Here is a 56,168-nt window from a genome sequence, read left to right on the forward strand (position 1 = left end):
GTCACGTTGAGCTCGAGCACCGAGCAGTTGTCCTCGCTGTCCAGCGACATATTGATAGCATCATCGTCCACCTCGACATAGCGGCGGATGACCTCAAGCAACTCCTTCTCCAGCATCGGCAGGAAGTCAGGCTGTCCCCGCTGGCTACGCTGGTGCGCCACGATGATCTGCAGCCGCTCCTTGGCGACAGACGCGGACTTCTTGCGTTCGCGCTTCAGGAAATCGAGTAGTTTCACCGGCGACCTCCTCCTCCGAACATGCGGCTCAGCAGGCTTTTCTTCTGATACTCGTGGAAGCGCAAGGGCACCTCCTCTCCGATCAGGCGGCTGACCGTATCCATATAGGCCTGGCCAGCGTCACTGCTGTCGTCGTGGGTGACCGGGACCCCCTGGTTGGAGGCTCTCAGCACGGCCTCGGACTCGGGAATCAAACCTACCAGGTTGATGGCCAGGATCTCGCGAATGTCCTCGAGATTCAGCATGTCTCCCTGGTCGACCCGTCCGGGGTTGTAGCGGGTGATCAGCAGGTGCTCCTTGATCGGGTCCTTGCCCTGCTCGGCCCGCCGGGTCTTCGATGACAACAGCCCAAGGATACGGTCGGAGTCACGCACCGAAGACACCTCGGGGTTGGTCACCACGATGGCTTCGTCGGCGAAGTACATGGCCAGCTGGGCACCACGTTCGATACCGGCGGGTGAATCGCACAGTATGTAGTCGAAGTCCTTGGTCAGGGTGTCCAGCACCTTCTCGACGCCCTCCTGGGTCAAGGCATCCTTGTCCCGAGTCTGGGAAGCAGGAAGGATATGCAGGTTGTCCACGCGCTTGTCACGAATCAGCGCCTGGTTCAGCCCGGCCTCGCCCTGGATGACGTTGACCAGGTCGTAGACCACACGGCGCTCGCAGCCCATGATCAAGTCGAGGTTCCGCAGACCGACATCGAAGTCGATCACTACCGTCTTGTTGCCTCTGAGTGCCAGCCCGGTGGCAATGGCTGCCGCACTGGTTGTCTTGCCGACCCCGCCTTTACCGGAGGTCACAACGATGATCTTGGCCAAGTGTCGCATCCTGTCGTCGTAAAGTTGTTGGTCCTGTGTGGTCACCGCAGTGACCAGGCACGGCCTTATAAAAATCGCTGTCCCGCGCTAAAGCGCCCGCTGATGCGGCAACGCCCCGCTGAGGGCGCTTCACAAGCCCGGCTGAAGGCTCTCCATCAGCCCAGCTGAGGGCTCCTTACAACCCCGGCTGAAGGCTCCCTATCAGCCCAGCTGAAGGCTCCCTACCAGCCCAGCTGAAGGCTCCCTATCAGCCCAGCTGAAGGCTCCTTACAAGCCCAGCTGAAGGCTCCCTATCAGTTCAGCTGAAGGCTCCCTATCAGTTCAGCCGAAGGCTCCCTATCAGTTCAGCCGAAGGCTCCTTACAAGCCCAGCTGACGGCTCACTTCAGCGCGGTGATCCCCAACTGATCGTCCGTCAGCACGACCTGGACGGAGGAGCCGAGCAGTTGGGGGTCGATATCTTCGAGACGCTTGTAGTTGCCCGCCACCGACAACAGCTCCGCATGCAGCTCACGGCAGAAGATGCCTGCCTGGTGGTCGCCGTGAATGCCAGCGAGGGCACGCCCCCTGAGGGCACCGTAGACGTGGACGTTGCCCGCCGCCAGTACCTCGGCCCCGGCATTGACCGCACCGATCACGGTCAGGTCGCCGTCGGGAGCGGTGATCTGCTGGCCGGAACGCACGGTGCCACGAAAGATACGTCCGCCATGAGGCGCGTCAGCCTCCACTTCCTCGACCACGGTGACGTCTTCGTCTTCCTGCACCGGAACGCTTTCCAGGGTGCGCGCACGGGCGGCATCCTGGGGGGGGAACCAGCCAAGTCCGAGCGCCCAGGCGGACTGCTTGACCGGATCTGCACCACCACGCACCGCTACCGGCAGCAGCTTGTGCGCCCGGCACACCGCACAGATACGTTCCAGGGCCAGGTGAGGTTCGTCGAGCTTCTCGACGCTGAGCACCACCGGGGTGTGCTGAAAGAAGGCTGGCGACTGCGAGAGCTTGCCCGCGAGCTGATCGCGAATTTCCTCGGGATCCGCACTGGAAAGCTCCATCACCGTCATGGGCAGCATCCCACCCTTGAACGTAAACGCCATGCTGTCCCTGTCCACTTTGAGGCTCATTGCCGAACTCCACGTCGGGTGTTGGTCGGGGGATGATCTCAAGCTAAGTCAGAGCCCCCGGTCCTGCAACCGATCATAAGCCTCAATTGTCCTCCTGTCAGTGTCTCCAATCAGCCACAGCCCTGCGCTGAGGCCTTTTCTGATGGTGGCGCGCATGCTTAGATAAACTTTCTATCTCGACGCCCGGCTTTGCCTGGCGCAATAACAAGATGGTGAAGCCGTTTCGCCACCTTTCTTTATTTCTTTGCAGGAAGCCCCATGCCCGGACTCCTCCGCCGCCTTTTCTCGCCACGCTGGCGACATCCCGATCCACAGGTCCGACGCGACGCCGCCGAACGGCTCGACCCCCAGAGCCAACGCGAGGCCCTCGAGACCCTGGTCCAGGACACCGAGCCCGACGTCCGTCTCGCCGCGGCGAGACGCCTGGACGACCCACAGCGACTGCTGGAGCTGCGCGTTGAGGGTAAAGGATCACGCGAGCTCGATCGTCAGCTCATCGCGCTGCTGATCGGTCGCCAGGGCGGCATCGAACTTGGCCGCCGCCAGCAGATCGTCGAGTCCCTGGACGACGCGGCGATGCTCGAGGAGATCGCCCTCCAGGGCGATAACCAGCAGCTGCGACTCGCCGCCCTGGCCAGGCTCGATGACGAGGCCGCCCTGATTCGCCAGGCCTGCGACAACGGCATCGCCGCCGTACGTCACGCCGCCGCCGAGCGGGTCACCTCCGAGGAAGGTCTCAAGCAGCTGGCCCAGGCGGCCCGCCGGGATCGCCACGTGGTGCGCGACGCCAAGGAACGCCTGGGTCGACTGCGCGCTGACGCCGACGCCGTGGAACAGGCTCGGGAACGACGCGAGCAACTGCTGGCCAGTCTCGAGCAGCACGCCCGCGCCACCTGGGAGCCTCTCTACGCTGGGCGCTTCCGCCATCTGGAGCGCGAGTGGTCTCGACTGGCGGATCTGCCCGACGCCGGGCAGGAGCAGCGCTACCAGGAGGCCAGCCTGCGCTGTCGCAAGGTGATTCACGATCACGAGGCCCAGGAACACGCCCTGCGTGCCGACCGACAGCGCCGCGAGCAGGCCGACCAGGACCGAGAGGCACTGGTCATGGCGCTGGAAGAAAGCCTGGCCGCGCTCTATCAGGGCGAATATGTCGGTGAACAGGACCTGGCCAGCCTGCGCGCTCAGAAGCAGTTGATGGCCAACCGCTGGCAGGCACTGTCCGAGATCCACCTCGCCGACGACGGCCTGCGCCAGCGCTACGACAAGGCCTTGAAGAACTACGACGCCATCAACCAGGCCCACCAGCGCCTGGTCGAGCGCGCCCTGCCGCTGGAGGAAGCCATCAGGGCCGGCGACGAGGCTGCGCTGAAGCAGCTGGTGAGCGACTGCAAGTGGCCCGAAGGTCTGCCGCCAGACCCGAGGCTCGAACGTGCCCGACACCATCTTCGCCTGGAGAAGGATCTTTCCGGAGACGAACCGTCTGAGTCCCAGCTCACACGCTTCGATGAGGAACTGGATCGCCTCGAGGCGCTGCTCGACGAGGGCACCTTCAAGGGAGCAAGCCGCCTGCACCAGCGACTTCGCCACCTCGCCGATCAGCTGCCGTCCTCGGCCGGTGCCCAGCAGTCTCGACTCAAGCGCCTCGGCGCACGACTCGCCGAACTGCGTGACTGGCGCGGCTTCGTCGCCGGTCCCAAGCGCGAGCAACTGTGCCAGGCCATCGAGGCCCTGGAGCAGGACGCCACCCTCACCGACCGTGACCGTGACCGCCGCCATCGCCAGCTGGTCAAGGAGTGGAAGGCACTGGGCGACGCCGCGGCCAACCGCGAGCAGTCCGAGCGCTTTCGGGCAACCTCCGAACGTATTCGCGAGTCGCTCAAGGCCTGGCGTGAACAACAACAGCGCCTGCGCGAGGCCAACCTGGCAGAACGCGAAGCGCTGTGCGAGCAGATCGAGGCCCTTCTGGAGCAGCCCGCCGCCCAGGCCGACCCCGACGCGCTGCGCGAGATCCGCGACCAGGCCAGGGAACAGTGGCGCCGCACCGCCCCTGTCCCGCGCGATCACGCTGAGGCCATCGGACGACGCTTCGGCCGCATCCGGCATCAGTTGCAGGCGCTGATCGATCGCCGCGCCAACGAGATCGCCGACGCCAAGCGTGAGGTGATCGACCAGGCCCGAGCGCTGGTCGATGCACGACTGCCGGCACGCCAGCGAGCCGACCAGGCCAAGGCACTGCAACAGCGCTGGCGCGAACTGGGGCGCGCGCCCAAGGGCGAGGAGCAGACCCTGTGGCGAGAATTCCGCCAACTATGCGACCAGATCTTCGCCCAGCGTGACGCCGAGCGCGATGATCGTGCCCAGCGTGCTCGCGAGCGGCTGGAACAGATGCAGGCCCTGATCGACCGCATCGATGCCTGGCAACCCGCGGCAAGCAGCGAGGCCGACTGGCTGGACAAGGCGGTGGATGAGGCCAGCGCGCTGGAACCGCTGCCATCGGGCCGGCGCACCGAAGGCATGCGCAAGCGCTGGACCGGCATCGTACGGGCTCGGCGCGAGCGCCTGGAACGGCTCTCCGTGGCAGAGGTCGTCGGTCGTTGGCGCGAGGTCAAACCCCTGATTCTCGAGCACCTTGAGGCCGACGATGACTGCCTCGCCGGTCGCCTCTGCAGTGATGTGGAGATTCCCGCCGCGCTATCGTTGCCGCCGGCGCTGAAACAGGCCCACGCACAGCGCAACGCCGCACGACGCGATCCTGCTCCAGCGGAGGAAGTCGCCGAGCGTCTGGCACGACTGCGGGTACACCTGGCGCTCCTGGCGGGCCATCCAATCGGCCACCAGGACGAGCCACTGCGCCTGGCGATCCAGGTCGACCGCCTCAACGACAGCCTTGGCCAGGCGCCGAGCCGGGAAGACGAGCTGATCTCGGTACTGTGCGGGCTGCTGGCCACCGGTCCAGTGTCGCGCCAGCAGTGGGAGCGCGAGGTACAGGAGCTCGACGCCCTGCTGGATGGGCTGAGTCAACTGCCACCACCCTGAGCGATGCACGGCTTGCCGTGCCTCCCCCCCTCTTTCAACCCCTGAAAACCACGATGCGAGGCCTTTTGGCCTCGCATCGTGGTTTCTGGCGAAATGTACATCGCCGAGCCTCGTGAGCCCGGCGCGACGTCTGTCAGCCCATGAACTGACCGCCATTGATGTCGATATTGGCACCGGTGATAAAACCGTTGTCCTTGCTGGCCAGGAAATTGACCAGGCGGCCGATCTCTTCCGGCGTGCCGTACCGCTTCATCGGGATGGTCTCGCGAATGGCCTCGCGCACCTTCTCCGGAATCTTCATGATCATGTCGGTGGCGATATAGCCAGGCGAGATGGTGTTGACGGTGATGCCCTTGGTCGCAGTTTCCTGCGCCAGCGCCATGGTCAGACCGTGCATGCCGGCCTTGGCGGCGGAATAGTTCACCTGGCCGAACTGCCCCTTGCGGCCGTTGATGGACGAAATATTGATGATCCGTCCGTAGCCCTGCTCCAGCATGCTCTCGATCACGCTGCGGCAGGTATTGAAGACGCTGTTGAGGTTGGTGTCGATGACCACGTTCCACTGGTCCGCCGACATCTTCTTCAAGGTGCCATCCTTGGTGATACCGGCACAGTTGACCAGCACTGCGATCGGCCCATGCTGGTCCTCGATCGCCTTGACGCCATTCTGGCAGGCCTCGAAATCGGTCAGATCGATGCCGGCGATGTCGATATTGTCATAGCCATCCGACTTCTGGGTCTCCAGCCAGGTCTTGGCCTTGTCAGGATTGTTGTAACCGGCCACTACCTGATAGCCGGCATCCGCCAGTTCGCGACAGATTGAGCTTCCGATACCACCAGTACCACCGGTGACCCACGCGACGGGCTTTTGCTGAGTCATAGACGACCTCCCTGATTGTCCTTCACGCCGCCGCTTGGCGACGGCACTTGTTGTTGCAAGCATGTATAGCAGTGGATGCTCTGGTGCTGCGCATTCGCGCAACCAGGAACCTCGGGCCCAGAGCGATCGCGGGTGGCCTCCTGCCACTGCGACGCCCAGCCCCACCTGCCTACCTCGGCAGGCCTTCGTCGTGGTACTGCGTCGAATCAACGTCCACAACGACTATCCACCAGGCTAGCGTCTAGCACTGACATTTGCATGACAGCCCCTCCAGTATGGACCACAGCGCCCGAACGGCACGACCCATCACACCCGAAATCGCACAGGGTTGACGCAGCCAGAATTATCCGTATACTACGTCCTCGTTGATGCGGGGTGGAGCAGTCTGGTAGCTCGTCGGGCTCATAACCCGAAGGTCATCGGTTCAAATCCGGTCCCCGCTACCAAATACGAAAACGAGGCAGTCCTTCGGGACTGCCTCGTTTTTTTGTTGGCTGTCCGGTGCTGGCCGAGGCCAGCGCTTCGCCACCAGACGCCGTTGCGGCATCGCTGTACTACGAAGCCCGCCCCCTGATTAAATCTTAATTTTTCTGTGCCAATTCGATATTTTTTGGCGCTTCCGTGTCCCCGGATTAGCCATCCACCCCTCCTTCTTTCGTCGAAGAGCTGACCTCGATCAACCCGAGTCGGTCAAGAATCGACCGTCGCCGCAGCCCTTTACCGCGTCTTGGGCACACCGCTGGCCAGTCATCGATTCCAGGCATGCTCCGGCGTATCGGCAGGCGCCTTGAAGTCGGTGGCCGTCGCCCGCATCTTTAGGGCAATTCACTTTTGACAAGGTTGTGTCCCATGCCCATCGTCGACCCTCGTACAGGCGAACCTCTGAGCAGCGATCCGAGCAGCGAACCCGCCCAGGGTGCCGCCGCGGCGTCCCAGGGGCCGGCCGACAGCGACCTGATCTTCGACGTCGACCGCAGCAACATTCAGCAGGTGCTGGAGCTGTCCATGCGAATCCCGGTGCTGCTGGACTGCTGGGCCCCCTGGTGCGAGCCCTGCAAGAACCTGATGCCGGTGCTGGAAAAGCTGACCCGCGAGTACGCCGGCACCTTCCTGCTGGCCAAGCTCAACATCGACGACAACCAGGACATCGCCGGCCAGCTCGGCGTACGCTCGGTACCCGACGTCAAGTTGATCAGCCAGGGCGGTCTGGTGGACCACTTCCAGGGCGCCTTGCCGGAAAAGGAAATTCGCGAGTGGCTGGGCCGCTACTTCCCGGCCCCGGAAGATGCTCCGGCAAGCCCCGAAGAACAGGCCGAGCAGGCCCTGGCGGCGGGCGACACCGCCACCGCGCTGGAGATCCTGCAGCAGCTGACACAGCAGTACCCCGACCACTTGGCCTACCAGATCCAGATGGCCCGAGTGCTGGTGGCGGAAGGTCGCAATGATGAAGCGCGCGCCCTGCTTGACGCGCTACCTCCGGAAGACCGCGACGGTCCCGAGGCCCGCGGCGTTCGTGCCAGCATCGAGTTCGGCGAAGAAGCGCCCGACGCCGAGACCCTGGCCGCCCTGGAGGGGCGTGACGACAGCGAGGCCAACTATCTGAGGGCGCTGCGCCAGGTGGCGGACGGTGACTATGAACCCGGTCTGGAAGGCTTGCTGGCAGTGATGAAGCGCGACCGTGCCTACGGTGACGACCTGGCGCGCAAGACCCTGCTGCGGGTGTTCGACGCACTCGGCGCCGATCATCCGCTGACGGTGAGCTACCGCCGCAAGCTGTTCGCCCTGCTCTACTGAGTGGATCGAGACGTCGAGCGCCTTGCCGCTCATCGCCTGAGCATGAAAACGGGGCCCCTTCGAGGGCCCCGTTTTCGTTGTTGAGGATATTACGCCAGCGCCACTCAGCCGCCCAACACCTGGTCCAGGCGCGCCAGCGCCTCGTCAAGCTGGATGGCCGTGGTGCCGAAATTGAGCCGCGCAAAGCCCGGCCAGCCGAAGTCGGCGCCATCCGACAGCGCGACCCCGGCTCGCTCGAGCAATGCCGAGGCAGGCGATTTTTCGGCCCCCAGGGTCGACTGGCGCAGATCGAGCCAGGCCAGATAGGTCGACTCGGGGGCGCTGAAGCCCACGCCGGGCCAGCCAGCGACACGCTCGACCAGCGTCTGGCGGTGGCCACGCAGTACCGTCAACAACTCCTGACGCCAGGGCTCGCCGTGGCGATAGGCGGCCTCTGCCGCCACCAGCCCGAGCACATTGGCGTCCGGCATCAATCCCTTGGCGGTATCACGAAAGCGCTTTCTCAGGCCGGCGTCGGGGCAAATCGCGCAGGCGGCGGTCAGCCCAGCCAGATTGAACGTCTTGGAGGGCGCCCACAGGGTGATGATGCGATCAGCCAGCGCCGGGAAGGCGGCGGCCAGGGGCTGGTGGCGCGCTCCTTCGTCGAGCAGCAGGTCGCAGTGCAGCTCGTCTGAGACCACAATCAACCGATGACGCTCGACCAGTTCGGCCAGTCCTTCGAGCTCTTCGCGGCGCCAGGCTCGTCCGGTGGGGTTGTGGGGCTGGCACCACAACAGCAGCCGGGTCCGCTCGGTGATCGCCGCCTCCAGCGCCTCGAGGTCCAGCGTCCAGGGCTCGCCCGGCGCCTGGGGCGGGCGCATGGCTGCCTGCTGGGGCAGGCGCCCGGTGCGCCTGGCCACCTGCAAGAACGGCGGATAGATTGGCGTCACCGTCAGCACCCCATCGCCAGGCTCGGTAAAGGCCAGGCTCGCCAGGTGCAACGCCGGAACCACCCCCGGCAGCCAGTGCTGCCAGCGGGCCTCGATGTCCCAGCCATAGTGGCTGGCACTCCAGTCGATCAGCGTCTGTTCCAGACTTTCCGCCACCAGACCGTAGCCAAAGACGCCATGATCGATGCGCGCCGACAGCGCCTCGACCACCGCCTCGGGCGAGCGGAAGTCCATGTCCGCGACCCACAGCGGCAGGACGTCATCACCGTGGCGGTGCCACTTCTGTGACGGCCAATGTGGCGAACGATCATCACCGCGGGGCTGTCGTCGATCGATCGGCGTGGCAAAATCGGGTTTCATGGTCATCTCCCTGACGATGGCTGGTCGGTTGCCAGGATACCCTGGCCAAGCACTTGAAGGACGCTTCCCCCATGACAAGCACCATGCCGCATCACGGATTCTTCGCCAAGGTATGCCGAGGAATGCCTGCCCTGATCGGCCAGTGGCTGGCGCTTGGACGCGGCGACCCCGATCGCCTGGCGCTGATCCTGGCAGAAACCGCCCGGGTCGCCGGCCTCGGCGACCCGGGAGAGACCCCGGACGGCGCCACACTGGAGCGCTGGGCCGCCGCCGACAACGACGAGATCCCACCCCACTGGGCGGTGCGTACCGCGCTGTTCCTGCTGGTACAGATGCCCGCCCGGCCGACACCCGGCGATGAGACCGAGGCCTGCGCCTGGGCCTACTGCTGGCTGCGCAATCGCGCCTTCGACAGCCGCGACGCCGCCGTCGACGCCCTGCCGGAACACCTTCGCCAACCGCTGGCTGCCGCGGTGACCGCCGCCTGGGTTGATCGCCAGGGGCTCAGGCTGGTCTAGGCACCGCACTGAAGCCCTAGCCTCTTCGCCGGGTCGGCCTCTTTGGCCGAAACCCATCCGGCTTGGTCGACAGCCATTCGACGAAGGAACGAATCTCCGGATGTGCCAGCAGCGCCTCGCGGCTGCGATAATGGTCGGCCAGCTCACGCTCGCTCAGCAGCGCGTGAAGATGGCGGTGGCAGCCATGGCACACCCACAGGATCGCCGTCAGGCGCTCGACGCGATCGTGGCGCTTGCGATAGCGCGCCTTGCCGTGCAGCGAACGCGGTATCAGATGATGCTTGGTCAGGGGCGCCCCTCGCGCGCACAGCTCGCAGCGCTCCGGCCTCGGGGGCGGCGACAGCTCGGTCATGGTCATCTCGCTTGAACCTGGTCACCAGATACCTACGATAACCCAAGGAACCCCCTCCCCTCATGGACGTCCCCCTTCATTGGCAACTGGCCAAACTGCTTATCTCCGTCGGCGTCGTGCTCGGCCTGTCGGTCATCGCCGAGCGGGTCAGCACCCGGGTCGCCGGCCTGCTCTCCGGCTACCCGTTGGGCACCGCCATCGCACTGTTCTTCATTGGCCTGGAGCTGTCGCCCCAGTTCGCCAGCGACAGCGCCGTACACACCCTGGCCGGCTTCACCGCGACCCTGGCGCTGGGCGGCGGCTACCTGCTGGCCGCACGCGGTGACGGGCTCAAGGGCGTGGCCCAGGGAACCGCGGGAGGCCTTGCCGCCTGGCTCGCCGCCAGCAGCCTGCTGACCCAGGTCGATTTCAGCCGCCTCGGAGGCACCCTCACCACCCTGGCCGCCATCATCGTCTTCACCTGGCTCTATCGCCGGGTCCCCGACGTCAAGGCCACCCCCAAGGGCGGTTTCTCCTGGCCGGCGCTGGCGCTGCGGGCAGGGCTCGCCGCGGGCATCATCTTCCTGATCACCGGCCTCGCCCATGTGGTGCCGAGCGCCTGGGCCGGGGTCATGGCGGCGTTCCCGGTGACCATGTACCCGTTCCTGGTGATCCTCCACCTGACCCAGGGGGCAGCACCAGTGGCCACGGTCATCAAGCACTATCCTGCGGGCCTGGGCTCGCTTCTGTGCTACGCCCTGGTGGTGTCACTGACCTACGCAAGCCTCGGCCTGTGGCCAGGCACCCTGCTGGGCTTCGCCGCCGCCACCCTGTGGCTGTTGTCGTGGATGCGCGTGCAGCAGTGGTGGGCAGGCCGCCGAAGTTGAGAGACAAGGGCTGAGCTAAAGGCTGAGCCAAGACGGGCGCGCCGACGCCCGCATCTTGACCTAGCGCTTGCTTGGGATAATCCTGAAACCCTGACATCGCCACCACAACAAACGAGAACGCCCTATGCTGACCCGCACCATCGAGCCCGCCTTCTACGACACCGACGCCCTCGGTCACGTCAACAATACCCGCCTGCCGGCCTGGTTCGAGCTGGCACGCAACGACCTCTTCCGACTGTTCACCCCGGACCTGGACCCGGCCAAGTGGCGGTTGATCATGGCACGCATGGAGATCGACTATCGCGCCGAACTCCACTATGGCCATGACATCGAGGTTCGCACTTACCTGTCACGCCTGGGCAACAGCTCCTTCACCGTGACCCAGGAAGCCCACCAGAAGGGCGAGCTGACCAATCTCGGCCACACCGTGCTAGTGCACTTCGACCACCAGACCAAGAAGGCGGTGCCGATCGAAGGCGAGCTGCGCGAAGCCCTGATGGAGCACCTTCACGAACCGGAGATCGCCTGACCATGACCCCCGCCGTCAAGACGCTGGAAAAGGCCGGCAGACCATTTTCCACCCTCAGCTACGAGCATGACCCGCGCTCGCCGGCCTACGGCGAGGAGGCGGCCGAGGCGCTGGGACTGGACCCCGCGGCGGTGTTCAAGACCCTGCTGGCCAGCATCGATGGCCAGCGCCTGGTGGTGGCCATCGTGCCGGTGTCGCGCAAGCTCGACCTCAAGACCCTGGCCAAGGCGGCCAAGGGTCGCAAGGCCGCCATGGCCGAGGCCGAAGCGGCCGAACGGGCCACCGGCTATGTGGTCGGCGGCATCAGCCCGCTGGGTCAGAAGAAGCGTCTGGCCACCTTTATCGATGACAGCTGTCACGACCACAGCCAGATCCACGTCAGCGGCGGACGCCGCGGCCTGGAAATCACCCTGGCACCGGACGACCTGATCGCGCTGACCGATGCCCAGGTGGTGGCGCTGGCGAGATAGCCCTTCGAGATAGCCCTTCGAGATAGCGTTTCAAGATAGCGCTTCGAGACAGCCTTTCGAGCTAGCCCTTCGAGACTGCCCCGTTCGCGGTAAAAAGACCGGCCGAACAAGCGTCAAAATGGCAAAAATGCTAGGGTGGAGCCATATCGACACCAGAGGTGCCCATGGCGATCCGCTACACCCTGTGGCTGGACCCGGACGACAAGGTCCGCCATCGCGCCGCCGAGGCCAGCCTGGAAGCCTTCTTCCTCGAGCGCTTCGCCGACTATCCGCACATTCGCTTGTTCGGCGCCGATCCCTACGATTATGATGCCCCGTTCAATCGCCTCTACGACGTGCTGATCGCACGCGGCGCCGAGTTCATCGAGCGCGAGCAGGCCTACGTCCCCACCCCGGAACAGCTCAATCGTGCCTTCTTTCGCGCGGTGGGGCGCTCCACCAAATTCGTAAGAGACAACCCCGATGGTGATCCGTCCTGACACGCCCCCCGATGCCGCCCAGACGGCGATCATCGCCGAGCAGCTCGGTCGCGAGCCCCGCGGCATCGAGGCCCTTGCCGCCACCGACGGCGAAGGCACTCCGCTGGTGCTGCGCATGGCCCCGATCGTCGACGGCAAGCCGTTTCCCACGCTGTTCTGGCTGAGTTCCGAGCTGCTCAAGGTGGAGCTGTCACGGATCGAGGCCGCCGGCGTGATCAAGTCGCTGGAAGCCCGGCTGAAGGAGGATGACGACTTCCGTGCGGCCTACCATGCAAGCCACCAGGACTACATCGCCACCCGCTGGGCGCACATGAGCGCCGAGCAGCGTGCCGAGGTCGAGCGTCTGGGCTATGACAAGGTGCTGCGTGAACGCGGCATCGGCGGCATCGCCAACCACGATCAGGTGCGCTGCCTGCACACCCAGTACGCCCATCACCTGTGCGGCAACAATGTGATCGGCCAGTGGGTCGACGAGCACTACGGCATCATCGATCTATTGCCCTGAGCTGCTCGCAGACAAGCGCTCTCACCCTTCACGCCGCGACAGGAAGAACGTTCCATGGCCCAGATCTGTGTCTATCTTGGTTCACGCCAGGGCGAAGATCCCCGCTTTCTCGAAGATACCCGCGCCTTCGGCCGGCGCCTGGCCGAACGCGGCCATGGCCTGGTCTACGGTGGCGCCAGTGTCGGCCTGATGGGCGCGCTGGCCGATGCCACCCTGGAGGCCGGAGGCCAGGTCATCGGCGTCATGCCCCACCACCTGGTGGACCGGGAGCTGGCCCACGATGGCCTGACCGAACTGGTTCGTGTCGGCGACATGCACGAGCGCAAGGCCCAGATGGCGGCCAACGCCGACGCCTTCGTGATGCTGCCGGGCGGGATCGGCACCCTGGAGGAATTCTTCGAGACCTGGACCTGGCGCTACCTCGGCCTGCACGCCAAGCCCATCGGCATTCTCGACACTTGCGCCTTCTATCGCCCCTTGCTTACGTTCCTCCACGCCGGGGTGGAGCAGGGCTTTCTCGACACCGCCACGCTCGATACGCTGATCAGTGCAGCCAACCCCGACGCTCTGTTGGAGGCGCTCGAGGCCCGCCTGGACAAGCGCTAGGCTCCTGCGTCCAAGCGGCTTCTCAACCGCCTCGTCGACCTCTCATTTCATCATGGAGGATGTCCGATGTACGCCATGCAGCAAGACGGCGACCGCCTGATCTGGCGGTCCACCGACGATCTCCCCGCCCCCCGGGCCAGAGAAGTGCATATCGAGGTGGCCTGGGCCGGCGTCAATCGCGCCGACCTGATGCAGCGCGCCGGTCAGTACCCGCCGCCCCCAGGCGCCTCCGAGGTGCTGGGACTGGAAGTCAGCGGTAGCGTGGTGGCGCTCGGCCCCGAGGTCGAAAAGCTCCAGGTTGGGCAGCAAGTGTGCGCGCTGCTCGCCGGTGGCGGCTACGCCGAGAAGGTCTGCGTGGACGAACGCCAGGTGCTGCCGGTGCCCGATGGCCTTGGCCTGCGCGAGGCCGCCGCCCTGCCGGAGGTCTACGCCACCGCCTGGCTGAACCTGTTCATCGAAGGCCAACTCGCCGAAGGCGAGCAGGTGCTGCTGCACGCCGCCGCCAGCGGCGTCGGTACCGCCGCGATCCAGCTGTGCCGCGAGTTCGGTCACCCCTGCTTTGTCACCGTGGGCAGCGATGAAAAGCTCAAGCGCTGCCTGTCGCTGGGTGCCAGGGCGGGCTGGAACCGCCACCAGGGCAGTTTCGTCGAGGCGGTCAAGGCATTCGGCGAGGTCAACCTGATCCTCGACCCGGTGGGGGCCAGCTATCTGGCCGACAATCAACGGGTGCTGGCCGCCGATGGACGAATGGTGGTGATCGGGCTGATGGGCGGACGCCACGCCGAGCTCGATATCGGCCGCCTGCTGATGAAGCGCCAGCGCCTGATCGGCTCGACCCTGCGGGCCAGGTCACCGGAAGACAAGGGCAGGATTCTGGGTGAACTCGCTCGCCACGTGTGGCCAAGGCTCGAGCGCGGCGAGCTCGCTCCGCTGATCGACGCCGGCTGGCCCATCGAGGAGGTCGAGGCCGCCCACCAGCACCTCGCCGACAATGCCAACACCGGCAAGCTGCTGCTGCGTGTCGCCGCCGATTGATCTCGCTCCCTGAAGGTTCACACCAGCGCACGTTATCCACAGACGGTCAGCCGGACCGGCTGTGGGTAACTGTTCAGGTAGGCAGGCTCCCAACAGCTCCATAGAGAGCGGCGCCACATAGAGCGGCGCCATGGCGCGGCAAAGAACGCGAGAAAGAGTGAGCGTCAGCGAGAGTGATAAAGAGTGAGCGTCAGCGAGAGTGATAAAGAGTGAGCGTCAGCGGCGCGCGCTGAGCTCCTGGGTGCGGGCGAAGGTCAACTGCAGCAGCCGGGCGTCCTCGCCGGCGCGATGGCGCTGGATGCCCCGCTCCTCGATCACCGACTCCTTGATGTCGCTCCACATCGCCATCTGGGTCTCGTCGAGCAACCGCCGCAGCGCTTCCAGGCGGAAGGCGGGGATCATGCCTGCGTGGTGGAACAGCAGCGACATCCAGGTGTTGTCGTACCCCCAGCTATCGCTGTAGGCGATGCCGATATCGTGCAGCTCATCGTTAAGCCAACGGGCGACATGACGTACCGGATAGCCCTCGCGCTCGAGCCGGGCCCGGGATATCCCGTGCAGCAGCTCGGCCTTGGGATCCCAGTGGGTCCATTCCTCGAGGGGCTGAATCAGAAAGGCGCAGCAGCTGCCGTCCGGCCGCGCCAGGCCGATCTCGATCGGGTAGCTGCCGCGCCCGAATCCAGAGGCTTCGATATCCAGCAGAGTCGGTAACACCACAGGCAGCAAACCTCGTCGTGACAGTCGGCCAAAACGCCTCCCCGACGTCACCCGACAACGAAAACCGTACCCGAGGCCCAAACTACCAGCGGCGGCCAGGGAATCCTGAACCGCCGCTCGTCTCGGCCTCACCGGGACCCGTGCGCGACCCAACCGCCGCGCCTGATACCTCTAGTGTCGCTGTTGGGCTTCCGCTTTGTCCAGCGTGACACCGTCTTGCCTGGCGGACTGCCCCGGAACAGGCTGTCCATTGGCCAGGGCGCTATTGGCCGAACCTGGCGAGGCCTGGCGTGCCAAGGTTTGCCCTGACGAAGGCTGTCCTGACGAGGCCTGCCCTGCCGAAGCCAGCACCGCCCAGTAGGCGGCACGCTCTGGATCCACCGGTAGCGACAGCTCACCATCCCGGTAGGCGCGCTCCAGGCGCGCCGCCGCCAACGCATGACCCGCTTCCCCGGCCCGGGCGTACCAGGTCACGGCGTGGTCGTGGCGCGCCGGGTACAGCGCGCAGCCATGTTCGTGGATCTGGCCTGCCTGGTACTGCGCCCTGACGTCCCCGCCATGGGCGGCCTGCAGCACGTAGCGAGCGCCGCGTGCCTTGTCCTGGGGTGCCCGTGACCGGTGAAACAGCATGTGCCCGTACAACGACAGTGCTGCCGGGTGCCCGGCGTCCGCACAGCGTTGAAACAGACGCATGGTCAGCCTCTGGGTTCGCGGCGAGCGGGGCAACCAGCGAGTGTGAAACAACTGCTGGGCCAGACGGTACTCGAGCCGCGTCTTCAGTGACGATGCCTGCTGCATGGCAACAACCTTGAGTCCAAAGGATGGAAGTCGGACCGGACACCTCCTGTGTCGCGGGCGATCTCCTGTTGAATCGACGGTGCCACGGACTCCTCCGCGGCAACGGGGTGGCAAGCATACGCCTGGCCCGATACGGACTCAACCCCCGGGATTTGGCGACCCCTGCCGGCCAAAGGTACCATCTCGATGCTTTGCAGCAAAAACGGTCCGGCGGCGGCGCTGCGCCCCCCTGACAAAGGCCTACCACAAGGAGTCCCCATGCAGATCCGTCCCCTTGGCAACACCGGCATCGACGTCAGTCGCCTGTGCCTTGGAACCATGACCTTCGGCGAGCAGAACACCGAGGCCGAGGCCCATGCCCAGCTCGACCGCGCGGTGGCCTTCGGCGTCAACTTCATCGACGCCGCCGAGATGTACCCGGTGCCACCCAAGGCCGAAACCCAGGGACTGACCGAGAGCTATGTAGGCTCCTGGCTCAAGGGCCGCCAAAGCCGCGACGACGTGGTCATCGCCACCAAGGCTGCCGGCCCCGGTATCAAGCACATCCGCGGCGGACCTCGCCTGACTCGCGCCCATCTTCATGAGGCCATCGACGCAAGCCTTGCACGCCTGAACACCGACTACGTCGATCTCTACCAGCTGCACTGGCCGGACCGTTCGACCAACTTCTTCGGTCGCCTGGGCTATACCCACGACGAGGACGAGCAGGCCACCGATCTGGAAGAGACACTGTCGGCCCTCAAGGAACTGGTCGATGCCGGCAAGGTACGCGCCGTGGGTCTGTCCAACGAGACACCCTGGGGCGTGATGCGCTGCCTGCAACTGGCCGAGTCCCTGGGCCTGCCGCGGGTCGCCTCGATACAGAACCCCTACAACCTGCTCAACCGGACCTTCGAGGTGGGGCTGGCAGAGATCGCTCACCGCGAACAGCTGGGACTGCTGGCCTACTCGCCGCTGGCCTTCGGTGTGCTGTCGGGCAAGTATCTGGACGGCGCCCGTCCGCCTGGCGCCCGCCTGACCCTGTGGGACCGCTTCAGCCGCTACAGCTCCGATCAGGCGATCGATGCCACCCGCGCCTACGTCGAACTGGCCCACGAGCACGCCCTGGACCCGGCCCAGATGGCGCTGGCCTACGTCAACTCGCGCTCCTTCCTGACCAGCAACATCATCGGCGCGACCACCATGGAGCAGCTCGAGAGCAACCTCGCCTCGGAGTCCCTGGTGCTGGCCGACGAAGTCATCGAAGGCATCGAGGCCATCCATCACAGGCTGCCCAACCCCAGCCCCTGAAGCGGCCTCGCCCCCTCGGCCTCAAGCAAAGAACAACGCCTGCCCTTGCCGGCAGGCATGCCCTCTTTACTATGGCGTCCATAGCCTCGCCCTCGTCCCGAGCGGCGGCGGGGCTTGGTACAATGACGGCCACTTGCCAATTTTCCCTACCTGACATCAGGAGCACGCCCATGCTCAGCGTGATCTCTCCGGCCAAGACGCTGGACTTCGAGACCCCGGCCACCACCGATATCCACAGCGAGCCCGACTACCTCGACCGCTCCCGCGAGCTGATCGACATCCTGCGCGACTACAGCCCGGCCCGCATCTCGGAGCTGATGGGCGTCAGCGACAAGATCGCCGGACTCAACGCGGCGCGCTTCGGTCAGTGGCAGACCCCGTTCACTCCGGACAACGCCAAGGTCGCCGCCCAGGCCTTCCAGGGCGACGTCTACGTCGGCCTGCAGGCCGACGCCTTCGATGAAGCCGACAACCGCTTCGCCCAGGATCATCTGCGCATCCTGTCGGGCCTCTATGGCCTGCTGCGCCCGCTGGATCTGATCCAGCCCTATCGCCTGGAAATGGGCACCCGTCTGGAAAACGCCAAGGGCAAGGACCTCTACGCCTTCTGGAAGCCGCTGCTGACCGAGGAGCTCGACCGGGCGGTGGCACAGAGCGGAACACCTGTGCTGGTCAACCTGGCCTCCAACGAGTACTTCAAGGCCATCGATGCCAGAAAGCTCAAGGCCGAAGTGGTCACCCCGGTGTTCAAGGACTGGAAGAACGATCGCTACAAGATCATCAGCTTCTACGCCAAGAAGGCCCGGGGACTGATGGCCGCCTGGATGATCCAGCAACGCCTGGACGACAAGGAAGGGCTCAAGGACTTCGACGTGGCCGGGTACCGCTTCAACGCCGCCGAGTCCGAGGGTGGCACCCTGGTGTTCACCCGCGACAACCCCGCCTGAGTCGCGCCGCCGCTACGCCGGTAGCGCTCGTCCGTGCGCCGCAGACGGTGCACGGTGCCACCTTTCAGCGATCATGAAGGCGTGGCTTTATTGTCTGGCTTGGCTGGCGCGCCAGCTGTGATCCTCAGGGCGCCAGCCGCAGCGGCCGGGACGCCCTGGGGCGCAGCAGTTCACGATGCACCTCGCGAAAGGTCGCGTCGTCACAGCGTTCCAGCCATTCGTAGGCCACCATGTCGGCGCTGACTTGCCAGGCGCCGGCCTGTCTTGCGCGCTCGCCGGCAAGTCTCGCTTCATCGCTGCGGCGACTGACGCAGCCTTCGACCAGCCAGAACAGCTCGACACCCCGTTCCAGCAGGCCAAGTGCCGTCTGCAGCACACAGATATGGGCTTCGGCCCCGGCAATCACGACCTGACGCGGCGCAGCCGCCTCGAAGGCCTGTGCAATATCGCGCTCCCGGCAGGCGTTGAAGTGACTCTTGGTGAACCAGCGGGTGCTCTGTGGCAGGGCACATTTCAGTCGCGGCTCGGTCGCCCCGAGCCCCTGAGGATACTGCTCGGTCACCCACACAGGCACCTCCAGGCGCTCTGCCACGGCCGCCAGCCAGCCGATCTCGGTGATCGCCTGATCCCCTCTTTCCACCACCGGCATCAATGCCGTCTGCACGTCGACCACCAGCAGCAGACTGTCACTACGTTCGATCAGCATGGGGTCTCCTCGACTTTTCGTTGTACACGGCTTCCCGCGGCGCCCGTTATCGCTAGAATGGACGAGCGACGTGCCTCTGACCACCAGGGTCAAAGGCCCAGACTGGCCAATGCAGGCCGAACTACGGAGATGTCTTCGATGCGTCACCTTCTCGTGATGATCCTTGTCGGCGTGATGGGCTTCGGCCTTGCCGTCGACAGCGCCGACGCCCGCCGCCTGGGTGGCGGCAAGAGTGTTGGTTCCTACTCGCGCCAGGCCAGCCCCAGTGCGACCCAGTCACAGAACACCGCTCGTCCCAACGCCGCCCCGACCGCCGGCAAGAAGAGCGGCCTGATGGGCGGTATGCTCGGCGGTCTGCTGGCCGGCAGCCTCCTCGGCGCGCTGTTCTTCGGCGGCGCCTTCGATGGCCTCGGCATGGTCGACCTGCTGCTGATGGCAGGCGCGGCCTTCCTGCTGTTCAAGCTGCTGGCACGGCGGCGCACGGCCACCGCATCGGCGGGAGGCGGTTCATCCGGCATGCACCGTGAACAGCACCAGAGCTCACCGTTCAACATGCCGGGCTCCGCGGGAGGTCTCGGTGCCCACAGCGCAGGCACTCAGACCGGAGGGCCTCAGGGAGACCCCGCCTGGTTCGACCGTGAACGCTTCCTCGGCGGCGCCAAGGAGCACTTCATGACCCTTCAGCGGGCCTGGGACAACAACGACCTGCCGCGCATCCAGGAGTACGTGACGCCGGAACTCTACAACCTGCTGCGCGAACAGCGGGCCCAGGAGCCGGCCAACAACCAGACCGAAATCGTGCGCCTGTTTGCGGAGCTCGGCGGCGTTCAGGAGTTCGCCAACCAGGCCGAGGCGCGGGTGCTGTTCCACGGCGTGCTCAAGGAAAACGGCAGCGAAACCGAGTTCAACGAGACCTGGCACCTGATCCGCGAAATGCGTGACGATGCCCCCTGGTACATCCAGGGCATCGAGCAGAACGGCTGATCATCGTCGCTGCCTGCCGCCCTCAGCGGCGGGCAGTGATGGCCACCCAGCCCACAGATAGGCAACGCAAAAAGGCCGAGATCCAGGATCTCGGCCTTTTTGTGTTTCTGACGGGCTCAAGGGCCGGTGGGTGCGTCTGAAGGCGCCATGAAGGCGCCAAGCCTGAAGAAACCGAGCCTGTAGAACCGACGCCCGGCGCAAAAGCCCCGACCAGAAGGTTCGACTTACTGGGCCGCCTCGTCGGTCGCCTGCTCGACCTCGTCACCGGCTTCCTCGACCGCCTGACCCGCACTTTCGGCAGCCGCATCGGCCCCCTGTTCGGCGTCACCGGCCATATCGCTCAGGGCATTCTGGGCGTCCTCTGCCAGATTGCTCATGCCCTCCATGGCCTCGTTGGCCTGCTCTTGCACGGCATCGGCAGCATCACCCAGCGCTTCCTGAGCGTCGTCGACCAGGTTGGAGGCTCCTGCGGCAGCCTCGTCGGCCTGCTGTTCGGCATCGGCAGCGGTTTCGTCCATCGCCTGCTCGGCGTCCTCGGCCTGCTGCTCGGCATCGGCGGCGGCTTCATCCATCGCCTGTTCAGCGTCGGCAGCAGTTTCATCCATCGCCTGCTCCGCCTCTTCGGCCTGCTGTTCGGCATCGGCAGCGGCTTCATCCATCGCCTGCTCAGCGTCGTCGGCGGTCTCGCTCATCGCCTCTCCGGCGTCCTCGGCCTGCTGCTCCGCTTCGGCGGCGGCTTCATCCATCGCCTGCTCGGCATCGTCGGCGGTCTCGCTCATCGCCTCTCCGGCGTCCTCGGCCAACTGCTCCGCTTCGGCGGCGGTCTCCTGCGCCTGCTCTTCCACCGCTTCGCGTGCATCGTCCACCTGAGCGCCAGCGTCTTCGGCCGCGTCGTCCTCGCAACCCGCCAGTACCAGCATCATGGACGCCACAGCGCTGGCCAGGGCCAGACGACGAAACATTCCTTGCTTCATGAAGCACCTCCAGGAGAAAAATTTGTAACTTCCCCGTTTACATTAGAGTGACAATCGCGACTTGGCTAGTACCGACAGCATCAATGATGCCATGCAAGTGCCGGCCCGGACCCAGCGCAGCAGCGCCGACGACGTCCGGGAGCGATGGTTATCACCATGTGACAAGGTGTTGTCGAGAGACAGAACTACTTGAGTGGCACTCTGGCATTCAGAGGCTGCAGCGGCCGGTTATTGGCGTCCCCGATCGCAGCAGAGAACGACTCGACCTGATCAGATGAAATATCCTGCGTGCTCTGCATGATCACCCAGCGGACGCCTTCGGAGCAGGGTGGAGTGGTCAAGGAACCGTTCAGGCGATAGTAGTCATGCTGGGCCGGCAACATCTGCGTGAAGTTCACGGTATCGGTTACGTCGGCACGTTCACCGGCGGTATCCGGCAGGCTATCGGCAAGCGAGCGCAATGCTGCATTTTCCTCGCCTTCCTCGAACAGCACCGTGACTACCGCCAGGTTGCCGTCCTTGTCGCTGTGCACCAGATGCGCTTCCAGCGGGAAACGTTGTCCGTCTACCGTGTGCTCGGAAGGCGCGTGAAAGTGCATCTGCTGCAGGGTGAAGAGATCCCCATCAAGCGTCAGCGTGTTGCCCTCGGGGGAGGCTACCTGCACCGTGTGGCCATTGTTGAAGACCCTGGTCCCGGTGGTCGCGTAGTCAAGTTGTAGCGGTGGAAGTTCGGCATCGATAGCGCCGTCGATATCGACGGGCGACTGGTTGCGACCCAGGCCACACATACTGAAGTCGTCGTCGATGTCAGCCCAGTGGGCAGGTCCCGTGTCTCCCGTGTAGGACCAGTGTGACGTTTCGGGCGCGGCGGCCATCACTGCCTGGGACATCATCAGGCCGCTCAGTGCCGCCGCAATCTTGATCCGCTTGATCATGAAACAACTCCGTTGCACACAGAAAAGGCCTGCCCCTAGGGGACAGACCTCTTATCCTGATACTCCTCAGCGGCGAAGACAGGCGACATCACCGACCCACAAGGTCAGTGTGAGCAGCCCCGTCCTTCACGCTGCCTCTTTCGGCATAGCGCCGCTGACGGTGACGCCTGTTACATCAGTTGGTGGCTTCCTCGGCCGACTCTTCCATCTCTTCGCCCATGTCTTCCATGGACTCACCGGCATCCTCGACCGCCTGATCCATTTCCTCGCCGGCCTGCTCGGCAGGGCCTTCCTCTTCGCAGGCGGCCAGACCACCCGCCATCATGGCGACCACGAAAGCCATTCCGAAACGACGCATCATGCTGTTTTTCATAACATCTCCTTGTCTAAGACGTTGGTCTTGATTCCCTTTCACCCTAGCGCTGTCGGTTGACCCTGGCCAGGGTCCAGGGACGCTCACAGAGGGTTCAAGCCACAACCCTAAGTCTACTTGACTCTAGCAGGCGGCACGCGCTTCGCACCGTATCCGAGGAAACCATCAGAAGGGATAGTCGCGAGGCTCGTGCTGGACGCTGACCCATTGCACGGTTGTCATCTCGTTCAGCACCCAGTCGCCGTTGAAGCGGCCGATCCCGGAATTCTTCTCACCACCGAACGGCATGTGTGGTTCGTCGTTCACCGGCATGTCATTGACGTGCACCATTCCCGACTCTATCTGGCGTGCCACCCGTTCGCCGCGCGCCGAACAACCGCTGAAGACCGCTGCGGAGAGGCCATACTCGGTGGCATTGGCGATGCGTATCGCCTCGGCCTCACCGTCGGCCTTGATGATGCCGGCGATCGGACCAAAGATCTCGTTGCAGGCCAGGTCCATCTCTTCGCTGACGTGGCTGAACACCCAGGGATGCAGGCAAGGGCCTTCAAGAGAGCCCTCGAGCGCCACCCGGGCACCAGACTCACGGGCCCTGTCGATGGTGTCCTTCAGCCCGTCTAGCTGTTGATCGTTGATGATCGGTCCGATGACGGTATGTGCGTCGGAGGGGTCCCCGACCTTGAGCCCCTTGACCCGCTCGACGAAGCGCTCGACAAAGGCGTCGTGGATCGACGCATCGACGATGATACGGTTGATGGCGATGCAGATCTGGCCCTGATGCATGAACTTGCCGACCACCGCCGCCCGTACGGCCCGATCGATGTCAGCGTCATCGAGCACCACAAAGGGACTGTTGCCGCCGAGTTCCAGTGCCACTGGCTTGATATGTTCTCCGCCGACCGCCCCCTTGGCGATCTGTCGGCCCACCTCGGTGGAACCGGTGAAGGAGATAAGCTTGGCTAGCCGATGTCCGACCAGCGGGTCGCCGAGCTCGCTGCCGGCACCAACCAGAACACTGAGGAGCCCCTTCGGCAGCCCCGCTTCCTCGTAAAGCCGTGCCAGCAGCAATCCACCGGTCAAGGGGGTATCGCTGGCAGGCTTGAGCACCACGGCGTTACCCAGCGCAAGGGCGGGGCCGATGGTGCGCTGGGTCAGGTGGAAGGGAAAGTTCCAGGACTGATCACGCCAATCACGCCCAGCGGCTTGCGATAGACCCTATGGTCCTTGCCCGGGACGCTCGAAGCGGCAGTGGTACCTTGCACGCGAGTGGCCATGGCGGCGGCTTCGAGCGACATCTCCCAGGCATTGTTCCACTCGAGTTCGGCCTTGATGCGAGTGCTGCCCGACTCGCGGATGAGCCACTCGACCAGTTCATCCTTGCGCTCTTCCATCAGTTCGGCGACACGGCGCAGTACAGCCGCTCTGTGGGTAGCGCTGGTATTCGCCCACTGCCGTTGCGCTCGGTCGGCCGCATCAAAGGCATGCTCGACGTCGGAGCAATCTGCCTGGGTGATCTCCACCAGTTGTTTCTGGTGGTAGGGGTCCATCACCTTGAGCGACTCGCCGGAACTTCCAGCCCTCCATTCACCGGCGATCGGCTGCAGATGAAGATCCTTGAGGCTCCACATAACGACTCCTTTCGCTCTGTATAGCTTTCGTCCAACTATCGTCACACGAGGCTAGTCAACCATCACTCGGGTCGCAAGACCCGTCGGAGTGACGATTTGTGTCCTGACATTATTGCCAATGGCCTCTCCTGACCGAGGTGGAGTCTACCTCTCCTCCTCCACAGGGGGCTCGGCTGAAGCGCCCTCCCTACCCCAGCCCACGGATAGGCCGGGCTGATGCTTGCGATCATCATGATGTTCGGATCAGCGGAATACCGGCGACAAAGCTGACCCCTGTCAGCAGAGCTGAATCGAGACAGCCATAGACTGAATCTCGACGGGAAGACATCAAGCCACTTTTCAAGCCGCTTTGCTTCTTATGCTCGCCGACGCCCGAGCCCGACGCTCGCCGACGCCCGAGCCAGGCACATGCCCAGCTCCGAGCAACAGGCGCTGCACACGCCAAGGAGGTTTCGCAGGTCGCTTTTCTTTCCTTTGTCATGTTACTGGAGGCCAATAATGGCTGTTACCAACCTCGCTGAACTCGACGCCCTCGTCGCCAGGGTCAAGGCCGCGCAACGGGTCTTTGCCAGCTTCTCTCAAGAGAAGGTCGATGCGATCTTTCGCGCTGCCTCGCTTGCCGCCAACCAGGCCCGCATACCGCTGGCCCGCCAGGCGGTGGAAGAGACCGCCATGGGCGTGCTCGAGGACAAGGTGATCAAGAACCACTTTGCCTCGGAGTTCATCTACAACAAGTACAAGGACGACAGGACCTGCGGCGTCATCGCCACCCACGATGAAGCCGGCACCATGACCATCGCCGAGCCGGTGGGCCTGATCTGCGGCATCATCCCCACCACCAACCCCACCTCCACGGCCATCTTCAAGGCGCTGATCTCGCTGAAGACCCGCAACGGCATCATCTTCTCGCCCCACCCGCGCGCACGTCACTGCACCAACGCCGCCGCGAAGCTGGTGCTGGAGGCGGCGGTGGCTGCCGGTGCACCACAGGACATCATCGGCTGGATCGACCAGCCCTCGGTGGAGTTGTCCGAGGCCCTGATGAAGCACGAGGGCATCAACCTGATCCTGGCCACCGGCGGCCCCGGCATGGTCAAGGCGGCCTACTCCTCGGGCAAGCCGGCCATCGGCGTGGGTGCCGGCAACGTGCCGGTGGTGATCGACGAGAGCGCGGACATCAAGCGGGCGGTGGCCTCGATCCTGATGTCCAAGACCTTCGACAACGGCGTGGTATGCGCCTCGGAGCAAGCGGTGATCGTGCTCGACGAGGTCTACGACGAGGTGCGTGAACGCTTCGCCTCCCACGCGGCCTACCTGCTGTCCGCCGACGAGGCCGACCAGGTCCGTCAGGTGCTTCTGAAAAATGGCGCGCTCAACGCCGCCATCGTCGGCCAGTCGGCGGCGACCATCGCCGGACTCGCCGGCATCGAGGTACCGGCCGACACCAAGATCCTGATCGGCGAGGGCGAACGGGTCAGCATCGACGACGCCTTTGCCCACGAAAAACTGTCACCGACGCTCGGCATGTTCCGCGCCAGTTCCTTCGAGGACGCGGTGGACCAGGCCTGCACCATGGTCGAGTTCGGTGGTATCGGCCACACCTCGGGGCTCTACACCGACCAGGACACCCAGCAGTCACGTATCCGCTACTTCGGCCACCGCCTCAAGACCGCGCGCATCCTGGTCAATATCCCCACCTCCCACGGTGGCATCGGCGACATGTACAACTTCGACATGGCGCCTTCGCTGACCCTCGGCTGCGGTTCCTGGGGCGGCAACTCGATCTCCGAAAATGTCGGTCCCAAGCACCTGATCAACACCAAGACCGTGGCCAAGCGGGCGGAAAACATGCTGTGGCACAAGCTCCCCGAATCGATCTACTTCCGTCGCGGCAGCCTGTCGGTGGCGCTGACCGACCTCAAGGACAAGCAGCGCGCCTTTATCGTCACCGACCGCTTCCTGTTCAACAACGGCTACGCCGATGAGCTGATGGCCCTGCTCAAGGGCCTCGGCATGGAGGTCCACACCTTCTACGACGTCGAGGCCGACCCCACCATGTCGATCGTCGACAAGGGCGCCGAGGCCATGGCCAGCTTCCAGCCCGACGTGATCCTGGCGCTCGGCGGCGGCTCGCCGATGGACGCCGCCAAGATCATGTGGGTCAAGTACGAGCACCCGGACGTGCACTTCCAGGACCTGGCGATGCGCTTCATGGACATCCGCAAGCGGATCTACCAGTTCCCCACCATGGGCGAAAAGGCCAGCCTGGTGTGCATCCCCACCACCTCCGGAACCGGCTCCGAGGTCACGCCTTTCGCGGTGGTTACCGATGACGCCACCGGCATCAAGTACCCGCTGGCGGACTATCAGCTGACCCCGGACATGGCCATCGTCGATGCCAACCTGGTGATGAAGATGCCCCGCTCGCTGACCGCCTTCGGGGGTTATGACGCCGTGACCCACGCGCTGGAGGCCTACGTCTCGGTGCTGGCCAACGAGTTCTCCGACGGTCACGCGCTGCAGGCGCTGAAGCTGCTGAAGCAATACCTGCCGGCCAGCTACCGTGAGGGCGAGCGCAACGCCGTGGCCCGCGAGAAGGTCCACAGTGGCGCCAGCATCGCCGGCATGGCCTTCGCCAATGCCTTCCTTGGCGTGTGCCACTCCATGGCCCACAAGCTCGGCGCCGAGTTCCACCTGCCCCATGGCCTGGCCAATGCGCTGCTGATCACCAACGTGGTGCGCTTCAACGCCAACGACAACCCGACCAAGCAGACCGCCTTCTCCCAGTACGACCGGCCCAAGGCGCGCAGCCGCTACGCCGAGGTCGCCGATCACCTGGGGCAGCCCCAGGCCGGCGACCGCACCGCCCAGAAGGTCGAGCGACTGATCAACTGGCTCGATGAGCTCAAGCGCGAGCTGGACATCCCCGCCTCGATCAGGGAAGCCGGCGTCCCCGAGGCCGACTTCCTGGCCAAGCTCGATGAAGTGGCCGCAGAGGCCTTCGATGACCAGTGCACCGGCGCCAACCCGTGCTACCCCTTAATCAGCGAGCTCAAGGAAGTGCTGCGAGCGTCCTACTACGGGGAGGTCTATGTGGAGGGCGAGATCTTCGCCGGCACCACCGTGATCAAGAAGAGCGAAGCGCGCGCGCCGGCCCGGGCGCTTGCCGATGACCCTGCCAAGGCCCCGGAAAAGGCCCGACAGAGCGACAAGACAGAGCTGAGCACACCCAGCGGCAAGCCGGCTGGCCGCAAGGCGAAAAAGGAGAAGGCCGACGCCTGAGTCCAGGCTAGCGCCAGAGCCCTTGGCAGGGCTTGATCGACAGGGGGCCGCCTGACGGTCTTGATCGACCGTCAAGCGCAAGCGACCCACCACCAAAGCCCCCGCGAGAGCGATCTCGCGGGGGCTTCACTTGTTGTTTGAATTCAGGGCGTCATCCGCGTGCTGGACCAGCGGATCTCACTGCCGGTCCAGCTGTACGGTGCGGCCCCGTCGTCTAGCCGGTGTGCGGCGAGGCGGTCGTTGCCGTGGACGGGCGTCCGATCAGCGACACCGCCACCAGTGCGATCAGTCCCGGCACCGCAAAGGCGGCGAAATTGACCGCGTGGGGCAACGACAGCGACAGCAGCATGCCGGTGACCAAGGGCCCCGCCAGGGCTCCGACGCGGCCCACCGCCAGCGCCGATCCCACCGCGGTGGAGCGAATGGCCGGCGGGTAGTACTGAGCGACGTAGGCGTTGATCAGGATCTGGGCGCCGATGGTCGCCGCGCCGGCAACGGCAACCAGGGCATAGAGCACCAGCGTCGAGCTCTTCAGCCCAAGCAGCGCCAGGGCGCAGGAGCCGGCAACAAAGAACACGATCAGCACCAGCCGTGGCGACAGTCGATCGGACGCCAGTCCTCCACCGATGGCGCCGGCAATGGCGCCAAGGTTCATGACCAGCAGAAAGCCTAGGCTCTTGCCGATGGGATAGCCGGCCATGGTCATCAGTGTCGGCAGCCAGGAACCGAGGGCGTAGATCATCAGCAGGCACATGAAGGAGGCCAACCAGAACATCAGCGTGCTGACGCGGCGCTGGGGCTGCATCAGCGCCGCGACAGGTGCCTTGGCGTCGGCCTCCTCGCTGGCCGCGAGGTGCGGGATGGCATCGAGGCCCTCCTGCCGTGTCAGCTGCTGAGCGATACGCTCGGCCTCCTCATGGCGTCCCTTGCGCACCAGATAGTCGAGGGACTCCGGCAGGTGGCGCCACATGAACGGCAGGCACAGCAGCGGCACCCCCGCCAGGAAGAACATCATCTCCCAACCCAGGCGAGGCACGATCAGGATGCCGAGGCCCGCTGACAGCATGCCGCCGATGGAGTAGCCGCTGAACATGATCGCCACCAGCGTGGTGCGCAGCCGCCTCGGTGAATACTCGGTGACCAGCGCCACCACGTTGGGCATCACCCCGCCAAGCCCCAATCCGGCGATAAAGCGACACACCGCGAACTGGGTCGGGGTGGTGGCCAGGCCATTGATCACCGTGACCACGCTGAACAGCGCCAGGCACGACAGGATGATCACCCTGCGCCCGAGGCGATCGGCCAGGGTGCCGAAGGTGATCGCGCCGACCATCATGCCAAGCAGTGCAGAGCTTCCCAGAAGGCCCGCCTGGATGCTGGTCAGCTGCCATTGCTCCATCACCAATGGCAGCACCACACCATAGATGATCAGGTCGTAGCCATCGAACACGATGATCAGGGAGCACCAGATCAGCAGGTGGCGTTGAAAGCGACCGAAGCGTCGCTCGGCCAGAAACTCGTCAGCAGTGGTGGTCATGGAGACCTCCTGTATTGTTGTCGTTGTGAAGGCGTTGCGACCCGAAGGTTGAGCCCACGACCGCAAGGACGCTCAGCGTTCGGCTTTCGCCTCGGCCCAGCCCAACTGCCGGCGTGAGGCGATCACGTCGTCCTCGGGGTCGTGCTGCCACAGCCAGTCGAAGCGCTGCTCCAGCTCTCTGGCGATACGCGCCTCGTCATCACCGATCCCCGGCGCAGCGTACTCGTAGAGCTCTCCAGCCTCGAAGGAAGTGGTCTGCACTCGGCTGGCACGAGGCCGTCGCACCGTCTCGAAGGCCGCCAAGACGTCCTCGACACTGGAACGATCACAGCGCGGGTCGGCAAGCAGCTCAGACAGCACATAGGCGTCCTCCAGCGCCTGTCCAGCACCCGCCCCCTGGTGGGGCAGCATGGCGTGGGCGCTGTCTCCCACCAGCAGGACGCGATCGCGCCGATAGTGCGGCAGCGGCGCGATATCGTGCAGCGCCCAGCGGGTAGGCGCCTCGATCAGCCCGAGAATCGTCCGGGTCGCCGGTCCCCAGCCGGGGAAGTCATCGAGCATCTGTTGCTGGCTGGTCTCGACCACCCAGGGCGCGTCCCCCGCCGGCGTGAAGCGCGTGGCGCGGCGATCGGTGACGAAGGCCACCACATTGACGAGTTCGGCCCCCTTGACCGGAAAGGTCAGCACATGGCGATCCGGGCCCAGGTACATCTGCGGCACCCGCGCCAGGCGCGGCTCGACGCCGGCCGCCTCGAAGGCCTGGGCCAGGGCGCCGGTCTCGATCATCCCGCGATAGGCCTCGGTGCCGCTGTAGCGAGGCCCCAGATAGCCGTACTCCTGCGGAGGCAACACGTGCTCGCGCACCACCGACTTGATGCCATCGAAGCCGATCACGATATCGGCCTCGGCGTGGCTGCCGTCGGTGAACTCGAGTCGGCACCCGTGATCGTCCTGATCGACGGACGCCAGGCGCTTGCCAAAGTGGGCGATACCTTCCGGCAGATGGGCCACGATGGCATCGAGAAAGTCGGCACGGTGCACCGATGACTGCCCGCAACCGGGGGCCAGGGAGGCCGTCAGGTAGTTGTCGTCATGCCAGCGCCGCCACTCGAACCAGACATCCTCGAAGGGCGCCGGGGAGCCATCGGCAATATCGGAATACGGCGCCTTGAGCTCGAGGCGCTCGATGGCACGCACCGCGTTGGGTCCGAAGGAAACGCCGGCGCCGATCTCGGAGAAGGCGTTGGCCGCTTCATACAGGCGAACATCCAGGTCCGCGGCGCGGCCAAGGCCGATGGCCAGGGCGACGCCGCCGATGCCACCGCCGACGACCGCCACCCTCAGTCGAGCGTACGAGAAGGCGTGTGTTTGCTGGGAGGCTTGATCTGGCTGGGTCATGGTGAAGCTCCTCTGAAGGTCGTCTCGACATGGGGCGAGCCATCTAGAGACCCCACCTTAGAAAGACGCCCCCCTTGGCTCCACAAAGCCACGATCATGTCTCCCATCAACCGTATGAATATAGCGCCACGTCAGCTGGTTGCGCCGGATTTCAGCCTGCGGGGGTGGACTTAGGTCTAACCGTGGATCGCCACGTTCTCACGGCATACTGAGGCAAACTCGCCGAGCTATTCTGGCCAATGTCGCCCCCTGGGAGTCCCATCCATGCTCCGTCTGAGCGATATCGATACCAACCTGCTGGTGGTCTTCGACCTGATCCACCGCAAGCGCAACCTCAACCGGGTGGCCGAGAGACTGGGCATCACCCAACCTGCCGTCAGCCACGCGCTGAAACGCCTGCGTACCTTGCTGGACGACGAACTGTTCGAGCGAACCTCGAGCGGGCTGGCACCGACCCCCTACGCCAATCGCCTGCACCCCCTGGTCGAGGACGCCCTGTCACAGCTGGAGCGGGGGCTCAATCTGGCGCGCGACTTTCACCCCGCCGCCAGCGACCGGCGCTTCACCGTGTCGATGACCGACATCGGCGAGATCGTCTTTCTGCCACGCCTGCTCGAAGCACTGGAGAAGGCGGCGCCCGGCGTCAGCCTCGAGACAGTGCGAGGCCACAACTTGAAGCGACGCATGGAGGACGGCGAAATCGACCTTGCCGTCGGATTGATTCCCCAGCTGGGTGCCGGCTTCTACCAGCGTCGACTGTTCACCCAGCGCTACGTCTGCCTGATGCGACGGGGCCATCCCTTGGCCGAAGGTGAGCTGTCCCGCGAGGCCTTCGTGCGCGCCCGCCACGTCCTGATCGATGCCCAGGGGACAGGCCACGAGTCGATCGCCAACGTGCTGGCCGAGGCCGGTGTACCAAGCCCGGTGTGCCTGCGTATGCCCCACTTCGTCACGGTACCCTTCGTGATCGCCAGCACCGATCTGGTGGTGACGGTGACCGACAAGCTGGCCGAGGCCACCGCCGAGCGCTTTGGCCTGGTGACCCGCGCCCACCCTCTGGACTTTCCGTCCTTGCCGATCAACCTGTTCTGGCACCGCCGATTTCATCAGGACCCCGCCAACCAGTGGCTGAGAAGCCTCGTTCATGAACTCTTTGCCGAGTTCAGCGATGAGGAGTGAAATGCGAGCAGGTTCCACAGACATCGAGCCTGCCTGATGGACGCCCTCGCCTAGACAGAGGTTCGCCGCACCCGCTATTGCAGAGCGTTCACCGACCCTGCCTGCGCTATAGTGTCGGGACGATGGCGGCATCAATGTCCATTTTGAGACCCTGTGGCCGCCCCGCCCGGAAGGACACCCGCATGACGGCCGCCTTTACCACCCGACAGATCGACTCCCGAGAGCGCTTCGCCTTCTGGCACGACGTCGTCTGCAGCCACTGCATTCCAGCCGACAGCCAATGCCTCGACGAACGGCCCTTCCATGGCAGTCTCAACGTCAGGCAATACGGCGACGTCGCCATCAGTACCATGGCCGCCTCTTCCCACCGCTGGCGCCGGCAGTCACACCACCTGTCCCGCGACAGCGACGATGACCTGTGGCTCGGCTTTCTCGAGAACGCCACGGCCAGACTCGACCAGGATCAGCGGCGTATCGCCATCGGGCCCGGCGACCTGGTGCTGTACGATGCCTGCCGCCCGTTCGAATGGTGCCTGAGCGCCAGCGCGCTTCATCTGGTGCGCCTTCCTCGGGCGCCCTTGATGCGTCGCCTGACCTCCACCGAGCCGCTGACCGCGCGACCTATCCCGGCGACCTTGCCCGGCGCCACCTCTTTGAAGGCGTTGATCCGAGACGGCGCCCGGCTAGACGCCGAAGCGTCGTCGATCGGGCTCGGCGAGGCGATGGTCGATCTGGCGGCTCTGGTGCTCGAGGGGCTGGGCGGCGCTGGCGACAGTCGCAATGACGCGCTCTACCGACGCCTTTGCCACTACCTTCGACAACAGCACCAGGACCCGTCCCTGAGCCTCGATCGCATCGCCCGGGACAACCATGTCTCTCGGCGCACCCTCACCCGGCTGTTCGCTCAGCACGGTCACACCCCCATGGCAGTCCTGTGGGCGATTCGCCTGGAGCAGAGTCGCGCCACCCTGCGGGCAGGTGGTATCCGCAGCGTCACCGAGGTCGCCCTGGAGCATGGCTTCACCAGTGTCTCCCATTTCAGCCGTAGCTTCCGTCAGGCCTACGGTCATCCGCCCTCGACCTTGCTGCAAGCAGGTCGCCACGCACCCGAGACGATGTGACCCCACCAGCTCGCTCTGGCCCTCTCGGGCCACCGCTTGGCCCGTTCAGGCAAACCTGAGTCCCACGCCCTGCCTACCCTGAAGGTGAGCGTCTTCTCTCACCATCAGGATGACAACAATGACAGACCATCCGCTGCACTTTGACGGCCTTATCGAGGTCGGCCGTCGAATCCAGTCCAGGGAACTGAGCGCCGTCGAGGTCACTCGAACCATGCTCGAGCGAATCGACAGCGTCGATACCACCCTGAACAGCTTTGTCACCGTCATGGCCGACAGTGCACTTGAACAGGCCGCCCAGGCGGACCGCGATCTGGCCGCTGGCATCCACAAGGGGCCGCTTCAGGGTGTTCCAGTGGCCGTCAAGGATCTGCTGTGGACAGCGGGGACCCGGACGACCCACGGCATGCCCCTGCACCGTGACCACGTGCCCCGGGAAACGGCCAGCGTCGTCACACGCCTCGACCAGGCCGGGGCCGTGCTGCTGGGCAAGCTGCAGCAGACCGAAGGCGCCTTCGCCGATCACCACCCCGACATCACGCCGCCCACCAACCCCTGGGGCGAGGCTTTGTGGTCAGGCGCCTCGTCCAGCGGTTCCGGCGTGGCCACCGCCGCCGGGCTGTGCTTTGGCTCGCTGGGCACCGACACCGGTGGCTCGATTCGCTTCCCCTCGGCCGCCAACGGCGTCACCGGCCTCAAGCCGAGCTGGGGCCGAGTCAGCCGACACGGCGCCTTCGAGCTGGCGGCCTCGATGGACCACATCGGGCCGATCGCCCGCAGCGCCGCCGATGCAGGGGCGCTGCTTGGCGTTATTGCCGGTGCCGACGAACGTGACCCCACCGCCGTTCCCCTCGCCGTGCCGGATTACCTGGCCGGCATGACGCGAGGCCTGAAGGGCGTGCGTATCGGGCTCGACCCTCGCTGGGCCATCGAAGCGGTGGATACCGAAACCCGCGGCGTCCTCGAACAAGTCGTATCCACGCTAGGACAGCTCGGTGCAGTGATCGAGGAAATCGACTTCCCCGACACCCAGCAGGCGGTATTCGACTGGGCGCCACTGTGCGGCGTGGAGACCGCCGTAGCCCATGCCGAGACCTTCCCCAGCCAGCGCGAAGCGTACGGCCCTGGTCTTGCTGGTCTGATCGACCTGGGCCGCGCCCAGAGCGCCATGGACCACCAGCAACGACTGCTGCGCCGGGCCGAGTTCAAGGGCCGGGTCGATCGCCTCTTGGCCAGTGTCGACCTGCTGATCGCCCCGGTCACCGCCTACGCCGCCCCGTCGATGGCCTTCATGGAGAAGTTTGGTGAGGATGAAGCGCTGTTTTCCGGCATGCTGCGCTATACCTGTCCTTTCGATCTGAGCGGGCACCCGACCATTACCCTGCCGGCGGGCTTCAGCCAGCAGGGCGGGCCCATCGCCTTCCAGTTCATCGCACCGATGTTCGACGAATCGATGCTGGTACGCGCTGGCTGGGCCTTCCAGCAGGTCACCGACTGGCATCGTCGACATCCAGAGCTGTAGCCCTCGAGCCTTCCTTCTCTTGAAGGTTCCCGGTGGCGGGTGATGGGAGCGCGCCGATGGCCTAAAGTCTGGTCAACAGGACCGCTTTACGCCACGAGGTGCTCCCATGTCCCTGCTCGATCAACTGGCCGAGGCACGTATCCAGAAGGCACAGCAGGAAGGCGCCTTCGACGACCTGCCGGATCACGGCAAGCCCATCGAACTCGACGACGACAGCATGATTCCCGAGGCGCTGCGGGCAGGCTACCGACTGCTGAAGAACTCAGGCTATCTGCCCCCGGAGCTTCAGCTTCAGCGCGAGATTCGTGAGGTGGAAGACCTGCTGGCGCAGACACAGGAAGCCGCCGAGCGAAGCGCTTGCGAGAAGCGCCTGCGCCTTCTGCGCGCACGGCTTGGCGAAAGCGGGCGGGGTGCCAGTCGGCTTCTTGAGCTGGGGCGCTATCATGACCGGCTGCTGGAGAAGTGGGAGGGAGACTGACCCTGCGGTTACCGTCAGCACGGTGCGCTAGCGTGAGTCCGACCGGGTGTGCAACGGGACGTCGCGTTGGCGCCAGCGCCGTGACCGCCACAGCCCCAGCGCCAGCAAGACACCGGCGGCGATGACCGGCAGCATGGGAGGCGACGCCGGTGTCCTGAGGGCGACCCCGACCTGAGCGTAGAGCGAGGTCGCACACAGCACAAAGCCGGCCAGCGGCACCGTCCAGGTCGCCCAGTCGGCCCCCCTCCGAAACGGCCCCCACAGCAGAACGCCGACCAGCATCGCCACGCTGAGACAGGCGCCCCCCAGGGCATGCATCAGCGCCAGCAGTACCTGTCGGGTGCCTGGAGCGACCGACTCCCAGTCGAGCCCCATGGCGGCGGCATGGTAGGGCATGAATTCGCTGCGGCCGAGATAGACCAGACCAAAGGCGATCAGAATCAGGGTCGCCAGCGCATGGCAGGCGAGAGCACTTCTTGAATACGGGGTCACGGCGGTTTCCTGGCGATTCGAGCGAGTACAGCGGACATCTTTGCCTAGGGCTTGTCTGAAAAGTGCCTGCACTCGGTAATACGGCGTTAAAAATCGGATCAAAATGCTCATTTACACTCCGTAAACTGCGCTTTCTCACCGATTTTTGCCTTGTCTAACCTTCGCTCGTCGACTTTTCGGACAGCGCCCAAATAGGGCTCCGTCGATGATAGCCGGCAACTTTGTCACCCCGCGCTCCCACCCTGACGCCGCGATCGTTTCAGCACACTAATCCAGCGGTATCAGACGGCTGCAGGTCAGGCTCACCGACGGTGCTGACATCGATGAATTCGCGACGCTCGAGCGCCATTCGGCCTGGGACCATGTATCACCGCCAGCGTCAGGCTGCGGCGCGTCCACCATGCAGCAACCTGACCGCCAGCATGCCGATCACCACCCCCCAGAAGGCCGCGCCAAGACCGAACAGGCTCATGCCCGAGGCCGTCACCATAAAGGCGATCACCGAGGCCTCGCGGTGGCCCTCGGCGGCGATCATGGCGGCCAGATTGCTGGTGATCGCTCCGATCAAGGCAAGCCCCGCCAGTACCGCCACAAAGGCACCGGGCAAGGAGGTGAAGAGCGCCACAATAGTGCCGGCGAACAGCCCGCCGACCAGGTAGAAGACGCCGTTGGCGACCCCGGCGACGTAGCGACGGCCCGGGTCCTGGTGGGCATCCTTGCCGGTGCACAGCGCAGCGGTGATGGCCGCGATCACCGTGGTGATGCCGCCAAAGCAGGCGGTGGCGAAGGAGGTCAGGCTGGCCACCGTCAGAATCGGCCGGGCCCTGGTGTGATAGCCCGCTGCGTGCAGGATCGCCATTCCCGGCAGGAACTGGCCGGTCAGGCTCACCACCACCAGCGGCAACGCCAGGCTCAGGGTGCTGGTGATGGTCCACTCGGGAGCGATAAAGCGGGGAATCGCCAGGTGCACACCGACGCCGGCGAGACTCGCGCCTTCCAGCACCACGGCGAGCACCACACCGGTGATCAGCAACAGGATCAGGCAATAGCGCGGCGCCAGCCGCTTGAACACCAGATAGGCCAGCAGCATGCCGACGGCGAGCCAGGGCGAGGTCTCGATGGCCGCAAAGGCACCCAGACCGAACTGGAACAGGATACCCGCCATCATGCCGGCGGCCACGCCCGACGGAATCAGCGCCATCAAACGGTCGAAGCTGCCGGTAACGCCGATGATCAGCATCAACACCGCCGCCGTCAGGTAGGCGCCTACCGCCTCGCCCAGCGACAGCTCCGGAAAAAGGGTGATCAGCAGCGCTGTACCCGGCGCCGACCAGGCCGTCACCACCGGCACCCGGAGCCACAGGCTCAGGACGATGCCCGACACCGCCGCCCCCAACGAAATGGCCCACACCCAGGAGGTCATCATCTCGGGCGAGATATCCGCCGCCGCACCGGCCTGAAAGAAGATCGCCAGCGGCCCCGAGTAGGAAATCAGTACCGCAACAAAGCCTGCCGTCACCGCCGACAGCGACAGGTCACGAAAAAGGGACGACCCCGCAGCCGCCCCTTGGGGTGCGGTTACGGTATCGGAGTCGGTTCGGCGCATGGGCTGGCTCCTTGATGATGGCGTCGATGTCCGGCCAGGAATGTCAGCTGGTGGGACCCCAGGCGACGTCGACGGAAGACAAAAAAGGCCCGGCACGCGGCCAGGCCAAGGAGGATACAAGATTCACCACGCCGTCCCGGTGCCCGCATGTACAGCGGGATGCAAAGTGGGTCCACGTCACGCGGCATCAACCGGCTAGCCCAGGTCGCCGCCCGCCACCGGCACCACCGTGCCGGTGATATAGCTGGCGTCGCGGGAGGCCAGAAACAGGATCGGCCCGACCTGCTCGTCCAGGGTGCCGTAGCGGTGCATCAGGCTCGACGCCAGGGTCTGGTCGATCAACTGCTGGTACCACAGCTTGTCCTGTTCGCTCTGGGGCTCGGCGTTGCGCGGCGTCAGCCGGGGCGGCGCCTCGGTGCCGCCGGGGGCGGTGGCGTTGACCCGTACGCCGTGCTCGGCCATCTCGATGGCCAGCGCCACGGTCATGGCGTTCACCCCGCCCTTGGCTGAAGCGTAGGGCACCCGATTGACCCCGCGGGTGGCCACCGAGGAGACGTTGACGATATTGCCGCCGCTGTCGATCAGGTGAGGCAGCGCCGCACGACAGCACCACAGCGTCGGAAACAGCGAGCGACGCACCTCGGCCTCGACCTGCTCCGGGCTGTAGTGGCTGTAGGGCTTGGCCCAGATGGTCCCGCCGACGTTGTTGACCAGTACGTCCAGTCGCCCGAAGCGCTCGATGGCGCTCTTGATGGCGCTCTCGGCGCCCTCCCAGGTCTCCAGATCGGCGTTCAGGGCAAGGACCTCGACTCCCTGCTCGCCAAGCTCGCGGGCCACCTGGTGGACATGTTCGGCACGATCGACCAGCACCAGGGCAGCGCCCTCGTCACCGGCCCGCTCGGCCAGACGCCGACCGATCCCCTGGGCGGCGCCGGTGATCAGCATCACCTGTCCTTCGAATCGCTTCATGTTGCTGTCCTTCTGCTGTCGGATGCGGTGGGTGAAGTGGCCACGGCGTGGCCTCAGCCCACACCGAGGTGGGTATCGAGGATCGAGGGATCGGCCCTCAGCGCCTGGCTGTCACCGTCGAACACCACCTTGCCCTTGACGATCAACAGGTGGCGGTCGCCCACCTCGAGCAGGTTGTCGATGTTCTTGTCGACGATGATGCTGGCGATGCCCGAGGCCTTGATGGTGCGCAGGATCGACCAGATCTCGTCGCGGATCAGCGGCGCCAGCCCTTCGGTGGCCTCGTCGAGGATCAACAGCCGCGGGTTGAGCATCAGCGCGCGACCGATCGACAGCATCTGCTGCTCGCCGCCGGACAGCAGCGAACCATCGTGGCCGATGCGCTCCTTGAGCCGGGGAAAGGTGTCCAGCACCCGCTCGATGTCCCAATCGGTGCGACCGTCAGCTCCCGGGCGTGCGGCCATCACCAGATGCTCGCGCACGCTGATACCGGGAAAGATGCCCCGCCCTTCCGGCACATAACCGATACCCTGACGAATGATCTGCCAGGGACGGCGCTTGCGGGTGTCCACCCCCATGATCCGCACCTCGCCATGGCGCGGCGGCACGAAGCCGAGGATCGACTTCAAGGTGGTGGTCTTGCCCATCCCGTTGCGACCGAGCAGGCTCAGCGTCTCGCCGGCCCTGAGGGTCAGGTCCACCCCGTGCAGCACATGGCTTTCGCCGTAGAAGGTGTGCAGGCCGGTGGCCTCGATCAACGGCGACTCGACATCCTCGGCAGCGTCCACCCGTTGAGTTCCCGCCTCCTTGATCGCCACATTCATGACGTCACCTCGCTATTGCTGGAGCCGTTGCCGATATCGACGCTATCGCTGGGGCGACTGTCCTCGCTGCTGTCGTGACGTCCCAGATAGACGTCACGCACCGTTTCGCTTGCACGAATGCTCTCGGTGTCGCCGCTTTCCAGCACGCAACCGTCGACCATCACGGTGATGCGATCGGCCAGGCGGAACACCGAGTCCATGTCGTGTTCGATCAGCACGATGGTGTAGTCGCGAGACAGCCGCTTGAGCAGGTCGGCGACCTGGTCGGTCTCCTCCCGGCCCATGCCGGCCATCGGCTCGTCCAGCAGCATCAGCTGTGGCTGGGTCGCCAGCACCATGGCGATCTGCAGCTGGCGCTGCTCGCCGTAGCTCATGCCGGAGGACACCGTATGGGCCCGGGTCACAAGACCACAGGTGTCCAGCGCGGCCAGCGCCCGCTCATCGACTTCGCGGGCCCGCCGGCGCGAGCGCCAGCTGCCGATGACGCCACCGTGGTGGATGCGCGCGGCCAGCTGGCAGTTCTGCAGACAGCTCAGGCGCGGAAAGATATTGGTCTTCTGGTGGCTGCGACCGATACCGAGTCGGGCGACCTGGTGGGCCTTCTTGCCCTGGATCGCACTGCCGCGATACTCGATCTCGCCGCGGGTCGGCGGAATCTCGCCGGACAGCAGATTGATCAGGGTGCTCTTGCCGGCACCGTTGGGGCCGAGGATGGCGTGGATCTCGCCCTGCTCGACCTCGAAGTCGACGTCATTGACCGCCAGCAGGCCACCGAAGCTGCGGGTCAGCCCGCGGGTCTTGAGCATGCTGCTCATGAGGACACCTCCCCGACGCTTTTGCCGACGTTCTTGCCGTCGCTGTCGGAGGCGGAAGTCTGTTTGCCCTTCGCCAGGTTGTCCTTGCCACCGCCAAGCCGCCCCAGCAGCGACGCCTGGCGCCCCGGCGGGTCGAGCAGCAGCCCGGCGATGCCCTTGGGCAGCACCAGCACCGCGACGATGATGGTCAGGCCCATCAGGATCGGCCAGTGGTTGGTCAGGTGCTCGTAGAAGTACAGCAGCAGTTCGTAGGCGAAGGCGCCGAGGATCGGCCCGAAGATGGTGCCCATGCCGCCGAGGATGACCATCATCAGCACCTCGCCGGAGTGGTGCCAGCCAAGCTGGGCCGGGTTGGCGAAGCCGTACTGCATGGCCGCCAGCATGCCGGCGACGCCGGCGATCATCGCCGAAACCACAAAGGCGATCAGCTTGTAGCCGGTGGTGGCGTAGCCCAGCGCCTGCATGCGGTGCTCGTTGTCGTGGATGCCGTCGAGCACCTGGCCGAAGTGGGAACGGGTCAGGGCGCGCAGGATAAGGTAGACCGCCACCAGCAGAGCCAGGCAGAAGTAGAAGAACGTCAGCGGGTTGTCGAGGTCGATCAGCGGTGTCTCGCCCATGGCAAGGCTCGGGCGGAACATGATGAAGACGCCGTCGGTACCGCCGGTCATGCTGGAGGTGCTGACGGTGTAGAACAGCATCTGGCCGAAGGCCAGGGTGGTCATGATGAAGAAGATGCCCTTGGTACGCAGCACCAGCAGGCCGACGATGGCGGCGACCAGGCCGGAGACCAGCATCACCAGCGGCAGCATCCACCACAGCGAGGCGGCGCTGAAGTCGGGGCTGGCCATCGCCAGGGTGTAGGCCCCCAGGCCGAAGAACAGCGCATGGCCCAGGCTGACCAGGCCAAGGATACCGACCAGCAGGTCGAGACTGACGGCGAACAGGGCGAAGATCAGCATCAGGGTCAGTTTCTCCATGAAGAAGGCGCTGGACTCCCCGAATACCGCCGGCCCCCAGGCCGGATAGGCGATCAGCAGCGCCAGGCCCGCCAGCAGCAGGACCGTCACGCGCTTGGGATATCGATGCAACATGGTGTTTCTCCTCCAGACGGGTATCCCGTCTGCAAAGGGGTCCGATCAGGCGGCAAGGGATGCCCGAGCGGAGGGTGATTGTCGTCGGGTCTCAGGCGAACAGGCCGCGCGGCTTGATCAACAGCACCAGCGCCATGATCAGGTAGATCAGCATGCTGGCGAGACTCGGGATCAGCACCGGACCGAAGGTCTCGGCCATGCCGATCAACAGCGCGCCGAAGAAGGCCCCCTTGATCGAGCCGATGCCGCCGATGACCACCACCACAAAGCAGGTGATCAAGATCGAGTCACCCATACCCGGCGTGATCGACGACAGCGGCGCCGCCATCATCCCGGCGAAGGCCGCCAGTGCCACGCCGACGCTGAAGATCAGGGTGAACAGGGTGCGGATATTGATGCCGAGCCCTTCGACCATCTCGCGATTGACGGCGCCGGCGCGGATCACGATACCGAGCCGGGTGTGGCGGATGATCCAGTAGATGGCCCCCGCCAGCACCAGGCACACCGCCGCCACGAACAGCCGATAGACCGGGTACTGCAGGTTGTCGGTCAGGGCGATGGCGCCGGTAAAGGGCTCCGGCAGCGCCACCGAGTGGACGTCGCCGCCCCAGATGATGCGCTGGGCCTCGTTGAGCACCAGGATCAGGCCGAAAGTCAACAGCACCTGGTAGAGGTGGTCACGCTTGTACAGGGTGTCGAGAAACAGCCGCTCGATGACCAGCCCCAGCAGCACCGCGATGGGCACCGCGATCAGGATCGCCAGCCAGAAGTTGCCGAGGCGCTGGGTCAGGTCGAAGGCCAGATAGGCGCCGATCATGTACATGGCGCCGTGGGCCAGGTTGATGATGCCCATGATGCCGAAGATCAGCGTCAGGCCGCTGGCGATGAGGAACAGCAGCAGGCCGTACTGAAAGCCGTTGAGCAGCTGCACCCCGAAGAAGGCAAGGTCCATGAAGAACTCCTTTGGCGTTGGCCCGCCCGAGAGCGCCCGGTATTCGCGGGCACCTCGGCCAGGTCATTGACGCGGTGAACGAAGGTCGCCTCAGCTCTTCATCGGGCAGGCGCTGTCGGGAACTTCCAGCTGCTCGCTGGCGATCGAGGTGACGTGGTGCTCGCCATCCCTTACCTCGCGCAGGTAGACGTTCTGGATCGGATGGTGGGAGGCCGAGAAGCTCACCGGGCCGCGCGGGCTGTCGAGTTCCACCGCTTCCAGCGCAGCGATCAAGGCCTCGCGGTCCGGCTCGCCGTCAATCGAGGCGTAGGCCTGAGCCAGCAGCTTGCCGGCGTCGTAGCCCTGCACCGCGTAGGTGTCCGGGGCCTCGCCGTAGGCTTCCTGGTAGGCCGAGACGAAGGCCTGGTTCTGCGGGGTGTCCAGGGTCTCGGCGTAGTGCATGGTGGTCTGCACGCCGTTGGCGGCCTCACCCAGTGCCCCCAGGTTACCGTCGGTCAAGAAGCCCGAGCCATACAGCGGAATGCTGTCGTTGAGCCCGGCAGCGGCGTAGTCCCGCACGAAGCCGACCCCGCCACCACCGGCGAAGAAGGTGTAGACGGCGTCCGGAGCGATGCTGGCGATCTGCGCCAGGTAGGTCTGGAACTCGGTGCTCGGAAACGGCACCAGGATCTGCTCGACGATCTCGCCACCGGCATCGGTGAAGGCCTGCTCGAAGCCGGCCAGGTCTTCCTTGCCGCCGGCGTAGTCCCAGGTGATGGTGACGATCTTGCGATGGCCCTGGTCGTAGGCCACCTGGCCCATGGGGTAGCTGTTCTGCCACATGCTGAACGAGGTGCGGAAGACGTTGGGCATGCACAGCTGGTTGGTGGCCGCCTCGAGTCCGGCGTTAGGGATGATGGTGATGGCGCCGGTCTGCTTGGCCACCCGCAGCATGCCCATGGCGACGCCGGAGTGGACCGGACCGATGACCACGTCGACGCCATCACCCTTGACCAGGCGGCTCATGTTCTGGGGCGCCTTGGAGGGGTTGGCCTCGGAGTCCAGGGTCACGTACTCGACGCCATGACCACCGAGGCTGCCGCCCTCCTGCTCGATGGCGAGCTTCAGCCCATTGGTGATGGACTCGCCCAGTGCGGCGTAGGTGCCGGAGTACGGCAGCATCAGCCCGAGCTTGACGTCGTGCTCGGCCAGGGCCTGGGTGGACAGGGCGGCGCCGGCCAGCGCCAGGGTCGCGGCCTGCAGCGAACGTGCAAGCGGGCTGCGGCGCCGGGATGACTGGGAAGCCTGGCGGCGGCTGTACGTGTTATCGGTGCTGGGCGTGTTATCGGTGTTGAGGTTTTTATCGATAGTGAGCTTGGCCATGATCATGTCTCGTCAGGTTGTGATTATCGTTATGAGATTGCGGGGCTCTCGCTGGACAGAGAGCCCCGGCCTGCGGCTGTCTGTTGTCGGCTGACGGCTGTCTCTTGTCGGCAAGGGCGAAAGGTCTCCCTCGCCGAATCTGGTTCCGGGCAGGACGCGTCAGTTGGGCGTGAACTTTTCGTAGTGAAAGCTCGCCGGCTTGATGCCCTGCTGGTCGAAGTGCTTTAGCACCGCGTCCACCATCGGCGGCGGGCCGCACAGGTAGACGTCGACGTCGCCGTCATGCAGCTTCTGCGGGTCCATGTGATGGGTGACGTAGCCCTTGCGCTCGTGGCTGCTGTCCTCGTCGGCGACCACCGTCAGGTAGTCGAAGTCGGGCAGCGCCTCGACCGCCGCGTCGAGCTCTTCGCACTTGACCAGATGATCGTCCTTGGTCACGCCATAGATCATGTGGATCGGCTGGCCTGCTCCCTCGCCCTGGGCCTCGAGCGCGGCAAGCTGCTTGAGCATCGACAGGAAGGGAGCAAGCCCGGTGCCACCGGCCAGCATCAGGATCGGGCGCTGGATGGCGCGCAGGTAGAAGCTGCCCATGGGGCCGGTCACCGCCATGGCGTCACCGGCCTTGGCCTTGTCCGCCAGATAGCCGCTCATCAGCCCGTCCGGCACATTGCGGATCAGGAAGCTGGCGCGGGATTCCCCCGGCAGCGAGCTGAACGAATAGCTTCTGTGCTCACCACAGCCCGGTACCTCCAGGTGCACGTACTGCCCCGGCAGGAAGTTCAGCGGCTCGCCTTCGATATCGATGGCAAGCTCGATGGAGTCCTCGGACAAGGGTTCGACGTGGACCACCGTGGAGGCACGGCTGTCGACCTCGGTCTTGCATACGGTCGAGGCCACCGGCACCGACAGCACGCAGTCAGAGGAAGGCACCATCTGGCAGGTCAGCACCTGCCCCTCGTGCAGCTCCTCGTCGGACAACGCCTCATCGATGTACTCGTCACCCAGCTCGAACTCGCCCTGGTCGCAGTGGCACTTGCAGGTGCCGCAGACGCCGTCGGAGCAGTCCATCGGCAGGTTGACCTTGTTGCGGTAGGCCGCATCGAGGACGGTTTCGCCCTCGTTGCAGTCGATAAAGCGCGACACCCCGTCTTCGAAGTTGAGCGCGATGGTGAAGCTCATGGTCGTTCTCCTTCACCGACTTAAATGTGATAAACGTCGATGACCTGGTGGATATAATCGTTATTGAGCTGCACCTTCTTGCGCGTGATAAGCGGGCTGTCACCGGACACGTCCAGGGTGTAGAAAGACACCCCGAAGTAGCTGTCGGTCTGCTTGTAGCGGTGGCTCAGGGTGTGCCAGTTGAAGCGCACCTCCAGGCTGTCGCCCTCCTCCTTCATCACCTCGATATTGGTGATCTGGTGGGTGGTGCGCGGCTCCGGCGTGCTGGCGCCACTGCGCTCGGTCTTGATCCGATAGACGCGATCCTCGAGCCCTTCCCGATTGGGGTAGTAGATCAGCGAAATCTCGCTGTTCGGGTCGCCGGTCAGGGTGTCGTCGTCGTCCCAGCAGGGCATCCAGAACTCGGCCTTCTTGTGGTACAGGGTCAGCCACTCGTCCCACTCGCGTTCGTCCAGAAGGCGTGCTTCGCGATAAAGAAAGGCCTGGATGTCGTGATAGCTGATGCTCATGATTCGTCTCCTTTCCGCAGGATTCAGGCTGAGGCCGTGGCGATGAACTGGCTGCGTTCCTTGTCGATGGCGCGCAGCATTTCCTCGACCCAGTGCTGGTGGTGCAGCACGTAAAGGCCTTCGTCCTCCGGCGAGGCACCGCTCTTCAGCGGCTTCATGTCGATGGCGCTGGCGTCTTCGTCGGGACCATCGATCCATTGCTTGGCGCCACGCGACAGGTCATTCCATTCGGCCAGGGCACCGTTGTAGCCGTTCTGGCAGCCGCGGAATTCCTCCAGGTCATCCGGCGTGCCCATGCCGCTGACGTTGAAGAAGTCCTCGTACTGGCGGATGCGCACGCGACGGTTCTCCGCCGATTCACCCTTGGGCGCGAAGCAGTAGATGGTGACCTCGGTACGGTCCACCGCCAGCGGACGCAGCACCCGAATCTGGGTCGAGAACTGGTCCATCAGATAGACGTTGGGGTACAGACACAGGTTGCGGGTCTGGTTGACGATGTTGTCGGCGCGGGCCTCGCCCAGCTCCTTCTCGATGCGCTCCTTGTGCTCGTAGACCGGACGCACCTCGGGATTGAGCAGCCGGGTCCACAGCATCATGTGGCCGTTCTCGTAGGAGTAGAAACCGCCCTTGGACTTGGACCAGCCGTCGGCGTCCACCGCCTTGGTGCCGCCTTCGTCGTAGTTGCGACGGTCCATGGTGGAGGCGTAGTTCCAGTGCACGGTGCTGACGTGGTAGCCGTCGGCGCCGTTCTCGGCCTGCAGCTTCCAGTTGCCGGTGTAGGTGTAGGACGAGGTGCCGCGCAGGATCTCGAGACCTTCCGGGGCCTGGTCGACGATGTTGTCGATGACCTTCATGGTCTCGCCCAGGTACTCCTCGATGGGCATGACGTCGTCGCTCAGGCTGCCGAACAGGAAGCCCTTGTAATTGCTGAATTTGGGCAGGCGCTTGAGGTCGTGGGAGCCGTCCTGCTTGAAGGCGTCCGGGTAGGCGCCGGCCTTCTCGTTCTTGGCCTTGAGCAGACGCCCGTCGTTCTTGAAGGTCCAGCCGTGGAACGGGCAGGTGAAGGTGCCCTTGTTGCCCTGCTTGCGACGGCAGATGGTGGCACCGCGGTGGGCGCAGGCGTTGATCAGGGCGTGAAGCTCGCCCTCCTTGTCGCGGGTGATGACCACCGGCTGGCGCCCCATGTTCAGGGTGAAGTAGTCACCGGGCTCGGCGATCTGGCTCTCGTGGGCCATGAACAGCCAGTTGCCCTCGAAGATGTGCTTCATCTCGAGCTCGAAGAACTCGGGGTCGGTGAACATGCTGCGGTGGCAGCGAAAGACGCCCTGTTCGGGGTCATCCTCGACGGCACCACGCACGCGGGCTTCGATCTGATCGAGTTTATTGCTCATCGTTGTTCTCCTCTCTCATTCGGGCAGCTGTTCCGAGTCGCTCGCCCAGCCCACCCTTTGGGGCAACATGCCCGTAGGGCAGGCGTGGCTTGGCGCGGCGCTGTCCACCACGGGGGCTCCCGTGGAACTCGGCGGTTAGTTCAGGGTTGTCGCGAGTCCAGGCGGCTCAGCCGTCCTCGAGGGCGCGGGGGCGCTTGTGACGCTGCTGCAGCTCGGTCTCGCTGGTGGCGGCAAGCTCGATGTCGAACACCACCTCGGTGAAGGGCCCCTCGAGGCCACGATCGCTGGCCTCGCTGGCGTCCTCGATGCGCCTGGCGTCCACCACCAGCTCCTCGCGGGTGGCGAAGGCGAAGTCGTCGTAGGTGTAGGGGTCGCCGGCGAGGTTGATCTGGGTGGTCAGGTGCTTGTACCCGGGCGCCGAGATAAAGAAGTGGATATGCGCCGGTCGCTGGCCATGACGACCGAGCAGGTCCAGCACCTGCTGGGTCGGGCTGTCCGGGGGGCAACCGTAGCCGGAGGGGATGATGCTGCGCGCGCGATAGCGGCCATCGGCGTCGGTGTAGATGGTACGACGCAGGTGGAAGTCGGCCTGGGACGGGTCGAAGAAGCTGTAGTTGCCCTTGCTGTCGGCGTGCCAGATCTCGACCTTGGCCCGTGAGATCGGCTGGCCCTGGGTATCGCGTACCTGACCGGTCAGCCACATTGCCTCGGCGTCGGTGTCCGAGCCGTCGTCCAGGCGCGCCTCGCCCTCGGACTCCGGGGCACCGGCGACGTACAGGGGCCCCTCGATGGTGCGCGGGGTACCCCCGGCAAGGCCGCGGGCGGCGTCCTCGGCGTCCATGCGCATGTCGAGGTAATGATCGAAGCCCAGACCCGGGGCCAGCAGGCCGTACTGGGTCTCGGCGCCGAGCGCGTTGAGCACGCTGACGCCCTGCCAGAATTCTTCCGGGGTGACGTCGAAGTCATCGATCAGCTTGTACAGGTCCGACAGCAGACGGTGCAGGATTTCCTTGGCCCGCTCGTTGCCTTCGGTCTTGTCGAAGCCGGCGACGGTATTGAGGAAGTCCTGTACCTCCGGGGTGTCGAAGATGCGCACTGACTTGGTGGTGGGATTGAGACTGTTCATCTGGCGGTCCTCAGGTGTGGCGTACTTGTCGTTATCGTTGTTGGCGGTACTGGCCGGGGCCTGGCGATGCGCGCTGCCCCGACGTCTGGCTGGCCAGGGGCTGACCCTAGCTGTCGTCATCGCGGATCGAGGACGGGTGGCGGCACAGCGGCTTGACGCGGATCTCCATGTAGGGAAACAGCGGCAGGTTCGATACCAGCTCCTGCAGCTCGGCGTTGTCGGCCACGTCGAACACGCTGACGTTGGAATAGCTGCCGGCCACCCGCCACAGATGGCGCCACTTGCCGGAGCGCTGCAGCTCCTGGGCGTAGTCCTTCTCGCGGGCCTTGATCTCGGCGGCGCGCTCCGGCGCCATATCCGGCGGCAGCTTGACGGTCATTTCCACCTGAAACAGCATCTTCGTTCTCCTCTCGATCGGGGGCCGTCGATGCAGCCCTGGAGGCTCGCGCGGCCGGTCTGATGGCGATGTCGCTCAGCTGCGTGCGTACTCGCGCAGCTTGTCGTGATCCAGTTCGAGCCCGAGTCCCGGGCCTTGCGGCAGCGCCACGCCAAAGTCGTCGTAGCGCAGGGGGGTGGTGACGATGTCATCGGTCAACAGCAAGGGGCCGAACATCTCGGTGCCCCAGGCCATCTCGGGCAGGGTCGCCCAGGCGTGCAGCGAAGCGGCGGTACCGATGGTGCCCTCGAGCATGGTGCCGCCGTAGAGGCCAATGCCCCCGGCGTCGGCCAGGTGGGCCAGGCGCAGCGCGCCGCGCGGCCCGGCGCTCTTGGCGATCTTCAGGGCGAAGGCGCCGCTGAAGCCGGACTCAATCAGCGCCAGCCCGCAGCGCAGGTCCTGGACGCCTTCGTCGGCCAGCATGGTGACCTCGAAGCGATTGGCCAGCCGCGCCAGTCCTGCCCGCTCGTGGGCCGGAATCGGTTGCTCGATCAAGTCGACCCCGGCCTCCTCGAGGGCAGCGATGGCGCGCACCGCGGTGGCTTCGTCCCAGGCCTGGTTGACGTCGACCCTGACGCTGGCGCGATCCCCCAGGGCGGCCTTGATGGCGGCAACGTGGCGCACGTCGTGATCCACCTCGTTGGCGCCGATCTTGAGCTTGAAGTCACGATGGCGACGCTGCTCGAGGCGCTTTCTGGCCTCCTCGATATCCTTGTCGGTATCGCCACTGGCCAGCGTCCACAGCACCGGCAGGTGATCGTGGCGGGCGCCGCCCAGCAGTGTCGCCAGGGGCACGCCGAGACGCTTGCCCTGGGCATCCAGCAGCGCGGTCTCGAGCGCCGACTTGGCGATGACGTTACCCTTGGCCAGCTTGTCGAGCCGGGCCATGGCGAGGTTGACGTTGTCCGCCGCCAGGCCGACCAGCGCCGGCGCCAGGTAGGTGTCGATGTTGACCTTCATGCTCTCCGGGCTTTCCGGGCCATAGGCCAGGCCGCCGATGGTGGTGGCCTCGCCGATGCCTTCGATACCGTCTGCGCACTTGAGGCGTACGATCACCAGCGTCTGGGTGGCCATGGTGGCCATCGACAGCTTGTGCGGTCGGATGGTGGGCAGGTCGACCAGCAGGGTCTCGACGCTTTCGATCAGGGCGGTCATGGTGGCTCCGGCGATTACCATCAGCTCGTTGTCATCCACGGGCTGGCGATCTGGGTGGCGAACTGGGTGATGAGGAAAGCCGCAAGCGCTGTAAGCCTCGGCGACTCGTAAGCGATCAAGCCATACCTTGGTAAGATTTCTCTTACGATGCGAAGCACCACTGCCATCGACATCGGTAGAGACCTACTGCGGAAAGGCGCTTGATCCGGCGATTGAGTGCAGTGTGATTGTCTTTGAGGGGCACAACCAATATGGTCTGGGTAGACCGCAATACCCTGGAGGTATCATGGAGCTTCGACACCTGCGCTATTTCTGTGCCGCAGCGGAAGAGCTAAACATCACCCGGGCGGCCGCCAGGCTGCATATGGCGCAGCCCCCTTTGACCCGGCAGATCAATCAGTTGGAGGAAGAACTGGGGGCCCAGTTATTCATTCGCGGCCCCCGAGGGCTGACCCTGACGCCCACCGGCAAGTTCTTCCATGAGCATGCCCTTCAGATGCTCGAGAAGCTCGATACCACGGTGGCGGCGGTGCGCCGTATGTCACGAAGCCACAAGGAAATGTTCGGTATCGGCTTTGTGCCTTCGCTGTTCTACGGGCAGCTGCCGCTGCTGGTGCGCGAGTTGCGACAAAAGGACGAGGTGGAGCTGACCCTGGCCGAATTGACCACGGTGGAGCAGGTGCAGGCGCTGAAGGCAGGACGTATCGATATCGGCTTCGGACGCCTGAGGATCGACGATCCCGACGTGGAACAGGAGGTGCTGTTCGAGGAACCGATGATGGCGGCGGTGCCGGAGGGCCACCCGCTGGTGGGCACCACGCCGACCATGGAGGAGCTCGCCCGCTACCCGCTGGTGCTGTACCCGGCGAGCCCGCGCCCGAGCCTTGCCGACCTGGTGCTGGGGCTGTTTCGCCGCCGAGGGCTCAAGGTCACGGTGGTGCAGGAGGCTAACGAGATGCAGACGGCGCTGGGCCTGGTGGTGTCGGACTTCGGCATTACCCTGGTGCCGGAGCAGGTCAAGCGACAGAACCGCGATGGCATTCGCTACCTGTACCTGGCGGAGAAACACATCACCTCACCGATCGTCTGCAGCCGGCGCCGGGGAGAGACGCCCAGCGCGACCATGCAGGCGGCCAACGCCATCCTTGAGGTGCTGGTGGAGAATCGTCGGACGGGCAAGTACCCGTGAAACATATCGAGTGGTGGCAGGGCCAGGGCCCTGCCTGCGGCGCGTTGATAGCGCTGCGGTGTTAGCGAAACTCTTCCCCCGCCGCCGCCACAAATGCCATCTCGACCAGCAGTTCGGGGTTGGCAAGCTCGGCCTTGACGCAGGCGCGACTGGGGGCGGTGCCTGGCTCGAACCAGGCCTCCCAGGCGACGTTCAGGGCATCGAAGTGGGCAAAGTCGGTCAGGTAGATGGTCACCGAGATGATGCGTGTCTTGTCGCTGGCCACCTTGGCCAGCGACTCCTCGGCCTGTTCGAAGATCTGCTCCACCTGGCCGGTGATATCGGCGCGGGTGTCCGCCTCGGCGACTTCGACGAAGTGGGCCATGCCATTGAACACGGTGATGTCGGACCAGCGGGGGGTGGGATTGATGCGGTGGATATCCATGGAGGTGCCTCGAAGCCAGGGCGGAAAAGACCGCTAGCATAGGCCATGGAAGCGTCGGTGCAAACGCGGGCAAATAACGACACGGACGCCGCGGTTCACGCCACGACGTCCGTGTGGTCAGGCGAACGCGATCAGAAGTCGAAGAACACCGTCTCTCCCTCCCCCTGCAGCACGATATCCAGACGATAGCGTGGCAGGCCGCCTTCCCCGCCCTCTTCACGCCGGGCGATCAGCGTCTGGCGCCGGGCCGGCGACTCGATCGCACCCAACACCGGGCAGCCGGCATTGGCTTTGTGCTCGTCATCGAAGTAGAGCCGGGTCTGCAGATGCAGGTTCACGCCCCGGGCGAAGATCGTGAGGTTGATGTGCGGGGCCATGGTGCGACCGTCGGGCCGAGCGATGGCGCCGGGCTTGACGGTCACAAAGCGCCACTCGCTGTTGCCCTCGGCGGTGGTCGCGGTACGCCCGAAGCTGTTGAACGGCGCCTTGAGGTCGAACGCCGTCTGATAGTCACCGTTGGCGTCGGCCTGCCAGGCCTCCAGCAGGGCGTCGCGGACCAGGTCGCCGTTGCCGTCGATGACCCGTCCTACCACCTCGATACGCTCGCCTTCGGCGCTATCCTTGGCCAGTTCGTTCCAGATCTCCTCGTCGCGCTCGGGCAGGCCGGCGACGGCCAGCGCCAGGCCGATGTGCACGTAGGGGCCGGCGGTCTGGGACGCGGTCTCGCGCAGCATCAGGTTCGCGGTGGGGGTAAGGTTTGGCTGTTGCATGAGGTCTCCTCGCTGCCGTGGGCCGACTCGGGCACCACGGCACCTGTTGTTCCTGTTCTTGTTCACTGATTCTCGAAATAGGTCTGCAGTTCGCCACGCACCACCAGGTCGAAGCGGTAGGCCAGGGCGTCCATGGGACGCGAGCGGGCCATGTCGAGTCGACCGATCATGGTGCCCACGGCCTCCTCGTCCTTCAGGGTCTGGACGATGGGGCAGATCGGAATCAGCGGGTCCCCCTCGAAGTACATCTGGGTGATCAACCGGGTGGAGATGGCCGGGCCCATGACGCTCACATGAATGTGCGCCGGGCGCCAGGTGTTGATGCCATTGGGCCAGGGATAGGGACCGGGTTTGATGGTGCGGAAGTGGTACCAGCCATCGTCGTCGGTGAGACAGCGCCCGACGCCGCCGAAGTTGGGGTCCAGCGGGGCCAGATAGCTGTCCTTCTTGTGGCGATAGCGGCCACCGGCATTGGCCTGCCACATCTCCACCAGAGTCTGCGGCACCGGCTTGCCGAACTGGTCGACGACCCGACCGAACATGATCACCCGCTCCCCCACCGGCAGACCGGGGCTATCGGCATCGCGGAAGTTCAACAGCAGATCGTTGTCATGGGGGCCCATGCGCAGGCGGCTAAACTCGGGGCCGGTGAGTTCCGACACGCTGGGGGTCTGCAGGCTGACCAGCGCCTGGGAGGGCGAGCGCGGCACCGAGGTCTTGTAGCCGGGAGTGTAGGCGGCGGGGTGCCACTGGCGATCCCGCTCGACGAAGCGACGATTGAGGTTCCGATTGAGGGTCATGGGGGGAGAGGTCCTGGCGTGATTGTTGGTTGTTCACACGCGCCTCGAGACAAGAGGCGATGACAGCAGTGTGACCAGCCACACCCGGGCTGCCAATTGAGACCTTGCCCGGCCATCATAACCCAGGGGTTATGATGGCCGGATGGCGGGGCGTCGGATCGCAGGAACGAGTACGTACTGGCCTGATGCCTCGCCCCCGGATATTTCGACGCCGCTACTGGGGTCTTGCCGCGGCGGCCTGGCGCAGCGACTCGGCGAAGCCTTCCAGCGCCAGGCTGGGGCTCAAAGAGGTGTTGGTACACAGCCCTACCGAGCCCCCCTGGTGCTCGAAGGTCAGTGCCAGCTCGACCAGCTGGCCGCTTTCCAGATCCTCGGCCACCGCCTCGAAGGGCGCCACCCAGATGGCACCGGTGTCCAGTGTGAAGCGCCGGCTGACCGGCAGCGACAGGGTCTCCAGACAGGGCGCGGGCAAACTGATGGCGTGACGCACACAGAAGCTGTCGACCCGCTGGCGCAAGGTGGTCTGAGGGGGAGGCACGGCCCAGGGGTAGCCGCTCAGGACCTCGGGAGGACAGGGCGAGACGGTGGCCAGCGGATGCCCCTGGCGCACCACCAGCCGCAGCGATTCGTAGTAGAGATGTTCGAAGGCCAGGTCACGAATCTCGCGGGCTTCGGTCATACGCCCCACCACCACGTCGAGCTCACCCAGCGCCAGCCGCGACAGCAGAAAGGCGCTGGCGCCGGTGGTCACGGTCACGCTGGTCTCCTGGCCCAGCGGCGAGGCCTGGAAGTGCTGAATCGCCGCCGGCAGCAGCCGCGATTCCACCGTCGACAGCGCCCCGACCCTGAGCCAACGCTGCCCACCATGGCCGTCGGCCAGCGCCACCACGCCCTCTTCCAGGGCGCGCAGCGCAGGCCCCGCGTGGCGCAACAGGGTGAGTCCCGCCTGGGTCAGACTGACGCCCTGGGCGCTACGCTCGAACAGGCTGGCGCCAACGATCTCCTCGAGTTCACGGATGGCCTTGGAGATGCCCGGCTGGGTGATCGCCAGGGCGTCGGCGGCACGGGCGAAGCTGCGGCTGCGCGACACCTCGAGGAAGGCGTTGAGATGGCGCAGCTTGATACGATGATTGAGCATGGTGGCCTGCGATCTGGCGGCGTGACGGGTGTCCAGCGTGGCACCGTGGCGTGGCACCTCGTCAGCCTCCACCACGCCGACAGCGCTAGCGACAGGCTGCCAGCACGCGCTCGATGGGCTCGTCGGCGCCACTCAGCGGGAAGCGTGAGGGACGGGTATCCTGGGGAGTGACCACCGCCACGTTGCCGCCTTGCAGGGTCTTGGTCAAACCGAGGGGAGACGGGGCGAACCACACGCCGTCGTGGGGGGAGTGGCGTGACTCCAGGCGATACCCGATGCCGTCCACCAGCACCTCCAGCGGCTTGCGCCGATCGGCGCCCATCTGGGAGGCATAACCGGCCACCGATACCATGGGCACACCGTTCCAGCACACCAGTGCCAGAGAATGACCGCTGCCATCATCGACTCGCGCCGCCGGGGCGTCGCCGAACATCTGGTGGGCCTGGGTGTAGCGCCACTCTGCCGATGCCGTACCCGCCATCAGAGTGCCGAGCAGTATCGCCACAAACGTCTTGAACCACATCAATAGTTGACCTCTTGCTGCCGAAACGGGCATGCATCGGGCACTCCCTGCCTGACGGAATCCTCTCCTTCTCCTTTTGCCAAGTCTAGCAACTGACCGAGGATCCACGAATGGAGCAGCAGGGATGGCCCTGCCATCTATGGCATGGCAAGTCACCAACGGCCAGGAAGCCTTGCTGCCTGCCTGGAGGATTCTGTGCTCCGTGAGTCAGCTATTTACCACTCTTTTACCCCAGGCGGCAAACCATGTCCCTCATGCCGATGATTCGCCGCTTCCCCAACCCAGTTCCTTGGCCAGGGCAAAGGCATGATTGGCCGCCGGCACGCCGGCATAGATGGCCACGTGCATCAGCACCTGACGCAGCTCCGCCTCGCTGAGGCCGATACGCTGGGCGGTCTTCAGGTGCAGGGTCAGCTCCTCGCGCCCCAGGGCGGCGAGAATGCCGGTGGTGATCATGCTGCGCTCGCGTCTCGTCAGGTCGTCGTTGGACCACAGCTCGCCCCAGGCCAGCCGTGTGATCATCTGCTGAAACGGAGTATCCAGGCTGTTGGCATTGTGGGTGGAGCGGGCCACGTGCTCCTCGCCCAGCACCTGCTTGCGGGTCGCAAGGCCAGTGGAATAGTCGACGCCCTCCGCGCCCACATCGCCCAGGTCCACCGCCATCACCGCCAGCAGCTTCTCGGCGAATCGGCTTGGCGCCTCTACCGAAGGCACGTGACCGACGCCCTCGAGCACCTCGAGCGGGGCGCCGTCGCACTCGGCCGCCAGGGCCTCCAGGGTGGCCGGTGGCGTCGCCAGGTCCTCGCTGCCACCGAACAGCTGCACCTTGACGCCCTTGCCGGAGAGCTTGCCGGTGAAGGTATCTCGCCCCAGCATTTCGCAGAGCAGCGCGTAGGACTCGTCGTCACCGCGCCCCATCTGGGTACACCAGCCCGCCTTGAGGGCCGGCTCGGCGTCGAAGCAGGCGGGAGCGAACCAGCGCGGCACGATCTCGCCGGACATCGCCGCCAGGCCCTCGCGCCGCACACGCTCGGCCCTGGTGGTCCATAGCTCGCTGGTGCCGATCACCGCCCCGGTGTTGGTCAGGGCGGCGGAGAGCAGGCGCTCGCCGTGCTCGCTGATCAGCTGCTGCCCCACCACGCCACCGATGGAGGTACCGACGAAGTGGAAGCGGCCTGCGCCGGCGTGGTCGGCCAGGGCGATGGCTTCCTTCGCCAGTTCGGCCGGAGTGATCGGCCCGTCGCCCCAGGCCTGGCTGGCGCCGTGACCGGGCAGGTCCCAGGTCAACACCCGGTAGCGTGTCAGCAGCACCGGCAGGACGTCGTCCCACACCGCCTGGCTCATGCCCAGCGGATGCGCCAGCACCACCAGAGGATTGGCCTCGGCGCCGAGCAGGCGATACGCGACACTGCGTCCTTCGATATTCAGAAATGCCATGACCTCTCTCCTGTTCCTCTATACCCGTTCGATCAGGGTGGCGATGCCCTGCCCCACGCCCACACACATGGTGCACAAGGCGTAGCGCTTGCCGCTCCTGTTGAGCTCGTGGGCGGCGGTCATCAACAGGCGCGCCCCGGACATGCCGAGCGGATGGCCCAGGGCGATGGCCCCGCCGTTGGGATTGACCCGGGGGTCATCGTCGGCGACGCCGAGATCGCGCAGACAGGCCAGGGCCTGGGCGGCAAAGGCTTCGTTGAGCTCGATCACGTCGATCTCGTCGATCGCGACCCCGCTGCGCTCGAGCAGCCGGCGCACCGCCGGGACCGGGCCATAGCCCATGATGCGCGGCTCCACCCCGCCGGTGGCCATGCCGACGATACGCGCCATCGGCACCAGGCCATGGCGCTCCACCGCCGCCTGGCTCGCGACCAGCATGGCACAGGCGCCATCGTTGACCCCGGAGGCGTTGCCGGCGGTGACACTGCCATTGTCCTTGAACGGGGTCGGCAGAGCGGCCAGCTTTTCCAGGGTGGTGCCGGCGCGAGGATGCTCGTCGATGTCGAACACCAGCGGCTGCTGCTTGCGCCGGGGGATCTCGATGGGGGTGATTTCCTCGGCGAAGCGACCCTCCTGCTGGGCCCGCGCGACCTTTTGCTGGGAGCGTACGGCAAAGGCGTCCTGATCGGCGCGGGAGATGTCGAACTGTTCGGCTACGTTCTCAGCGGTCTCGGGCATCGAGTGGGTATCGTGAAGCTTCTTCATCAGCGGGTTGACGAAGCGCCAGCCGATGGTGGTGTCCTCGATCTGCTGCCCCCTTGAGAAGGCGCCTTCCGCCTTGCCCATGACGTAAGGCGCCCGGGACATCGACTCCACCCCGCCGGCCAGGGCCAGATCCATCTCGCCGGCCTTGATCGCGCGCATGGCGGTGCCTACCGCATCCATGCCGGAGCCGCACAGACGATTCATGGTGGTACCGGGTACCGAGGTCGGCAGGCCCGCCAGCAGCGCCGACATGCGCGCCACGTTGCGGTTGTCCTCGCCGGCCTGGTTGGCACAGCCCATGAAGACCTCTTCGATGGCGCCGGGATCAAGCTCTGGCGCCTGGGCCAGCACCGCCTTGAAGATGTCGGCGGCCAGATCGTCGGGGCGCACACTTGCCAGGGTGCCACCGAAGCGCCCGATGGCGCTGCGACGGGGATGACAGAGAAAGACGTCGGTCATGTCGGACTCCTTGGTCACCCCGCGCACTGGCGCAGGGTGTGTCGGGGAAGGGGCGAAATGGAGGTCTGGTTGGGGCTGACGGGCCGGTTACTGGCCGCTGTGGGCACGATCGGTGCGCGCCTTCAGCTCACGCAGCACCTCGAGCTCATGGGCACTGGGGACCGGCGTGGTCTCGAGTTCGGCGGCGAAACGAATGTCCCAGCCGGTGGCCTCCTGGACCTGCTCGCGCGTCACGCCGGGATGCAGCGAGACCACCGTCAGTTCACGATCCTCCGGGTCCGGCTTCATCACGCACAGGTCACTGATCACGCGAGTCGGCCCCTTGCCGATATTGGGTACGCCGTCGCGTCCCTTGCC

At 65.2% G+C, this 56,168-nt stretch carries 54 protein-coding genes, 1 tRNA gene and 2 pseudogenes (2 of these 57 only partly in view); 20 read left to right on the plus strand and 37 right to left on the minus strand.

Annotated elements, in window-relative coordinates:
• The 3 genes from minE to minC all read right to left on the minus strand — a co-directional run.
• Positions 1-236, minus strand: the 5' portion of a protein-coding gene (gene minE / locus KUV74_RS04460; protein WP_045991341.1) for a cell division topological specificity factor MinE. It extends 19 nt beyond the left edge of the window; 236 of the gene's 255 nt are visible here — the first part of the coding sequence; its start codon is at positions 234-236; its stop codon lies beyond the left edge, outside the window.
• A complete protein-coding gene (gene minD, locus KUV74_RS04465; RefSeq protein WP_045991342.1) occupies positions 233-1,054 on the minus strand; it encodes a septum site-determining protein MinD in 822 nt (273 codons plus the stop codon). Before minD ends, minE begins: the two co-directional genes overlap by 4 nt.
• Before the next feature lie 379 nt (positions 1,055-1,433).
• Positions 1,434-2,174, minus strand: a complete 741-nt coding sequence (gene minC / locus KUV74_RS04470) for a septum site-determining protein MinC (RefSeq protein WP_045991343.1) — start codon at positions 2,172-2,174, stop codon at positions 1,434-1,436.
• A gap of 258 nt (positions 2,175-2,432) precedes the next feature.
• Here minC and KUV74_RS04475 point away from each other — a divergent pair, with 258 nt between their 5' ends.
• Complete coding sequence (locus KUV74_RS04475) at positions 2,433-5,210, plus strand: DUF349 domain-containing protein (RefSeq protein ID WP_045991344.1); 2,778 nt, start codon at positions 2,433-2,435, stop codon at positions 5,208-5,210.
• 133 nt (positions 5,211-5,343) lie between these two features.
• On the opposite strand, the gene phbB is transcribed toward KUV74_RS04475, so the two are convergent.
• Positions 5,344-6,090 carry an acetoacetyl-CoA reductase gene (phbB, locus tag KUV74_RS04480; protein WP_045991345.1) on the minus strand — a complete coding sequence of 249 codons (747 nt, stop codon included), beginning with the start codon at positions 6,088-6,090 and terminating at the stop codon, positions 5,344-5,346.
• Between the two features lie 369 nt (positions 6,091-6,459).
• Here phbB and KUV74_RS04485 point away from each other — a divergent pair.
• Both KUV74_RS04485 and KUV74_RS04490 read left to right on the plus strand, forming a co-directional pair.
• A tRNA-Met gene (locus tag KUV74_RS04485) sits at positions 6,460-6,536 on the plus strand.
• Positions 6,537-6,939: 403 nt separating this feature from the next.
• Positions 6,940-7,884, plus strand: coding sequence for a thioredoxin family protein (locus KUV74_RS04490; protein WP_045991346.1), 945 nt, complete (start codon positions 6,940-6,942; stop codon positions 7,882-7,884).
• Positions 7,885-7,988: 104 nt separating this feature from the next.
• On the opposite strand, the gene KUV74_RS04495 is transcribed toward KUV74_RS04490, so the two are convergent.
• Positions 7,989-9,173, minus strand: a complete 1,185-nt coding sequence (locus KUV74_RS04495) for a MalY/PatB family protein (protein ID WP_108131197.1) — start codon at positions 9,171-9,173, stop codon at positions 7,989-7,991.
• Positions 9,174-9,256: 83 nt separating this feature from the next.
• Here KUV74_RS04495 and KUV74_RS04500 point away from each other — a divergent pair, with 83 nt between their 5' ends.
• Complete coding sequence (locus KUV74_RS04500; protein WP_222515822.1) at positions 9,257-9,691, plus strand: hypothetical protein; 435 nt, start codon at positions 9,257-9,259, stop codon at positions 9,689-9,691.
• Between the two features lie 16 nt (positions 9,692-9,707).
• Here KUV74_RS04500 and KUV74_RS04505 read toward each other — a convergent pair whose 3' ends face one another.
• Entirely contained in the window at positions 9,708-10,043 is a 336-nt protein-coding gene (locus tag KUV74_RS04505) for a hypothetical protein (RefSeq protein ID WP_045991373.1), read from the minus strand.
• A gap of 62 nt (positions 10,044-10,105) precedes the next feature.
• Between KUV74_RS04505 and KUV74_RS04510 the strand changes: the two genes are divergently transcribed.
• From KUV74_RS04510 to KUV74_RS04540, 7 genes are all read left to right on the plus strand, one after another.
• The gene (locus KUV74_RS04510; protein ID WP_045991348.1) at positions 10,106-10,909 is read left to right on the plus strand and encodes a hypothetical protein; all 804 of its coding nucleotides are present in this window, start codon (positions 10,106-10,108) and stop codon (positions 10,907-10,909) included.
• 124 nt (positions 10,910-11,033) lie between these two features.
• Entirely contained in the window at positions 11,034-11,438 is a 405-nt protein-coding gene (locus tag KUV74_RS04515) for an acyl-CoA thioesterase (protein ID WP_045991349.1), read from the plus strand.
• Positions 11,439-11,440: 2 nt separating this feature from the next.
• Entirely contained in the window at positions 11,441-11,908 is a 468-nt protein-coding gene (ybaK, locus tag KUV74_RS04520) for a Cys-tRNA(Pro) deacylase (protein ID WP_045991350.1), read from the plus strand.
• 164 nt (positions 11,909-12,072) lie between these two features.
• On the plus strand, positions 12,073-12,387 hold the full coding sequence (locus tag KUV74_RS04525; protein ID WP_045991351.1) for a hypothetical protein: 315 nt from the start codon (positions 12,073-12,075) through the stop codon (positions 12,385-12,387).
• Positions 12,371-12,892 carry a DUF501 domain-containing protein gene (locus KUV74_RS04530; RefSeq protein ID WP_045991352.1) on the plus strand — a complete coding sequence of 174 codons (522 nt, stop codon included), beginning with the start codon at positions 12,371-12,373 and terminating at the stop codon, positions 12,890-12,892. The genes KUV74_RS04525 and KUV74_RS04530 overlap by 17 nt, the downstream gene beginning before the upstream one ends.
• A 54-nt stretch (positions 12,893-12,946) precedes the next feature.
• Positions 12,947-13,498, plus strand: coding sequence for a TIGR00730 family Rossman fold protein (locus KUV74_RS04535; protein ID WP_108131194.1), 552 nt, complete (start codon positions 12,947-12,949; stop codon positions 13,496-13,498).
• 66 nt (positions 13,499-13,564) lie between these two features.
• Entirely contained in the window at positions 13,565-14,533 is a 969-nt protein-coding gene (locus KUV74_RS04540; RefSeq protein WP_222515710.1) for an NAD(P)H-quinone oxidoreductase, read from the plus strand.
• 216 nt (positions 14,534-14,749) lie between these two features.
• Here the strand turns inward: KUV74_RS04540 and KUV74_RS04545 are convergent, their stop codons facing one another.
• Entirely contained in the window at positions 14,750-15,256 is a 507-nt protein-coding gene (locus KUV74_RS04545; RefSeq protein WP_108131597.1) for a hypothetical protein, read from the minus strand.
• Positions 15,257-15,592: 336 nt separating this feature from the next.
• Positions 15,593-16,048, minus strand: a pseudogene (locus KUV74_RS04550) (tetratricopeptide repeat protein); the annotation flags it as partial.
• Positions 16,049-16,306: 258 nt separating this feature from the next.
• Here KUV74_RS04550 and KUV74_RS04555 point away from each other — a divergent pair.
• Both KUV74_RS04555 and yaaA read left to right on the plus strand, forming a co-directional pair.
• Positions 16,307-17,338: an NADP(H)-dependent aldo-keto reductase gene (locus KUV74_RS04555; RefSeq protein ID WP_222515711.1), complete on the plus strand. Its 1,032-nt coding sequence runs from the start codon at positions 16,307-16,309 to the stop codon at positions 17,336-17,338.
• 170 nt (positions 17,339-17,508) lie between these two features.
• On the plus strand, positions 17,509-18,285 hold the full coding sequence (yaaA, locus tag KUV74_RS04560) for a peroxide stress protein YaaA (protein WP_045991356.1): 777 nt from the start codon (positions 17,509-17,511) through the stop codon (positions 18,283-18,285).
• A gap of 124 nt (positions 18,286-18,409) precedes the next feature.
• Here yaaA and KUV74_RS04565 read toward each other — a convergent pair whose 3' ends face one another.
• Entirely contained in the window at positions 18,410-18,991 is a 582-nt protein-coding gene (locus KUV74_RS04565; RefSeq protein WP_045991357.1) for an isochorismatase family protein, read from the minus strand.
• A gap of 138 nt (positions 18,992-19,129) precedes the next feature.
• Between KUV74_RS04565 and KUV74_RS04570 the strand changes: the two genes are divergently transcribed.
• Positions 19,130-19,975, plus strand: coding sequence for a Tim44 domain-containing protein (locus KUV74_RS04570; RefSeq protein ID WP_045991358.1), 846 nt, complete (start codon positions 19,130-19,132; stop codon positions 19,973-19,975).
• A gap of 224 nt (positions 19,976-20,199) precedes the next feature.
• On the opposite strand, the gene KUV74_RS04575 is transcribed toward KUV74_RS04570, so the two are convergent.
• From KUV74_RS04575 to KUV74_RS04590, 4 genes and pseudogenes are all read right to left on the minus strand, one after another.
• A complete protein-coding gene (locus KUV74_RS04575; protein WP_052704223.1) occupies positions 20,200-20,949 on the minus strand; it encodes a hypothetical protein in 750 nt (249 codons plus the stop codon).
• Between the two features lie 185 nt (positions 20,950-21,134).
• Entirely contained in the window at positions 21,135-21,884 is a 750-nt protein-coding gene (locus KUV74_RS04580; RefSeq protein WP_249742988.1) for a carbonic anhydrase, read from the minus strand.
• A 175-nt stretch (positions 21,885-22,059) separates the two neighbouring features.
• Positions 22,060-22,257, minus strand: coding sequence for a hypothetical protein (locus KUV74_RS04585; RefSeq protein ID WP_222515712.1), 198 nt, complete (start codon positions 22,255-22,257; stop codon positions 22,060-22,062).
• Between the two features lie 165 nt (positions 22,258-22,422).
• A pseudogene (locus tag KUV74_RS04590) lies at positions 22,423-23,885 on the minus strand (aldehyde dehydrogenase family protein).
• Between the two features lie 498 nt (positions 23,886-24,383).
• Here KUV74_RS04590 and adhE point away from each other — a divergent pair.
• Entirely contained in the window at positions 24,384-27,167 is a 2,784-nt protein-coding gene (gene adhE / locus KUV74_RS04595; RefSeq protein ID WP_222515713.1) for a bifunctional acetaldehyde-CoA/alcohol dehydrogenase, read from the plus strand.
• 214 nt (positions 27,168-27,381) lie between these two features.
• On the opposite strand, the gene KUV74_RS04600 is transcribed toward adhE, so the two are convergent.
• Positions 27,382-28,704, minus strand: a complete 1,323-nt coding sequence (locus tag KUV74_RS04600) for an MFS transporter (protein ID WP_222515714.1) — start codon at positions 28,702-28,704, stop codon at positions 27,382-27,384.
• 72 nt (positions 28,705-28,776) lie between these two features.
• Positions 28,777-30,102, minus strand: a complete 1,326-nt coding sequence (gene salA / locus KUV74_RS04605; protein ID WP_222515715.1) for a salicylate 1-monooxygenase — start codon at positions 30,100-30,102, stop codon at positions 28,777-28,779.
• A gap of 264 nt (positions 30,103-30,366) precedes the next feature.
• Here salA and KUV74_RS04610 point away from each other — a divergent pair, with 264 nt between their 5' ends.
• The 4 genes from KUV74_RS04610 (at position 30,367) to KUV74_RS04625 (ending at position 34,399) form a co-directional block, all read left to right on the plus strand.
• Positions 30,367-31,281, plus strand: coding sequence for a LysR family transcriptional regulator (locus KUV74_RS04610; RefSeq protein WP_222515716.1), 915 nt, complete (start codon positions 30,367-30,369; stop codon positions 31,279-31,281).
• Positions 31,282-31,463: 182 nt separating this feature from the next.
• Positions 31,464-32,402, plus strand: a complete 939-nt coding sequence (locus KUV74_RS04615) for a helix-turn-helix domain-containing protein (protein WP_222515717.1) — start codon at positions 31,464-31,466, stop codon at positions 32,400-32,402.
• Between the two features lie 118 nt (positions 32,403-32,520).
• Positions 32,521-33,921: an amidase gene (locus KUV74_RS04620; protein WP_222515718.1), complete on the plus strand. Its 1,401-nt coding sequence runs from the start codon at positions 32,521-32,523 to the stop codon at positions 33,919-33,921.
• A gap of 106 nt (positions 33,922-34,027) precedes the next feature.
• The gene (locus KUV74_RS04625) at positions 34,028-34,399 is read left to right on the plus strand and encodes a DnaJ family domain-containing protein (protein WP_108448480.1); all 372 of its coding nucleotides are present in this window, start codon (positions 34,028-34,030) and stop codon (positions 34,397-34,399) included.
• A 27-nt stretch (positions 34,400-34,426) separates the two neighbouring features.
• Here the strand turns inward: KUV74_RS04625 and KUV74_RS04630 are convergent, their stop codons facing one another.
• The 14 genes from KUV74_RS04630 to KUV74_RS04695 form a co-directional block, all read right to left on the minus strand.
• A complete protein-coding gene (locus KUV74_RS04630) occupies positions 34,427-34,891 on the minus strand; it encodes a hypothetical protein (RefSeq protein ID WP_052704224.1) in 465 nt (154 codons plus the stop codon).
• A 379-nt stretch (positions 34,892-35,270) separates the two neighbouring features.
• Entirely contained in the window at positions 35,271-36,497 is a 1,227-nt protein-coding gene (locus KUV74_RS04635) for a benzoate/H(+) symporter BenE family transporter (protein WP_222515719.1), read from the minus strand.
• A gap of 195 nt (positions 36,498-36,692) precedes the next feature.
• Positions 36,693-37,466 carry a benzoate diol dehydrogenase BenD gene (gene benD, locus KUV74_RS04640; RefSeq protein WP_222515720.1) on the minus strand — a complete coding sequence of 258 codons (774 nt, stop codon included), beginning with the start codon at positions 37,464-37,466 and terminating at the stop codon, positions 36,693-36,695.
• Between the two features lie 53 nt (positions 37,467-37,519).
• Positions 37,520-38,290 carry an ABC transporter ATP-binding protein gene (locus KUV74_RS04645; RefSeq protein WP_083970207.1) on the minus strand — a complete coding sequence of 257 codons (771 nt, stop codon included), beginning with the start codon at positions 38,288-38,290 and terminating at the stop codon, positions 37,520-37,522.
• Positions 38,287-39,105, minus strand: coding sequence for an ABC transporter ATP-binding protein (locus tag KUV74_RS04650; RefSeq protein ID WP_124804963.1), 819 nt, complete (start codon positions 39,103-39,105; stop codon positions 38,287-38,289). The genes KUV74_RS04645 and KUV74_RS04650 overlap by 4 nt, the downstream gene beginning before the upstream one ends.
• On the minus strand, positions 39,102-40,196 hold the full coding sequence (locus KUV74_RS04655; protein ID WP_222515721.1) for a branched-chain amino acid ABC transporter permease: 1,095 nt from the start codon (positions 40,194-40,196) through the stop codon (positions 39,102-39,104). The genes KUV74_RS04650 and KUV74_RS04655 overlap by 4 nt, the downstream gene beginning before the upstream one ends.
• Positions 40,197-40,287: 91 nt before the next feature.
• Entirely contained in the window at positions 40,288-41,148 is an 861-nt protein-coding gene (locus tag KUV74_RS04660; protein WP_045991438.1) for a branched-chain amino acid ABC transporter permease, read from the minus strand.
• Positions 41,149-41,238: 90 nt separating this feature from the next.
• A complete protein-coding gene (locus tag KUV74_RS04665; RefSeq protein ID WP_222515722.1) occupies positions 41,239-42,510 on the minus strand; it encodes an ABC transporter substrate-binding protein in 1,272 nt (423 codons plus the stop codon).
• A 159-nt stretch (positions 42,511-42,669) separates the two neighbouring features.
• The gene (gene benC, locus KUV74_RS04670) at positions 42,670-43,689 is read right to left on the minus strand and encodes a benzoate 1,2-dioxygenase electron transfer component BenC (RefSeq protein ID WP_045991437.1); all 1,020 of its coding nucleotides are present in this window, start codon (positions 43,687-43,689) and stop codon (positions 42,670-42,672) included.
• Positions 43,690-43,709: 20 nt separating this feature from the next.
• Complete coding sequence (gene benB, locus KUV74_RS04675) at positions 43,710-44,198, minus strand: benzoate 1,2-dioxygenase small subunit (RefSeq protein WP_108131177.1); 489 nt, start codon at positions 44,196-44,198, stop codon at positions 43,710-43,712.
• Positions 44,199-44,221: 23 nt separating this feature from the next.
• On the minus strand, positions 44,222-45,589 hold the full coding sequence (locus KUV74_RS04680; protein ID WP_108131176.1) for a Rieske 2Fe-2S domain-containing protein: 1,368 nt from the start codon (positions 45,587-45,589) through the stop codon (positions 44,222-44,224).
• Positions 45,590-45,755: 166 nt separating this feature from the next.
• Complete coding sequence (gene catA / locus KUV74_RS04685; protein WP_108131175.1) at positions 45,756-46,715, minus strand: catechol 1,2-dioxygenase; 960 nt, start codon at positions 46,713-46,715, stop codon at positions 45,756-45,758.
• A 106-nt stretch (positions 46,716-46,821) separates the two neighbouring features.
• Positions 46,822-47,112 carry a muconolactone Delta-isomerase gene (gene catC / locus KUV74_RS04690; protein ID WP_045991433.1) on the minus strand — a complete coding sequence of 97 codons (291 nt, stop codon included), beginning with the start codon at positions 47,110-47,112 and terminating at the stop codon, positions 46,822-46,824.
• A 75-nt stretch (positions 47,113-47,187) separates the two neighbouring features.
• Entirely contained in the window at positions 47,188-48,306 is a 1,119-nt protein-coding gene (locus KUV74_RS04695) for a muconate/chloromuconate family cycloisomerase (RefSeq protein WP_124804967.1), read from the minus strand.
• 286 nt (positions 48,307-48,592) lie between these two features.
• Here KUV74_RS04695 and KUV74_RS04700 point away from each other — a divergent pair, with 286 nt between their 5' ends.
• Complete coding sequence (locus KUV74_RS04700; protein WP_045991431.1) at positions 48,593-49,495, plus strand: LysR family transcriptional regulator; 903 nt, start codon at positions 48,593-48,595, stop codon at positions 49,493-49,495.
• Between the two features lie 61 nt (positions 49,496-49,556).
• Here the strand turns inward: KUV74_RS04700 and KUV74_RS04705 are convergent, their stop codons facing one another.
• The 8 genes from KUV74_RS04705 to KUV74_RS04740 all read right to left on the minus strand — a co-directional run.
• On the minus strand, positions 49,557-49,919 hold the full coding sequence (locus tag KUV74_RS04705) for a RidA family protein (protein ID WP_108131173.1): 363 nt from the start codon (positions 49,917-49,919) through the stop codon (positions 49,557-49,559).
• A gap of 131 nt (positions 49,920-50,050) precedes the next feature.
• Entirely contained in the window at positions 50,051-50,689 is a 639-nt protein-coding gene (gene pcaG / locus KUV74_RS04710) for a protocatechuate 3,4-dioxygenase subunit alpha (protein WP_222515723.1), read from the minus strand.
• A 62-nt stretch (positions 50,690-50,751) separates the two neighbouring features.
• Positions 50,752-51,489 (minus strand): protocatechuate 3,4-dioxygenase subunit beta, encoded by a 738-nt coding sequence (pcaH, locus tag KUV74_RS04715; protein WP_045991428.1) that lies wholly within the window; start codon positions 51,487-51,489, stop codon positions 50,752-50,754.
• A gap of 214 nt (positions 51,490-51,703) precedes the next feature.
• Positions 51,704-52,684 carry a pca operon transcription factor PcaQ gene (pcaQ, locus tag KUV74_RS04720; protein WP_315900716.1) on the minus strand — a complete coding sequence of 327 codons (981 nt, stop codon included), beginning with the start codon at positions 52,682-52,684 and terminating at the stop codon, positions 51,704-51,706.
• Between the two features lie 28 nt (positions 52,685-52,712).
• Entirely contained in the window at positions 52,713-53,150 is a 438-nt protein-coding gene (locus tag KUV74_RS04725; protein WP_222515724.1) for a hypothetical protein, read from the minus strand.
• A gap of 252 nt (positions 53,151-53,402) precedes the next feature.
• Positions 53,403-54,587: an alpha/beta fold hydrolase gene (locus KUV74_RS04730; RefSeq protein WP_222515725.1), complete on the minus strand. Its 1,185-nt coding sequence runs from the start codon at positions 54,585-54,587 to the stop codon at positions 53,403-53,405.
• An 18-nt stretch (positions 54,588-54,605) separates the two neighbouring features.
• The gene (pcaF, locus tag KUV74_RS04735) at positions 54,606-55,811 is read right to left on the minus strand and encodes a 3-oxoadipyl-CoA thiolase (protein WP_222515726.1); all 1,206 of its coding nucleotides are present in this window, start codon (positions 55,809-55,811) and stop codon (positions 54,606-54,608) included.
• A gap of 87 nt (positions 55,812-55,898) precedes the next feature.
• On the minus strand, positions 55,899-56,168 hold the 3' portion of the coding sequence (locus KUV74_RS04740; protein ID WP_331281207.1) for a CoA-transferase subunit beta. It continues 498 nt past the right edge of the window; the window shows 270 of its 768 coding nt (coding positions 499-768); the start codon falls outside the window, past its right edge; the stop codon is at positions 55,899-55,901.

Source organism: Halomonas sp. DP1Y21-3 (assembly GCF_019801245.1).
Classification (GTDB): Bacteria; Pseudomonadota; Gammaproteobacteria; order Pseudomonadales; family Halomonadaceae; genus Halomonas; species Halomonas litopenaei.

Coding starts and splice junctions, on each gene's coding strand:
- minC (WP_045991343.1), bottom strand. CDS start 2,174: ATGAGCCTCAAAGTGGACAGGGACAGCATGGCGTTTACGTTCAAGGGT.
- KUV74_RS04475 (WP_045991344.1), top strand. CDS start 2,433: ATGCCCGGACTCCTCCGCCGCCTTTTCTCGCCACGCTGGCGACATCCC.
- phbB (WP_045991345.1), bottom strand. CDS start 6,090: ATGACTCAGCAAAAGCCCGTCGCGTGGGTCACCGGTGGTACTGGTGGT.
- KUV74_RS04490 (WP_045991346.1), top strand. CDS start 6,940: ATGCCCATCGTCGACCCTCGTACAGGCGAACCTCTGAGCAGCGATCCG.
- KUV74_RS04495 (WP_108131197.1), bottom strand. CDS start 9,173: ATGAAACCCGATTTTGCCACGCCGATCGATCGACGACAGCCCCGCGGT.
- KUV74_RS04500 (WP_222515822.1), top strand. CDS start 9,257: ATGCCGCATCACGGATTCTTCGCCAAGGTATGCCGAGGAATGCCTGCC.
- KUV74_RS04505 (WP_045991373.1), bottom strand. CDS start 10,043: ATGACCGAGCTGTCGCCGCCCCCGAGGCCGGAGCGCTGCGAGCTGTGC.
- KUV74_RS04510 (WP_045991348.1), top strand. CDS start 10,106: ATGGACGTCCCCCTTCATTGGCAACTGGCCAAACTGCTTATCTCCGTC.
- KUV74_RS04515 (WP_045991349.1), top strand. CDS start 11,034: ATGCTGACCCGCACCATCGAGCCCGCCTTCTACGACACCGACGCCCTC.
- ybaK (WP_045991350.1), top strand. CDS start 11,441: ATGACCCCCGCCGTCAAGACGCTGGAAAAGGCCGGCAGACCATTTTCC.
- KUV74_RS04525 (WP_045991351.1), top strand. CDS start 12,073: ATGGCGATCCGCTACACCCTGTGGCTGGACCCGGACGACAAGGTCCGC.
- KUV74_RS04530 (WP_045991352.1), top strand. CDS start 12,371: ATGGTGATCCGTCCTGACACGCCCCCCGATGCCGCCCAGACGGCGATC.
- KUV74_RS04535 (WP_108131194.1), top strand. CDS start 12,947: ATGGCCCAGATCTGTGTCTATCTTGGTTCACGCCAGGGCGAAGATCCC.
- KUV74_RS04540 (WP_222515710.1), top strand. CDS start 13,565: ATGTACGCCATGCAGCAAGACGGCGACCGCCTGATCTGGCGGTCCACC.
- KUV74_RS04555 (WP_222515711.1), top strand. CDS start 16,307: ATGCAGATCCGTCCCCTTGGCAACACCGGCATCGACGTCAGTCGCCTG.
- yaaA (WP_045991356.1), top strand. CDS start 17,509: ATGCTCAGCGTGATCTCTCCGGCCAAGACGCTGGACTTCGAGACCCCG.
- KUV74_RS04565 (WP_045991357.1), bottom strand. CDS start 18,991: ATGCTGATCGAACGTAGTGACAGTCTGCTGCTGGTGGTCGACGTGCAG.
- KUV74_RS04570 (WP_045991358.1), top strand. CDS start 19,130: ATGCGTCACCTTCTCGTGATGATCCTTGTCGGCGTGATGGGCTTCGGC.
- KUV74_RS04575 (WP_052704223.1), bottom strand. CDS start 20,949: ATGAAGCAAGGAATGTTTCGTCGTCTGGCCCTGGCCAGCGCTGTGGCG.
- KUV74_RS04580 (WP_249742988.1), bottom strand. CDS start 21,884: ATGATCAAGCGGATCAAGATTGCGGCGGCACTGAGCGGCCTGATGATG.
- KUV74_RS04585 (WP_222515712.1), bottom strand. CDS start 22,257: ATGAAAAACAGCATGATGCGTCGTTTCGGAATGGCTTTCGTGGTCGCC.
- adhE (WP_222515713.1), top strand. CDS start 24,384: ATGGCTGTTACCAACCTCGCTGAACTCGACGCCCTCGTCGCCAGGGTC.
- KUV74_RS04600 (WP_222515714.1), bottom strand. CDS start 28,704: ATGACCACCACTGCTGACGAGTTTCTGGCCGAGCGACGCTTCGGTCGC.
- salA (WP_222515715.1), bottom strand. CDS start 30,102: ATGACCCAGCCAGATCAAGCCTCCCAGCAAACACACGCCTTCTCGTAC.
- KUV74_RS04610 (WP_222515716.1), top strand. CDS start 30,367: ATGCTCCGTCTGAGCGATATCGATACCAACCTGCTGGTGGTCTTCGAC.
- KUV74_RS04615 (WP_222515717.1), top strand. CDS start 31,464: ATGACGGCCGCCTTTACCACCCGACAGATCGACTCCCGAGAGCGCTTC.
- KUV74_RS04620 (WP_222515718.1), top strand. CDS start 32,521: ATGACAGACCATCCGCTGCACTTTGACGGCCTTATCGAGGTCGGCCGT.
- KUV74_RS04625 (WP_108448480.1), top strand. CDS start 34,028: ATGTCCCTGCTCGATCAACTGGCCGAGGCACGTATCCAGAAGGCACAG.
- KUV74_RS04635 (WP_222515719.1), bottom strand. CDS start 36,497: ATGCGCCGAACCGACTCCGATACCGTAACCGCACCCCAAGGGGCGGCT.
- benD (WP_222515720.1), bottom strand. CDS start 37,466: ATGAAGCGATTCGAAGGACAGGTGATGCTGATCACCGGCGCCGCCCAG.
- KUV74_RS04645 (WP_083970207.1), bottom strand. CDS start 38,290: ATGAATGTGGCGATCAAGGAGGCGGGAACTCAACGGGTGGACGCTGCC.
- KUV74_RS04650 (WP_124804963.1), bottom strand. CDS start 39,105: ATGAGCAGCATGCTCAAGACCCGCGGGCTGACCCGCAGCTTCGGTGGC.
- KUV74_RS04655 (WP_222515721.1), bottom strand. CDS start 40,196: ATGTTGCATCGATATCCCAAGCGCGTGACGGTCCTGCTGCTGGCGGGC.
- KUV74_RS04660 (WP_045991438.1), bottom strand. CDS start 41,148: ATGGACCTTGCCTTCTTCGGGGTGCAGCTGCTCAACGGCTTTCAGTAC.
- KUV74_RS04665 (WP_222515722.1), bottom strand. CDS start 42,510: ATGGCCAAGCTCACTATCGATAAAAACCTCAACACCGATAACACGCCC.
- benC (WP_045991437.1), bottom strand. CDS start 43,689: ATGAGCTTCACCATCGCGCTCAACTTCGAAGACGGGGTGTCGCGCTTT.
- benB (WP_108131177.1), bottom strand. CDS start 44,198: ATGAGCATCAGCTATCACGACATCCAGGCCTTTCTTTATCGCGAAGCA.
- KUV74_RS04680 (WP_108131176.1), bottom strand. CDS start 45,589: ATGAGCAATAAACTCGATCAGATCGAAGCCCGCGTGCGTGGTGCCGTC.
- catA (WP_108131175.1), bottom strand. CDS start 46,715: ATGAACAGTCTCAATCCCACCACCAAGTCAGTGCGCATCTTCGACACC.
- catC (WP_045991433.1), bottom strand. CDS start 47,112: ATGCTGTTTCAGGTGGAAATGACCGTCAAGCTGCCGCCGGATATGGCG.
- KUV74_RS04695 (WP_124804967.1), bottom strand. CDS start 48,306: ATGACCGCCCTGATCGAAAGCGTCGAGACCCTGCTGGTCGACCTGCCC.
- KUV74_RS04700 (WP_045991431.1), top strand. CDS start 48,593: ATGGAGCTTCGACACCTGCGCTATTTCTGTGCCGCAGCGGAAGAGCTA.
- KUV74_RS04705 (WP_108131173.1), bottom strand. CDS start 49,919: ATGGATATCCACCGCATCAATCCCACCCCCCGCTGGTCCGACATCACC.
- pcaG (WP_222515723.1), bottom strand. CDS start 50,689: ATGCAACAGCCAAACCTTACCCCCACCGCGAACCTGATGCTGCGCGAG.
- pcaH (WP_045991428.1), bottom strand. CDS start 51,489: ATGACCCTCAATCGGAACCTCAATCGTCGCTTCGTCGAGCGGGATCGC.
- KUV74_RS04725 (WP_222515724.1), bottom strand. CDS start 53,150: ATGTGGTTCAAGACGTTTGTGGCGATACTGCTCGGCACTCTGATGGCG.
- KUV74_RS04730 (WP_222515725.1), bottom strand. CDS start 54,587: ATGGCATTTCTGAATATCGAAGGACGCAGTGTCGCGTATCGCCTGCTC.
- pcaF (WP_222515726.1), bottom strand. CDS start 55,811: ATGACCGACGTCTTTCTCTGTCATCCCCGTCGCAGCGCCATCGGGCGC.